Here is a 55003-nt window from a genome sequence, read left to right as displayed (position 1 = left end):
GACGGGCCCGGGTCGGGTCGACGCCCCCCCGCGGGCCCCGGGGGGGGGGGGGGGGGGGGCCCGGGGCCACCGCGCCTCCCGTCCGTTCCTGGGTCGCGTCTACGCGGCGAGGTGCGCCTGCAGGAACCAGCGGTCCTTGGTCAGGCCGCGCTCGATCTCGATGACGACGTCCTGGCTGTTGAGGTCGACCTCGTCGAGGCCCTCGACGGCGCGGCGGACCTGCAGCAGCGCGGCGTCGATCTCGGCGATGACCTCGGTGATGGTCACGTCGGAGTTCTGGAACCCCTCGGACAGCGGCGGGATCGTGGTGTTCGCGGCGACCGTGGCGATGCGGGAGTCGACCGGGAGGCCCAGGGCGACGATTCGTTCCGCGGCGAGGTCGGCCCACTCCTGGGCGTGCTCGACGATGGTGTCGAGGAGCTCGTGGACGCCGACGAAGTTGCGGCCACGGACGTGCCAGTGCGCCTGCTTGCCGTTGACGACGAGCGCCTCGAGGTCGATCACGACGGGGGCGAGGAACTGCGCCACCCCAGCGGCGAGCTCCGGCGTCGTCGAGAACGGGGACGTGGTGGGCGTGGTGCTGGTGGTGTTGGTCATGTCGTTTCCTCCTGCCTCGTGGTCCCACCCGAGTGGGGCGGATCCGATGGTGACAACAGTGCCCGCTTCTCTTGTATGCCGCAAGGAAGCGAAGGCTGACCTCACCCGGTCAGCCGACGAGGGTGTCGAAGCCGGCGTCGGCCAGTTCGATCTGCACGACGGAGCGGGCGCGCTCGACCCAGGGGCTGTCGGCGCAGCCGATCCAGACGCTCGTGCGCGGTTCGTAGTCGGCGACGCACCACTCGGCCGCCCACCCGGCGACGGCGTGCGCGAGGGCCTCGCCGTGGTCGGCGAAGACGAGGGGTGACACCGCTGACGTCCGGGCGCTCCGGAGCAGCCACGTCACCGTGACGCGCGGGGGCGCCGGGAGCGTGCGGACCTGCTCGGCGAGGGCTGCCTCGACGAAGACCTGACCGTAGGCGTTCTCGGGCAGGTCCTCGAGCATGCGGGTCATCTCGGGGAGGTCGTCGACACTGCCGGCGATGAGGATGCGTTCGCTGGGCTGTCGCCGGGTCCGTGCCATGCGACAACGGTAAGGCAAGCCTTACCTCATCACAAGGGCCTCGCGGCGGTTCCCCCGAGACGCGCAGGTGCCACACCGAGTTCGTGGGCGAGGAAGGTCCACATCCAGGACAGGGCGACCGTGTTGGTCAGGTCCGGCACCCCCTGCGCGATCTGCGTCGCCACCCCGTCGCTGTACGCCGCGAGCTTGAGCGCCACGACCTCGGGCGACTCCGCGGGCGTGAACACCCCCGCCTCGACGCCCCGACGGACGACGCGGACCAGGCAGGCCTCCCACACGCGGATGCGCTCGGCGTACTCCGCCGCGACCTCGGGCCGGCGCACCACCGCCGTCCAGTAGTCCGACCAGATCCGCCAGTGCTGCCGCACCTGCTCGGTGTCCCCGAACAGCGGTTCCACGAGCATGCGGATGCCGGCGACGGGGTCCGGCTCCGCGTCGACGGCGGCGACGATCGCCCCGTAGAAGCGCTCCGTCTCGAGCACGACGACCTCGTTCAGGATCTCCGCGACGCTGCCGAAGTGGTACGTGACGGTCCCGACCGAGACGTCCGCCTCGGCGGCGATGTCCCGCAGGCCCGTCGCGCCGACGCCGTTCCGGACGATCACGGCGCGTGCCGCCTCGACGATCATCGCCCGCCGGACTTCGGGACGCTGCCGGACCCGTGTCTGCTCCGGCCCGCTCACGCCGAGGTCCTCGGCACCTCGTCGACGAACGTGTGCTCGGCGACGAGCACCTCGGCGACGTCGGGGCCACCGTCCCGGGCCCAGGCCCGCACGGTGTTCCGGACGTGGAAGGCGTCGGCGTCCGCGGTGACCTCGGAGGCGGTCTCGAGCCGTGCGGCCCACTCCGGCTTCGCCAGGCCGATCGACCAGCGGGACGTCGCGCTGGCACTGGTCGGGTCGTCGGACCGGATTCGGTAGGTCTCGCGGGCGTCCTCGCTGAAGACGAGCCCGTCCGGGTACACGCGTCCGCCGCCGTACCCGGGGTCGACGTCGAGCGTCCACTCCCCCGACTCGACGTCGTGCGTGACGGTGCGCTGCGGCAGGACCTCGGTCGGCGCGACCCGTTCGATCGCGAGCGGCTCGGAGCGCTCCGGCTGCTCGAACCGCACGCCGTCGTCGGTGGCGCGTGTCCACACCGGGAGCTCGACGTGCGAGCCGGCGGGGTCGATCGTGACGGTCGGTGCGACGCCGTGCGGCCAGACCCACGGCCAGTACGACGTCGACACGGCGATCCGGAGCCGGTGTCCCGCGACGAACCGGTGACCGGTCGACACGAGCCGGACCGGCAGTGATGCCGCGGCGCCGGGTTCGAGCGGGTCGTCCCGGTCCATCCCGTCGCGCTTCGCGGCGTTCAGCACACCCCGGGTGACGAGGGTCGACGACCCGTCCGGCGCGACGTCGCACAGGCGCACGGTCACGGTGGCCCGGGGTTGATCGCTCGTCACGGCGAGGTGGACGAGGACGGTGCCGAGCACGTCGACCGGCTCGTCGAGCGGCAGGTCGAAGCAGACCGAGCGGCCGTCCTCGGCGCGCTGGTCCGGCGGCAGGTCGGTGGCGTTGCCGAACGGGAAGAAGCGTCCGGCGTCGGCACCGGTGTGCTGCGGCGAGCGGACGACGACCGCGCCGTCCGCGCCGCCGCGGAACCCGGCGAGGGGAACCGTGCGGGACACGGTGGCGGACGACGGCCAGGCCTCGGCACCGACCCACCGGCCGCGGCGCGTCTCGTAGTACGTCGCCGGCGGCTCGCCCTCGTTGATCCAGGCCCGGAGCGCGGGCTCCCGCTCGATGCCGGTGTCGACCCCGCGCAGCCAGCGGTCCCACCACCGCAGGGTCTCCTGCAGGAAGCCGATCGACGGCCCGGGCGCGAGCCCCCGGTCGGGGTACTGGTGCGACCACGGTCCGACGATCCCCTTGACCGGGGCGTCCACGTTGGCCACGAGCCGGAGCACGGCGTCGCGGTACGGGTCGGCCCAGCCGCCGACCGCGAGGACCGCGGCGCCGATCTTCCCGTAGTCCTCCGCAGCGCTGCCGTGCCGCCAGTAGTCGTCGCGCTCCTGGTGGGACAGCCACACGGGCGTCATCGGGCGGTTCGCATCGAGCCGGTCACGCCACTGGTCGACCCAGCCGGAGCCGACCACCTCGGGCCGCGGCGGCCGCGAGTTGAACGCGAACATCGTCGCACCCCACGCCGCCATGTCGATCCCGAGCACCGCACCGCCGACGTAGTGCACGTCGTTGTCGTACCGGTCGTCGGTCGAGCACACCGTCACGATCGCCTTGAGGGCCTCCGGTGCCCGGGCCGCGAGCTGCAGCGCGTTGAACCCACCCCACGAGATGCCGAACATCCCGACGGCACCCGTCGACCACTCCTGTGCGGCGAGCCAGGCGATCACGGCCTCGCCGTCGCGGAGTTCCTGCTCGCTGTACTCGTCGTCGAAGAACCCGTCCGACGAGCCGGTCCCGCGGATGTCCACCCGCACCGAGGCGTACCCGTGCTGCGCGTACCAGGGGTGCCGCTCGGAGTCCCGCGGCGCGGTCCAGTCGTCGAGCCGGTAGGGCAGGTACTCGAGCAGCACCGGCACGGGGCCGTCGGGTGCCGCCGGGGACCAGATCCTCGTGTGCAACCGGACGCCGTCGGGCATCGGGATCCACTCGTCGCGGACGGTCACGCCGTCGGGCAGGGCCGGGTCCACCCCGAGTGCGGTGAAGCCGGTCATGCGTCCTCCCAGTTCCGGGTCAGGTGTCCGTCGCCGCGGTCGGTCCACCCCGGAGCCTCGCGCCACCGCGGCACGCCGTCGCCGACGTCGGGCAGCTCGGTGCTGCCGGGTTCGAGCGTCGCTGCGAGGAGCGTCGCCGTGTACGGGTGGTTCGGGCCGCCGAACACGGCCTCGGTCGGGCCGATCTCGACGATGCGCCCGCCGGTCATCACGGCGACGCGATCGGCCACGCCCCGTACCACCGCGAGGTCGTGGCTGATGAACAGGCAACTCAGCCCGCGCTCGCGCTGCAGGTCGGCGAGCAGCGCGAGGATCCCCGCCTGCACCTGCACGTCGAGCGCGGTCGTGATCTCGTCGGCGATGACCAGGCGCGGCTCGGCGGCGAGGGCCCGGGCGATCCCGACGCGCTGCCGCTGCCCGCCGGAGAGCTGCGCCGGCAGCCGGTCAGCGAACTCCGGCCCGAGCCCGACCTGGGAGAGCAGTTCCCCGACCCGCTCGCGCGACGAGGAACCGGTGAACAGCTTCAGCGGCCGCGCGATGGCTGCCCCGACGGTTCGGCGGGGGTTCAGCGAGGTGTCGGCGTTCTGGAACACGAGCTGCACCGCACGACGGAGGTCCGGGGACCGTCCGGCGATCGGCTCGCGCAGGTCCCCGCTCACGGTCCCGTCGTCGAACGAGAACGTGCCCGACTCGGCCGGGACCAGGCCGGCCAGGGCCGTCGCGAGCGTCGACTTGCCGCTGCCGGACTCCCCCACGACGGCGAGCGTCTCGCGCGGCGCGATCGTGAACGAGACGCCGTCGACGGCGGCCGGCAGGCCGCGTCCGTAGCGGATCACCAGGTCCTCGGCGGTCACCACGGGACGGACGAGCGGTTCTGGGCCCACGCCGCCGGTTCCGGCGCGACGCGTCAGCGGCGGGCCGGCCGTGCCGGTGGGGAGATCAACGGTCCGGCCGGCCCTGGAGGCGACCGCCGACGAGACGGTCGCCGTCTCGGGCACGTGGTCCGTTCCTCCTGGCCGGCGGCCGTCCGGCACCGCGGCCAGCAGGGCACGCGTGTACTCGTGCTGCGGGGCGGCGAAGAGCGCCGCCGTCTCGGCGTGCTCGACGACCTCGCCGTCGCGCATCACGGCGATCTCGTCGGCCATCGCGGACACGACGCCGAGGTCGTGGCTGACGAGCAGGACGGCCATGCCGAGCTCGCGGCCGAGGTCGGCGACGAGGTCGAGCACGGCGGCCTGCGTGACCACGTCGAGGGCGGTGGTGGGTTCGTCGAGGACGAGCACGCGGGGGCGCGCGGCCACGGCCATCGCGATCGCGACGCGCTGCTGCTGCCCGCCGGAGAGCTGGTGCGGGTACCGGCGGACGATCGTCTCCGGCGACGGCAGCCGCACGAGCCGGACGAGCTCGAGCACACGCTCGGGGCCGTCGGGTTCGCCGTGAGCGCGGAGGGCCTCGCGGATCTGCTCGCCGACGCGCATCGACGGCGTGAGTGTCTGTCCGGCGTTCTGCGCGACCACCGACGCGGTGCCGCCACGGAGCGCCCGTCGGCCGGCCGGCGAGAGGGCGAAGACGTCCTCGCCGTCGACGTGCACCGTGCCGTGCTCGATGCGCGACCCGGTCCGCAGGTGCGCGAGCAGGGTGCGGGCGACGGTGGACTTGCCGCTGCCGGACTCGCCGACGAGCCCGAGGGTCCGGCCCGCCTCGATGGCGAACGAGACGCCGCGGACGACCGGCACGGAGCGCTTGCCGGCGGCGTACGAGATCGCGAGGCGGTCGACCTGGACGATGCTCACGCGCTGACTCCCTTCGTCGCGCGGTCGACACCGAGCGACTTGCTCAGCCCGTCGGCCGCGAGGTTGAGGCCGACCACCAGGGTCGCGAGCGCCACGATGGGCGCGAGCGTGCCGAGGGGCACGACCGTGAGGGCGGTCCGGTTCTCCTGGACCATGAGCCCCCAGTCCGGTGTCGGCGGGTTCGCGCCGAAGCCGAGGAACGACAGCGACGCCACGAGCAGCACGATCCAGGAGGCGCGCATCGCGTACTCGACGAGGACCACGTCGAGGACGTTCGGCAGGATCTCGCGGAACACGATGGACAGGGAGCGTTCGCCCCGGGCGCGCGCGGCCGTGACGTAGTCCTGCGTGATCACCGTCCGCGCCGCGCCACGCACCACCCGGGTCACGGCGGGCGCGTAGACGATCGTCACGGCGAGGACGATCACCCAGAGCCCGGCGTCGAACACGGTGACGACGACGAGGAGCGCGAGGATCGACGGCACGCTGAGCAGGGCGTCCACGATCCGCATGACGACCTCGTCAAACCAGTTGTCGGCGTACGCGGTGACGCAGCCGAGGACGGTGCCGACCGCCACGGCGATCGTCGTCGCGAGGAAGGTCACGAGCAGGGCGTAGCGGCCGCCGTTGAGCGTCCGGGACAGGATGTCGCGGCCGTACTGGTCGGTGCCGAGCCAGTGCGTCCACGTCGGGCCGGCGAGCACGTCGGCGGAGTTCGTCGCCACCGGGTCGTGGCCGGCGATGACCGGGGCGAGGACGGCGAGCACGAGGTGCAGCGCGATCAGGCCGAGGCCGATGGCCAGCGCGGTGGAGCTGCGCAGGGGGGCGACGGCTGCGCCGATGACGTTCCGGGAACGCGGGGCGATGGCGGTCATGCTGCTGCCTTCCGGGTGGGGCGTGCGCCGGCGCGGCTCCGGGTGCGCGCCCGTCGCTGTCGGGTGCGGAGCTTCGGGTCGAGTGCCAGCGCGACGAGGTCGGCCGCGAGGTTGCACACGACGTAGACGAGGGCGCTGAGGAGCGCGATCGCCTCGATCGTCGGCAGGTCGCGGTTGAAGACGGACTCGAGCATGAGCTTGCCCATGCCCGGGTAGTTGAAGACGTTCTCGACGACGACCACGCCGCCGAGCAGCCAGGCCACGTTGAGCGCCACGACGTTGAGCGTCGGCAGGAGCGCGCTCGGGACCGCGTGCTTCCAGACGACCCGGCGCATCGTCAGGCCCTTCAGCTCCGCGGTGGTCACGAACTCGGACGCCATCACGTCGATCGTCGAGGAACGGGCGGTCCGGACGATGTACGCGGCCATCGCCAGGGTCAGCACGATGATCGGCAGCCAGATCGTCGGCAGGAGCTCGCCGACCGTGGCGTCGCTGCCGCGCAGGACGACAGCGGGGAAGAGCGGCAGCCCGATCGCGAAGAGCAGCACGAGCACGGTGGCGACCATGAACTCCGGCACGCTCATCACGACGAGGCTGACGATCGAGATCACCCGGTCGGACGCACGGCCGCGGCGGACCCCGGCGATGACGCCGAGCGCGAGGGACAGTGTGACGCCCACGACCATCGCGGGGACGGCGATGAGCATGCTGTTGCGGAACGCCGTGAACAGCGTCGGGGCGACCGGCTCCCCGCTGACGAGCGAGGTGCCGAAGTCGCCGTGCACCGCTCCGGCGAGCCACTGCAGGTACCGGAGCCAGACGTTCTGGTCGAGGCCGAGCGACTCCCGGAGCTGCTTGACGGCGTCGGGTGTGGCGTTCTGCCCGAGCAGCTGCTGCGCGACGTCGCCCGGCAGCGCCTGCACGGCGAGGAACACGAACAGCGAGGCGAGCACCACCGTGAGCACGGCGATGCCGAGCCGACGGAGGACGGGGACGAGGACGTCCGACGGCTTGTTCGTGGTCGTCGTCATCGTCGCAGTCCGATCCGGAGGTAGTCGAACTCGAAGCCGTACTCCGAGTAGTTCACGACGTCGCGGGACAGCCCGACCAGGCGGTCGCCGAACATCGGGGTCATGTCCGCGCCGTCCTCGACCACGAGGCGCTGGGCGTCCTGGTACAGGGTCAGGCGCTTCGCGTCGTCCATCTCGGCGCGGGCGTCGTCGAGCAGCCCGTCGAACCGCTCGTTCGACCACGCGCTCTCGTTGTACGACGAGCCGGACCGGAAGATCTGGTTGAGCAGCTGGTCGATCGGACGGCCGGTGAACCAGTAGCTCACCATGAGCGGCTTCTGCATCCAGATCTGCGTGTAGTACGAGTCCGAGCTGGCGTTCTTCACCGTCAGGCGGATGCCCGCGTCCGCGACGGCGTCGCGGTAGGCGACGGCCATCGGGGTGAACACCGACTCGTAGCTCGACGTGTAGATCGACGCCCGGAGATCCGACCGACCGGCGGCCTTGAGCAGCGCCTTCGCCTTGTCGGGGTCGTACTCGCGGTGGTCGTCCACGAAGGCGGCGAGCTGCGGCGGCACGGGGTTGTCCCAGCCCGGCGACCCGGTGCCCTGCAGGGCGGTGTCGACGATCGTGCGCGGGTCGTAGGCGAGCTTCATCGCCTGGCGGACCCGTGGGTCGCGGAACTCCTCGGAGGTGGCGAGCATCGGGATCGTGTACCACTGCGCGTTCTTCGAGCGGGCGATGGTCGCCCGATCGGAGGCGGCGACGACCCGGGCCGTCGCGAAGTCGAGGTTCGTCTGCGAGATGAGGTCGATCTGCCCCGCGAGCAGGGCGTTCACCCGGGCGGTGGTGTCCTGGATCGAGTAGAAGTCGATGCCGTCCAACGCGGGGCGGCCGGCGAAGTGGTCGTCGAACGCCTCGACGCTGCCGGCACCCGCCGGAGCGAAGGACGACAGGCGGAACGGTCCGGTGCCGATGCCCGTCCGGCCGATGTCGGCGATCGCCCCGGCCGGCACGATGTAGCACTGGTACGCGGTGAGCAGCGACGGGAACTCCGCGTTCGGCTTCGTGAGGGCGAACCGCAGCGTGTACGGGTCGACGGCCGTCATCGAGCGGGCGTCCATCACCTCGCCGAGCACTCCGGCCTGCGGGCTGCCGGTCTTCTCGTCGAGGATGTGCCGGATGCTCGCGATCGCGTCGTCGGCGGAGAAGCGCGACCCGTCGTGGAAGCGCACGCCCCGGCGGAGGCGGAAGGTCCACTCGGTGCCGTCCTGGTTCGCCGACCACTCCTCGGCGAGGTCGGGCACGGTCCGGCCCTGCTGGTCGAGCTTGACGAGCCGGTTGTAGAGCGCGCCGAGGTACTCGTAGGCGGACAGGGAGCTCGCGGAGTCGAGGGTCTCGGCGGCCGACGCGGCGGGTCGGGCGATCCGGAGTCGACCGCCGCTCCGGGCGGCGCCGGTGGCGGCGGCCTCGGGAAGGTCGGTGGTGCCGGCCGAGGCGCCGGAGCTGCACCCGGTGAGCGTCAGCAGGCCGAGGCCGGCGAGTCCGGCGGCGCCGGTGAGGAGCGCACGACGGCTCGGGCCGCGGGCGTTCCGGGGTTCGGGGACGATGGGCTGCATTCGGGGTGACCCCTCCTGGTAATCGTTCCGGTGAACGATAGAGGGCGGATCGTCCCCGGCCAAGCCCGACGCGACGGACGCCGGTCGCCCTCACGGGGCCCCGATCCGCACGGTGACCGCGATCGAGCGGTCTCCCGCAGCCGCACCAGAGGCACGGGAACGTTTACCAACCCGTTACACGAGCGCCTGCGCGAGGCGGGATGATCGACCAGAGCGGCGCCCGCGTGGTCGCCGGACACGCGACCGAGGAGCACCGATGGCGACGTTCACCCGAGGCTTCGGCGGTCGCCGTGACGACCGCGACGACCCGCGCATCCCACCGGGCCAGACACTCGTCCGCGACTGGCCCGTGCTGTCGGCCGGCGCCACCCCCGAGATCGAACCGTCCGACTGGAGCTTCTCGATCCGCACCGAGTCCGGCCTGCACAGCTGGACCTGGGACGAGGTGCAGGCGCTCGGCGTCGAGGACGTCACCGTCGACATCCACTGCGTGACGCACTGGACGAAGCTCGACATGCCGTGGCGCGGTGTCCCGCTCGACCGGCTGTTCGCCGACGTCGAGACCTCGCTGGACTACTGCATGGTGCACAGCTTCGGCGGGTACACGACGAACGTGCCGCTCGACGAGCTCCTCGACGGGCAGGCGTGGATCGCGTTCGAGGCCGACGGCGAACCGCTCACCCCCGAGCACGGCGGTCCCGCACGCCTGCTGGTCCCCCACCTGTACTTCTGGAAGAGCGCGAAGTGGGTGCGCGGCATCGTCATGCAGTCCGACGACGAACCCGGCTTCTGGGAGAACGCGGGTTACAACCTGCACGGCGACCCGTGGAAGGAAGAGCGGTACTGGTGAGCGCGGTGGAGGGCCTGGAGGAACGGATCACCCCACCGACGTCGGCTGCCCTCCGGCGGCGGCCGGCCTGGCACGCCGCGACGGTCGCCGCCGTCTCCCCCGAGACGCCGAACGCCAGGCGGATCGTCCTGGACGTCCCGACGTGGCCGGGCAACGACCCGGGCCAGCACCTCGACCTGCGCCTCACCGCCGAGGACGGCTACCAGGCATCACGCTCCTACTCGATCGCCTCGTCCGGCGCGACGACCTCGGTCGTGCTCGCGGTCGACCGGGTCGAGGACGGCGAGGTCTCACCCTTCCTGGTGGACGCCGTCGAGGTCGGGGACGCACTCGAGGTGCACGGACCGCTCGGTGGGTGGTTCGTCTGGCGCCCGGACGTGTCGGAGCGGCCGGTGCAGCTCATCGCCGGCGGCTCGGGGATCGTCCCGCTCGCTGCCGTCGCCGGCGCGCACGCCGACGCCGGTGACGCCGCACCGTTCCGGCTCCTCTACGCCGTGCGCACGCCGGAGGACGTGTTCTTCCGCACCGAGCTCGCCCGTGCCGAGGCCGCCGGGGTCGACACCACCGTCGTGTACAGCCGCCGGGCCCCGGACGGTGCCGCGGCCCCGGCCGGCCGACTCACCCGGGACGCCCTGGCCGCAGCGGTGTTCCCGCCGGACGCCGGCGCCCTCGTCTACGTCTGCGGGTCGACGCCGTTCGTCGAACAGGTGCTGACGTGGCTCGGCGAGCTCGGGCACGACACGACCGACGTCCGCGCCGAGCGGTTCGGAGGCAGCGCATGACCGTGCTCGACGGCAACGCGTTGGCCGGGGTGCTCATCGGGTTCCTCGGCTCGGACCCCACGGTGGCCGCGCTCCGGTGCTCGGGGTGCAGGACGGTCGGGGCGCTGGCGGGCACCCGGGTGCACGCCAGCCCGATGGGCTTCGTCGCGCGGTGCCCGCACTGCGACGACGTGCTCGTCACGGTCGTCGACGCTCCGGGCGGACCGTGGGTCGGCATCCCTGGTGCACGGGTCGCGCTCGACGCCGACTGAGGACGCCCATCCGGGCGGAGCATGAGCGACACGCCGAGCACGTGCGAGGTGATGCGGGATCCGTGCGGGAAACCGCACGGTCCGGGATCCGACCCATCCGGACGGGGCGCCGCTCCGGATCACCGGATGGGCGCCGACCGGACCACCCATCCGCCGGCGCTCGAGTGGGCACGGTGGCCCGCGCGTCCGAGGGGCGCGGGCACCCGAAGCCTGCGCCCCACGGACCGGATCGGGCCACCAGCCCGGACGACGAAGGCCCCGGTCGAGTGACCGGGGCCTTCGCAGTTCCGAGCGGATGACGAGATTCGAACTCGCGACCCTCACCTTGGCAAGGTGATGCGCTACCACTGCGCCACATCCGCGTACACGAGAACACTACCAGGCCGAGGGAGTTCGATCACACCATGAGCTACGTGCACGACAACCCCGGCGGTACCCAGGCCCACGGTGTGGACCTCGTCGACGGCGACGAACCAGCGGCGCGGATCCTCGTGCACGGCGACCTGCCGACGACGATCGAGCACGAGGGTCGGACCTGGTTGTCCTCCGGCGAGAGCCACGACGACGGTGACGACCAGGCGCCCCCGATCGCGATCTACCGGCCGGTCCAGCAGCCCTGACCCTCCTGGCTGGGAGCGTGCGGGCACGCGAACCTCGGGCAGCTCGAACGCGGCCTCGCCACCGCCGTCGCGACGATCGTCGACACCGTCAGTCGCGCCTCGCTGGCCGAGAAGGAGCTCGCGCGGGACGCCGCACGGGCCGACTTCGACGACCGGACGGCCCGGGCGCAGGACGTGACGCGGGCAGCGGAACGCATCCGCTTCGTCCCGGAGGCAGCGCAGGTGCACTAGGGTCTCGGAAAACGGACAATGCATCGACGGCCGGATGGACCGTGCGACGGATCGCACGACGGCGGACGACCGAGAACGGTGTCACAGATGGATCACTTCGCTGCAGCAGCGGCCGCCATGCAGGCCGCGCCGGAGGGCACCGACCTGTGCCCGCCCTTCCTCGCCACCCTCCCCGTGACGAGCGTCGGGATCTCGACGCTCGGCGACCCGTTGGGTTCGGTGACGGTGTGCGCGAGTGACGCGATGGCGGAGCGTGTGGACGAGATCCAACTCGACCTCGGCGAGGGGCCGTGCTGGCAGGCACTCGAGACCCGGCGTCCGGTCCTCGAGGCCGACCTCACCGCCACGACGACCACGAGCTGGCCCGTCGCGCTCGAGGAACTCCTCCGTGCCGGGGTCGGTGCGCTCTTCTCCTTCCCGATGCGCATCGGCACGATCCCCGTCGGCGCCGTCGACCTCACGGTCGGCGAGGAACGGACACTGACCCGCGGGCAGGTCCAGGGGGCGATCGAGCTGAGCACGGTCGCCGCGCGGCGTGTCCTCCGGGACGCCCTGCTCGCCGCTGCCGCCGACGGGCGCGCGGACATGGAACCCGGACGATACTCGAGGCGGGAGGTGCACCAGGCCACCGGCATGGTCGCAGCCCAGCTCGGCGTCAGCGTCCAGGACGCCCTGCTCGTCTTGCAGGCCCACGCGTACGCCACCGAACGCACCGTCCGCGACGTCGCCGCGGACATCATCGAACGCCGACTCGACCTCGCCCGGCCGTACGGTTCCGAGACCTAGGGAGCACGCACCATGGCACCGACCCGCGAGCACCGACTCGTCGACACCTTCGTCGCGCTGACCGACATCCTCGTGGACGACTACGACGTGGTCGAACTCCTGCAGAACCTCGTCGACAGCGTCGTCGACATCTTCGACGCGTCCGCCGCCGGCATCCTGCTCGTCAACCAGTCGCAGGAGCTCGAGGTCCTCGCGTCCACGAGCGACCGGTCGAGCTTCCTCGGACTCCTGCAGCTCGACGCCGGCGAAGGCCCCTGCGTGGAGTGCTTCGCCACCGGGCGCCCGGTGTCGGTGCGCGACCACGCCGAGATGGAACGCCGGTGGCCGACGTTCGCCGCGGCCTCGGCCGAGTCCGGCTACGCCTCGGTCCACGCCATCCCGATGCGCCTCCGCGACACCACGCTCGGGTCGCTCAACCTGTTCCGCGAGAGCGAGGGCGCCCTGAACCGCGACGACGCCCTCGCCGCCCAGGCGCTCACGGACGTGGCCACGATCAGCATCCTGCAGCAGCGGTCGCTCGAACACGCCAACCTGGCGCAGCAGCAGCTCCAGCGCGCGCTCGACAGCCGGATCGTCATCGAGCAGGCGAAGGGCTTCCTCGCCCAGACCCACCAGATCGACATGGACCAGGCCTTCGCGAAGCTGCGCACCCACGCGCGGTCCAACCAGGAGCTGCTCGCCGACGTCGCGCGCGCGGTCGTGGAGCGGCGACTCGTCATCCCCTGAGCCGCGCAGGTCGCTCCGCGTAGCGTGCAGGGCACCACGTAGCCCCGGTCCCCGGTTACAGCGTCACCGCTGCACCCAGGAGGACACCATGGTCGACGACACGACCGCACCGGTCGGCTACCGGAAGACCACACCGCGCGACGGCCGGCCCGACACGACGTCGACCTACACCGCGCTGCTCGCCCAGGTCCGCACCGCCGGACTCCTCGGTCGTCGGACCGGCTGGTACTGGGGGCTCGTCGCCGTCCTCACGGCGCTGCTCGTCGCCACGGGCACCGCGTTCGCCGTGCTCGGCGGCTCGTGGTGGCAGCTCGTCGTCGCGGGGGTGCTCGGACTGCTCTTCACCCAGTTCGCGTTCCTCTCGCACGAGGCGGCACACCGGCAGGTCTTCGCCAGTCACGACTGGAACGACCGTGCGGCACGGTACGTCGGCACGTTCCTGACCGGCATCAGCTACGCCTGGTGGATGAACAAGCACACCCGGCACCACGCGAACCCGAACACGGTCGGCAAGGACCCGGACATCTCGTTCGACGCGATCTCGTTCCGGGCGGAGGACGCGCGGAGCCGCAGCGGGTTCCTGCACGTCCTGGTCCGGGTGCAGGGGTGGGCGTTCTTCCCGATGCTCCTCGTCGAGGGCGCGAACCTGCACTGGCAGTCGATCCGCACCTACACGGGACGCGGCGCCGTCAAGCACCGCTGGGCCGAGGGCTCCGTCTTCGCCGGACGCTTCGTGCTCTACGTCGGCGCGGTCTTCTGGGTCCTGCCGATCGGCATCGCGTTCGCGTTCCTCGGCGTCCAGCTGGCGGTGTTCGGGTTCTGCATGGGGATCGCGTTCGCGCCGAACCACAAGGGCATGCCGATCATCGAGGCCGGACGCCGGGTCGACTTCCTCTCCCGCCAGGTGCTGACCTCCCGCGACATCAGCGGCGGGCGGTGGGTCGAGTTCTTCATGGGCGGGTTGAACCACCAGGTCGAACACCACCTCTTCCCGAGCATGGCCCGGCCGAACCTCCGTGCGGCGCGGGACCTCGTGCGCCGGTACTGCGAGGAGCAGGGGGTGCCGTACACCGAGACGACCCTCGTGCACTCCTACGTGATCGTCGTCCGGTACCTGAACGAGGTCGGCCTGGCGGCGAGCGATCCGTTCGCCTGCCCGGTGGTCGAGCGATTCCGGGCCCCGTGACCGTCGGCGGTCCCCGCTAGGGTCCGAGCGTGATCACACGCACCACCGGTCAGGGCCGCCCGCTCGTCGCCGTGCACGGCTTCGGCATCGACCATCGCATCCTGCTCCCCCTCGAGCACGCCGTCGCGGACGCGCCGTGGCGGTGGGTCCACCTCGACCTGCCGTGGGTGCGGGAGTCGCCGGGGTACGACCCATCGGCCTCGAGCGCGCAGGACGTCGCCGACGCCGTCCGTGCAGCGGTCCGTGCGCACCTGGGCGACGAGCCGTTCGCGATCGTCGGCAACTCGTTCGGCGGCATGGTCGCGCGCTCCGTCGCGCACGAGCTCCGCGGCCAGGTGCTCGGCCTCGCCACGATCGTCGGCGTCGTCGAACCGGACCACGCTCGCCGACGAGTGCCCCCGCGACAGGTCGTCCTCCCCGATCCGGTCGTGGTCGCCGCGGCCGAGCCCGGTGTCGCCCGCGACGACTTCGCCGCCCTCAGCGTCGTCCAGACCACCGCGACGCTCGAGGCGTACGAACGGTCCGTGCTCCCCGGACTGCGCGCCGCCGACCAGGCCGTGGTCGACCGGATCGCGTCCGACTACGCGCTGCGCACCGAACCCGAGGCGCTCCACCCCGATCCGTTCACGGCGCCGACACTGCACCTCTTCGGCCGTCAGGACGACGTGGTCGGGTACGAGGACGGCTGGGCGCTGCGCGACCACTACCCCCGCGCGACGTACGCCGTGCTCGACGCGGCGGGGCACAACGCCCACCTGGAACGTCCGGCGGTCGCGGCGGCGCTGTTCCGCGACTGGCTCGACCGGATGGCCTGAGCCGGGGCGTCCGCCGCCCAGGCGCCGAGGACTACCGTCGAGCCAGGTGACCCCAGCCCACGGCCGCCGGAACGATCCCATCGTCCAGCGACCGGAAGCACCATGACCTCCCTCTCCAGCACCGAGCACGCCGAGACCGACGACGTCCGCTGGGCGGCGGTCGATCCGCGGACCTGGGAGGCGCGGTGCGGCTCCGTCGTGATCGGCACGGTGGTCTTCGGGTCGCGGTACGTCGTGCGGCTGCGGGACGGCGACATGACCGGCTTCCACACCAGTCTCGAGAGCGCGAAGGCACAGCTCGAGGCGTGGGTCCGCTGGCAGTCGGGGCCTCCCGGCGAGCTCTGAGAGGCTGGGTCGGTGCACATCACACTCGACTCCACGACCGCGACCGACGTCGTCACCGACATCCGGTTCCCCGAGGGCAACCGCTGGCACGACGGCCGGCTCTGGTACTCCGACATGCACACGGGCGAGGTGTTCTCGCTGCGCCCCGGCCCGGCCGCGCAGCCCCGGCTCGAGACCACGGTGGACGGGCAGTCCTCGGGCCTCGGGTGGCTGCCGGACGGCCGGTTGATCGTCAGCGCGATGGAGTCCCGCACGGTGGTAGCCGTGGGCGAGGACGGCGCGGCCGAGGTGTTCGCCGACCTGTCCGGGGTCGAGTCCTCGCTGCTCAACGACCTGGTCGTCGACGACGCCACCGGCCGCACCTACATCGGTGCCTTCGGATACGACCTCTACGGCGGTGAGGAGCTCCGCCCGGGCCCGCTCTGGGTGATCGACACCGACGGGTCGCACCGCCTCGCCGCGGACGGTCTCGTCTTCCCGAACAGTGCGAACGTCCTCCCGGGCACCCGGACGCTCGTGGTCAGCGAGACATGGGGTGGTCGTCTGACGGCGTTCGACATCGAGCCCGACGGTTCCCTGACCGGACGACGCGAGTGGGCGGCGCTCCCCGACGGCACCACGCCGGACGGCAGCACCGTCGACCGCGACGGCGCGGTCTGGGTCTGCTCCGTCGACACCGGCGAGTTCCTGCGGGTCGTCGAGGGCGGCACGGTGACGGACCGCATCGAGGCCCCGGGTCGGTGTGCGATCGACTGTGCGCTCGGCGGCGAGGACGGGCGCACGCTCTACCTCGCGACCGCCGACAGCTACGACCCCGCCGTGACGGCACGGACCCGGGCCGGTCGGATCAGTTCCGTGCGCGTCGAGGTCCCGGGGTGGTGACGGCGACCGGTCGGTCGTGACGCCGCGCGGAGATCGCTCCGTGCGGCCGCGGGGTCGCGTCGTCGGCGTCCCGGGTGACCGTCTCGACGACGTCGAAGCCCGCTGCGGAGACCGCGGCTTCCAGGCGGTCCACCGACCACCGGTGGGCGGTGGTGACCGCGTGGTCGAACGGCTCCACGTCCGGTCCGGTGGGGAACCCGACGAGCAGCCCGCCGCCGGGGCGGAGGACCCGCGCGAACTCCTCGAGCGGACGTCGCAGGGCAGCCGGGTCGTGGTGGATCAAGGAGTACCAGGCCAGGACGCCTCCGAGGCTCTCCGGCTCGTCGGGGAGCGCGTCGACGTCCGCGACCGCGAACGGGACGCCCGGATGCGCCTGCCGGGCGTGCGCGACGAACTCCGGGACACGGTCCACACCCCGTGCGTCGTGACCGAGCGAGGCGAGCTGTGCCGTCCAGTGTCCGGGGCCGCACCCGGCGTCGAGCAGGGGTCCGTCGACGGTCGACGCCCACGCCGTCACCAGCGCCGCGTCGGCCGGGTGGACGGAGGTCATCGACCCCAGGTGCTCGATGTACTCGGCGGCGCGACGCGAGTACGCCGACGTGACGGGGTCCGGGTCGCCGGGACGCACCATCACCACGTCGACGTCGTCCTCGTGGTCACGGACGAACCCGTGCCGCTCGTAGAGCCGCTGTGCCGCACTCCCCTGCAGCACGATGAGTCGCGTCTCCCCGGCGTGCGGCTCGGCCAGCACGGTCCGCAGCACCGACGACCCGATACCGCGCCCCTGCAGGTGCGGCGCGAGGTAGAGGTGCTCGATCCACCGGCCGCTGCCGTCGACCCGGACCGTGACGGAGCCGACGTCGGCACCGTCGACCACGATGACCCGCGTGCTGTCGGGCAGGAAGCCGCGCCGCAGCCGCTCCCGGACGCGCACGTCGTCGTACCGGCCGAGTCGGCGGAGGTCGGCTCGGAGCACCTCGGCCCGGAGCTCCGCGATCCACTCCACGTCGTCAGGGGTACCGGGGCGCAGCGAGATGTCCATCCCCGCCATCGTACGGTTGCCGGGACACGTCGTAGCCTGGCCGCGTGGCACCTTCGCGAGCGGTCGGGTTCGACCTCGACGGAACCCTCTTCGACCACCGGGGCGCCGCCCGCACCGGCGCGGAGCAGTTCCTCACCGGGCTGGGCGTCACCGTCACCCCGTCGGTGCTCGACGCCTGGTCCGCCGCCGAGGACGAGCACTTCGAGCGCTGGCGTTCCGGCGAGATCGGCTTCCAGGAGCAGCGGCGCGAGCGGCTCCGGACCGTCCTGCCCCCGCTCGGGATCGTGCTCCCCCACGACCCCGACGCTCTGGACAGCGTGTTCGAGCGGTACCTCGACGCCTACCGCGCCGCCTGGCGTGCGTTCCCGGACGTTGTGCCGCTGCTCCGCGAGCTCCGGACGCGCGGCTACCGCCTCGGGCTGCTGACGAACGGGTCCGCCGCGCAGCAGTCCGAGAAGCTGGCCGCGACCGGACTCGACACCGCCCTCGACGTGGTGTGCATCTCGGAGCGCATCGGCGTGCAGAAGCCCGACGAAGGAGCCTTCCACGCGCTCGCCGACGCACTGGGGGTGCCCGCGTCGGTGTGCCTCTTCGTCGGCGACGACCCGGTCCGCGACGTCGCCGGGGCCCGGTCCGCGGGGATGCGTACCGTCCTGGTCGACCGGTACGCCGACGGTGCACCCGACGTCCGGCACCAGGTGCTGTCCGCGCTCGGCGAGTCCTGAACGACGCATCGTCCCGATCGGCTCGTGCCGTGGGGCTCGTGCCGTTCCCTAGGCTGGTGCGATGCGCTCCCTGACCCGGCTCGACGACTGGACGGCAGACGAGGTCGAGCAGGTCTTCGCCCTCGCGGACGCGTACCGCACCGGTCAGGGGCCGACGACCGACGGCTCCGCGGTGATGTTCTTCCCCGCGACCAGCCTGCGCACGCGGGTCACGTTCGAGCGCGGTGCCGCGACGATGGGACTGCAGCCGATCGTCTTCCCGGACACCACGCTCGACAAGCCCGAGGCGCTCTCGGACGTCGCCGGCTACCTGGCCTCGTGGGCGGACGTCCTCGTTGTCCGCCACCACGACCTCACCGTCGTCGAGGGCCTCGCGCGTGCCGGAGCACTGCCCGTCGTGAACGCGATGACCGACGAGAACCACCCGTGCGAGGTGCTGTCCGACCTGTACGCCCTGCGGCGGGCGCAGCGCGACCTCGGCACGCTGCGCTTCCGTTTCGTGGGCGCCGACGGCAACATCGCCCGGGCGTGGCAGGAGGCCGCACGTGTCCTGCAGCTCGACCTGGTGCAGTGCTGCCCCGCCGACCTCGCGACCCCCGGAGCCGCGTGGACGGACGACCTCGCGACCGCGATCCGGACGGCCGACGTCGTCATCACCGACGGGCCCGGTCGGCATGCCGAGGCGCTCGAGCCGTTCCGGGTCACGGCGGACCTGCTCGACACCGCACCGGCCGGCGTCCGTTTCGCCCCGTGTCCGCCGTTCGTGCGCGGGCGGGAGGTCAGCGCGGACGCCGTCGCGCACCCGGCCTTCGTCGGGCACGGGTTCAAGGCATCCCTGCTGCCGGTGCAGCAGGCCGTGCTGGCGCACTGCATCGGTCTCGCCTGATCCGGCCCACTCCCTATCGCTCGACTCCCACAGGAGCACGGCGCAACCGACCAGCCCGGGCCCGGGCCCGGGCCCGGAAACATCGCACGGAGAGCGCGATGCCCACTCCGTCGAGCAGGACGAGGAGACCGAGCGCGGCGTGCGCGACCACCCAGAGCGCAGCATCGTGCGGGAGCAACTGCGACGGGTCGAACGCCCCGGTCGACTCCGAACGGTCGACAGCCCAGTCGTCAGCCTCCGTGTACAACGTGAAGAAGGCGACGAACGCCGCGTTGAACACGACCGCGAGCGCCCAGATCACCGCGATCGTCACCCGGGAGAGCGGCCGGGGCGCAGCGACGTCGGACATGGGGCAACCGTAGACGGGAGCGACCGGGCGATCGGCAGGGGAACCGCATTCTGGGCGTGAGCGTCCTCGAAGGGACGGAGAGCGAGACCCGACGCCCCGGGGGCTTCCTCGTGGTGCACGGCAGCGTCGGCGTCTGCGGTGTCAACGGGATGGCGCAGACTCTGAGCAAGCATGACGGCACGCTGACTGTTCGGTCACGAACGGTACGGGAGCAACAGGCCTGCACCGTGATTGCCGCATAGTTGCAGTCATGGGGACATGGACCGCACGTGAGACCTTCGGGCTCGTCGGCAAGAGCTACCTGTGGATGGTCGGTGTCACCACCCCCACCGTGCTGCTGGTCTGCATCCTGGTCAGCCTGTTCTCCGGTGCCGATGGCTCCGCACTGTTCCTCGGCATGACCACGGTGTTCATCGCCGGCATCATCAGCATCGGCGGGGCGGCCGTCGCACTGCCGTTCACCTACGTCACCGGCAGGCTCCTCACCTCCGTCCGGAACACGGCGGCGCACGTCGCTACCCACTTGGTCGTCGCCGGTGCGCTGGCTGCCGGCTGCATGCAGGGAGTGGTCGCGTTCTCCGGCGGCGGCTGGATCTGGCAGTTCCCCTTGCTGGTGTCAGCACCAGCGGGTGCAGCGGCCGCCATCGCCACATGGCGTCACACGCATCCGAAACCGGCCCAGCCTGTCCGCGACGCCGTTGCTCCACCTCATCGAAGTCGACCCGATGAAGCGCCGGCACCGATGTCGGCAGTCGAGCGCGACCGACGCAGATGCTGAACCGGTCGCTGAACACGCCGAGCTCGCACCACGGGCACACGCGGACGCTCGATCGCGCCGAGACCATGCCACGTGCTCTGATCCGGGGTTCGCGCAGTGGCTGATCAAACACGAAAGCCCCCGGTCTCCCGGGGGCTTTCTGCTGTGGTGGGCGATACTGGGATCGAACCAGTGACCTCTTCCGTGTCAGGGAAGCGCGCTACCGCTGCGCCAATCGCCCAGAGGAGTGTGGAACTGGAGGTGGGGACGGGATTCGAACCCGCGTGGACGGCTTTGCAGGCCGCTGCCTAGCCTCTCGGCCACCCCACCATCGAGGTTCACGTCTCCGTGAGTACCCGAACGGTGGGATACCCTCTGGTGAGTCGTGACGTTCCGGAGAACACCACACTCGAGCGGATGACGAGATTCGAACTCGCGACCCTCACCTTGGCAAGGTGATGCGCTACCACTGCGCCACATCCGCACTTGTCTGACCCGCTGTCGCGGCGACGACGTAAACTCTATACGAACCCGGGGGCATCCACCAAAATCCTCCTCGTTCACCGGGCGTGTCCCCCGTGTTCATGCGGATCGGGCGGGTTCCACCACCCGCGCCACACCCGGGACGCGCGCCGTGTTCGGCACCGGCCCCGGCATCCGCTACTATCGACTGGCACGCACAGTGCAGGGGGCGATTGGCGCAGTTGGTAGCGCGCTTCGTTCACACCGAAGAGGTCATCAGTTCGAGTCTGGTATCGCCCACCCACCCGCAAGAGCCCGGCGCAACAGCGTCGGGCTCTTCGCATCTGTTGAGACAGTCACGAGCAAGATCGGACGAAGGGGCGCATGACCGACGTCGACCTCGAGTTCGCCCGGGTCCGGGCAGTCCTCGACCGTCCGACCCTCCGGCTGATGTCCCGGCCGACCAGCGCCGTCGTCCTCGCGGTGTTCCGCACGGTGTTCGACCGCGACGTGCAGTACGTCCCCGCGGATCGGATGCACCTGCAGGTCGAGGAGCACGTCGCACGGCTCCAGGCCGCCGGCGCGCGCACCCCCGCGAGCGAGCAGGCGGAGCAGCCCGAGCAGGACGCCCGACCGAACGGCCGCGCCCTCTGCCGCGAGTGGGTCGCCGCGCAGTGGCTCGTCCGCTCGAACTCCCCCGACGGCGACGAGCAGTACTCCCTGACGAGCCACGCGCTCGAGGCCCTGTCCCTCGTCGACGCCCTGTCGTCCGACCGGGCGCTCATCAGCGAGAGCCGGCTCGCGATGATCGTCGACGCCGTGCACCGCTGGGCCGCCCGCGCCGAGCCCGACCCCGACGTGCAGATCCGCCGCATCGACGCGCAGATCGCCGAGCTCCAGGCCGAGCGGGCGCGACTCGAACACGGTGACGTGGACACCGTGGACGACGCCCGGATGCGGGACGGCTACACGAACATCTCCGACCTGATCCGCCAGCTCCCGAGCGACTTCAAGCGTGTGGAGGAAGCGGTGGCGACGATGCACCGCTCGATCGTCGAGGACTTCCGGCAAGAGGTCCGTCCGATCGGCGAGATCCTCGACGACTACCTCGCCCGCACGGACAACCTCATGCAGGCCACCCCCGAGGGCCGTGCGTTCGAGGGGGCGTTCGAGCTGCTCCGCGACGACGCCCTGCTGCTGCGGCTCCGAGACGACATCGCGACGATCCTGGCCCACCCCTTCGCGGACTCCCTCGGCGCGTCCGAGCGCCGGGCCTTCCGCAACACGGTGGTCATCCTCCGCCAGGGCATCGAGGACGTCCTCGCCCAGCGACGACAGCTCACGGCGACGCTGCGCGACCAGATCGTCGCGCACGACGTCGCCCGCGACCGTGAACTCGACGCCGTCATCCGGTCGATCGAGCGGGGGCTCGCGACCTGGATGGAGCAGGGGTCGGCGCGCGACCGGCTGTCCCTCGGTCTCCTGCCGGCGACGGCCGAGGTCGGCACGCTGCGCGAACGGTTCTACGATCCGGACGCCGAGTCCGTGCCGCCCGCGATCGAGGAGCCGGACGACGACGTCTTCGAGGAACTCGACGTGGAGACGCTCCGGCGACACGGCGGACCGCTCCTCACCGAGCTCCGCGCGGCACTGCGCTCCGCCGAGGCCGACTCCAGCGTCGACGCCTTCCACGGCCTGCCGCCGGAGCAGCGGCGTCCGGTCGAGCTCTTCGGGCTCGCGCATCTCCTCACCGGTCACGAGGACTTCGAGTCCGCCACGCACCTCGCGGAGCACCGGACGGTCCGTCCCGACGGCAGCCCGGTCACCTTCCACATGCCGACCGCGGCGCTCACCGACGAGCGCCGCGACCGGACGCCAGACACGACGAACGACGAACACGCACAGGAGGCGCGGTGAGCGACACGACGCCGGCACCGGTCGACGAGACGGTCCCCTACGACGACCCCGCACCCGTCCCGCAGGACGACGAGCGCGACGAGACCAGCTTCGCCCTCTTCGAGGGCGACGAGGGCCGACTGGACGACCGGCAGCGCCGTGCCCTCGTGGCGCTGCTCCGCAACTCCTACGTCAGCGCACGGACGCACGCCGACGAGTGGCGCGCCGTGCTCGACGCGGAGTACCAGCTCCGCTCACGCCTCAACGACCTGTTCCTCGAACTGCACGTGGACCGCGACCGCGAGGTCGCCTGGAAGCGTCAGGCCCGCTCCGAGAGCCATCGCCGCGGCTTCCCCACCCTGCTGCGCGACGTCCCGTACACGCGCGAGGAGACGATCGTCCTCGTCTACCTGCGCATGCGCCTCCGCGCCGACACCCGCCCGGGCCCGGACCAGGTCGTCGTCGACCGCTCCGAGATCCTCGGGCACGTCGCCGGGTTCCGCCCCGCGACGGCGACCGACCGCACCCGTGACGAGGGCCGCGTGGCGAAGGCGGTCGAACGCCTCGTGACCGCCCGGATCCTGCTGAAGACCAGCGACCCGGACCGGTTCCGGGTCGCGAGCGTGGTCGAGGTGCTGCTCCCCCTGGAGCGGCTGCGCGACCTGGACACGTGGTTGGCGACCACAGCGTCGCGGACCGCCACCGCGCACGGGGACGCGACCACTCCGGAGGGCGAGCCGACCGACGGGGACGACCCGTCCCTCCTGGCCGACGAGACCGACACCGACGACGAAGGCGAGACGGAAGCGTGACCGACACCTTCGAGATCCCGGCGCTGTTCGACACGGTCGCGCAGTGGCGCGCCGAGTCGATGCAGGTCGTGAACTGGGGCGGCTTCCACGGCCACCGCCAGGTCGAGCTGTCCGGCACCGCGACGCTCATCTCGGGCGCGTCCGGCACCGGCAAGTCGACGCTGATGGACGCGTACCTCGCCGTGATGATGCCGTCGGACGTGCCGTTCAACGGCGCGTCGAACGACGCCACCACCGGGCGCGCGCGCAGTGCCGACCAGCGGAACCTGCTGACGTACCTGCGCGGCAAGGTGGACACCCGTCGCGACCCCGAGTCCGGTGCCCTGCGCGACGTGAACCTGCGCGGCGACGACCAGACCACGTGGGGTGCCGTCGCGGTGACGTTCCGGAACGACGACGAGCGGCGCTTCACGGTGCTGCGCGCGTACATCGTGCCGAAGCGTGCGCGGGGCGTCGGCGACATCCAGATGACCATGGCGACGGTGGACGACACGTTCGACCTGCGCCGGCTCGAGGAGTTCGTGCCGACGCGGTTCCACCACCTCGAGCTCACCGGACGCGTGCCGGGGCTCGTCATCCGCGACACCTACCAGGAGCTCGCGTACACGCTGCAGACCCGCCTCGGGATCGGCGACTCCGGCGGTGGCAACCGCGCGATGCGGCTCCTCGCGCGCATCCAGGCCGGGCAGCACCTGCCGACCGTCGACGCCCTGTACAAGTCGCTCGTGCTCGAGACGCCGGGCACGTACGAGGCCGCCGACCGCGCCCTCGCGCACTTCTCCGCCCTCGACGAGGCGTACGAGGCGATGGACACCGAGGAGCGCAAGGTCCGCATCCTCTCCCCCATCACCGAACTGCACGCCGAGATCGCGCGCTCGAGGGCCGCGGCCGAGGCGCTCGACGGGATCGCGACCGGCGCCGAGGTCTCCCCGTTCGCGCACTGGACCGCATCGCGCAAGCGTGCGCTCCTGGACGCCGAGGTGGACCGCAACGGGCGCGAACGCACGGCTGCCCGCGCCGAGGTCGCCGCGGCGGAGGCCCGGCACGCCGCGGTCGAGATCGAGCTGCGGGACGCCGAGGCCCGGCTCCGTGACCAGGGCGGCAACGCGCTGGCGCAGCTCGAGGACCGCATCGACCGTCGGACGCGCGAGCGCGACGCCGTCGTCCGCACCCGGGCGACCTTCGACGAGCGGACGGCCGTGCTCGGGTCGCCCGTGTCCACCGAGCAGTCCTTCACCGCCGCGCAGCGGGCGTCCCACGAGTTCCTCGGCACCTACCCCGCGTCGCGCGCGGAGCTCGACGAGCGCCGTGACGCCCTCACCCGCGAGGAGTACCCGCTCCTCGACCGCGAGCGGTCCCTCCGCCAGGAGCGCCAGTCGCTCGAGCACCGACAGGGCGCCATGCCGCTGCCGATGCACGAGGCCCGACTGGCGATGGCCCGCGCCGCCGGCATCGACCCGTCCGAGCTGCCCTTCGTCGCCGAACTGCTCGACGTGCTGCCCGGCGAGGAGCGGTGGCGCACGGCGATCGAGTCCGTCCTGGCGCCCGTCGCCCGCACGCTCCTGGTCGACCAGGATCGCCTCGCCGACTTCAGCGAGGCGATCGACGCGCTCCGCCTGCCGGTGCGCGTGCAGTTCGAAGGCGTCCCGACGGGGCCACACATCGACGTCGACGGCGACCCGTCCATGGTGTCCGGCAAGCTCGCGATCAAGCAGTCGCCGTTCAGCACCTGGGTGCGCGAGCGCATCGAGTCCGACCGCACCGACGCCCGGTGCGTCGGGTCCGCCGCGGACCTCGGCGGCGGCGGTCGGCGCGTCACCGAGTCCGGGCAGCTCCGCGACGGTCGACGCGGTGCCCACGGCGACCGGCGTCAGGCGAACGTCATCGGCTTCACGAACGAGGCGCGGGTCGCCTCGGTGGAGCAGGAGCTGGCCGCGATCGCCGAGGACCTCGCCACGCTCGAGGCCCGGCGTACCGACGTCGCGCAGGACATCACGGCGCTCGACGTCCTCCGCGCGGCGCACCAGCACATCGTCGACGTCACGTGGGAGGCGATCGACGTCGTCGGGCTCGACGACTCGCTCGCCCGCCTCGACCAGGAACGCCAGGCACTCCTCGCCGCCGACGACGGCCTGCGCACCCTGCGTTCGGCCGTGGGTCGGCTCCGGGCGTCCCTCGACGAGGCGTCGGACCGTCGCGCCGCTGCCCGCCAGTCCGTCGCCCGGCTCGAGGAGCGGCACGCCGTGCTCGTGGACGGTCAGGACGCCGCGGCCGAGATCCTGTCGCGCTTCGAGGACACCCCTGACGCCCTGCCGGACGACCGACAGGCGCAGCTGCTGTCCGAGACGTTCGAGGAGATCGGAGCGCCGGACGGCGTCGACGGCTTCGACGACGCCACCCGCCGACTGAAGCGCCGGCTCGAGGAACGCCTCGCGCAGGCGCTCGACGGCGCCGCCTCGGCCTCGACCGCGTTGACGCTGACCTTCCAGCGCTACCAGGACGCCTGGCCGGACCCGAACCTCGGGACCGGCGTCGCGTCCTACCCCGACTACCGCGCCATCCTCGACCAGATCGTCGCGACGGGCCTGCACTCCCGCCGGAGCGAGTGGCGCCGACGCCTGTCGCAGTGGAGCGGCGAGGACCTCGTCCCGCTCGCCGGCGCCTTCGACCGGGCCGTCGTCGAGATCGAGGAGCGGCTCGAACCGGTCAACGAGATCCTCCGCGAGCTGCCCTTCGGTGCGAACCGCGACCGGCTGAAGATCCAGATCCGCCGGGTCACGCGCGAAGAGGTCACGGCCTTCCGCCGGGAGCTGCGGGCACTGTCGGCGTCCGTCGACACCGAGCTGACCGACGACGTGCTCGAGACCCGGTTCCGCAGACTCCGACGCTTCATGGTCGTCATCCGCCCCGACCCGTCCGTCCCGCGTGGCGGCCGGACCACGCAGCGCGACGCCGTGCTCGACGTCCGACGGCACATGGAGATCACGGCCGTGCGGTACGACACCGAGGGCAACGACCTCGGCGTGTACTCGTCCCTCGGCGACAAGTCCGGCGGTGAGACGCAGGAGCTCGTGGCGTTCATCGTCGGTGCCGCGCTCCGGTACCAGCTCGGCGACGAGACCCGGCCGCGGCCGCGGTTCGCGCCGGTGTTCCTCGACGAGGCCTTCATCAAGGCGGACTCGGAGTTCGCGGGGCGTGCGGTGACGGCGTGGCTGCGGCTCGGGTTCCAGCTCGTCGTGAGTGCGCCGCTCGACAAGGTCACGGCGCTGGAGCCCTCGATGGAGCGGCTCCTGTCGATGCGCAAGCACCCGGACACCGGGCACTCGTCGATCACCGAGATCGCGCGGGCTGCCGTGGGGGCGTAGGCGCGCGTCCCGTCCCGTCCCGTCCGCGGGCCGACCGCCCGTTCGCGGGCCGCCGGGGTCGCACGAACTGCCGCCCGGCGCCGGCAGCAGCGGCACTTCGTACGACCCCGGCGATGGGTGCACGGCATGTCGTGCGACCAGGGCGACCGTTCCCGCCACCCCCGGACTGGGGTGCCGGCAACAGCAGGCCGCCGGGCACTCCTTGACTACGATCGCCAGGAGCTCCACCGACTCCAGCAGGGACCGTACCGTGACCACTCGCACACGCACCGCAGGCGCGATCGTCACCGGGCTCCTCGTCGCCGGCGCGCTCGCTGCGTGTGTCCCGTCCTCCACGGCACCGGGGTCGACAGCGGCACCGACCACCGCCACAGCGACTCCGCTGGTCACACCGACGCCGAAGCAGACACCGACGCCCACACCCACCCCGACCCCGACCGCCGTGCCGACGACACTCCCGGTCGGCGACGTCACGTCGAACGGACGCACCTGGCGGCAGTCGTACGCCGAGGACTTCACGAAGCCCGCCGCACTCGGCACGGTGGCATCCGTCTACCCCGGCATGGGCCTCTACGACGGCTTCCAGGACACCAGCGGACTCGGCACGTACGCGCCTGCGAAGGTGCTGTCCGTCGCCGACGGCAACCTCGACTTCGACTTCCACTCCGAGGGCGGCCGACCGCTCGTCGCCGCCGTCATGCCGGACGGGTACGCACCGCACACGACGGCACGGGTCAGCATCCGCTACAAGACCACGGTCACGGACGGGTACAAGTTCGTCGGCATGCTGTGGCCGTCCTCCGACGAGTGGAACGACGGCGAGATCGACTGGCCGGAGTCACTGACGCTCGGGGCATCGCCGCGCCCCGCGTCCGCGATCCCGGGAACGTACGCGAACCGTCACGTCAAGTACGACCGCTCGGTGCAGGTCCACGCGAAGACCGACACCACCGAGTACCACGTCGCCACCACCGAGTGGGACACGGGCATCGTCCGCTTCTACTGGGACGGGGAGCTCGTCTCCTCCACCACCGAGGCCGTGCCGACGAAGCCGATGCGCGTGACCCTGCAGGGCGAGACGTGGACCGATCACGGCGCCGTCCCGACGGACGCAACCGGCACCGTGTCCGTCGACTGGATCTCCATCTGGAACTGACCCGCGCACGGTACGGTGGGCGCGTGTTCGGACGCCGCTCCCCCAGCCCCCGCCCCGACGACCGACCGGGCCTCGGCATCGGCGCCCTCGTGCAGGTCGTCGACACCGACCAGGGCGGCGAGCAGTGGGCCGACGAGCCGATCGGCGTCATCGTCGCACCGGGCGGCAGCCAGCTCGGCGGGACCCAGCGCACCTGGACGGTCGCGTTCGAGGAACCCGTGTACACGAAGGACGGCCGCGGCCCGTTCGAGCGCGCGACCGTCCTGAGTCGTCAGCTGGTGCCGATCGAACCGGCACCGGACACCGAGGGCTAGTACTCCTCGTTGCCGCTCTTCATCATGGCTGCGAAGGCCATGCAGACCCCCACGCCACCGAGCACGCCGATGCCGATGATGACGCCTGCGATGAGTTCGAGCATTGGTGACTCCTTGGTTCCGGGGCCGGTCTGGCTGCCCTCAGGTTAGCGGATGCCGCGCATGAGCTTCAGCACCGGCTTGGCGAGGACGAGCAGGACGACACCGACCGCGACGGCGACGAGCCCGAGGACGGCGAAGTACGGCGCCTCGTCCGTCGGGTCGTAGTACTGCGAGAGCACCCCCGTGACTGCGGTGCCGAGCGACACCGACAGGAAGAACAGGGCCACCATCTGCGTCTGGAACTTCGGCGGTGCGAGCTTCGTGGCCACCGACTGCCCCACCGGCGACAGCAGGAGCTCGGCGATCGTGAAGACGAGCAGGATCCCGACGAGGGCGAGCAGCGGCGTGCCGTTCTGCCCGGTGCCGACGAAGGGCAGGAAGAGCAGGAACGCGACGCCCATGATGCCGGTGCCGAGGGCGAACTTCGTCGGGGTGGACGGCTGGCGGTCGCCGAGCTTCGTCCAGATCGCCGCGAACACACCGGACAGCACGATGATGAAGACCGGGTTGATCGACTGCACCCACGAGACCGGCATCTCCCAGCCGAACAGGGACCGGTCGAGGCGCTCGTCGGAGTAGACGGTCACGACGGTGAACTGCTGCTGGTACAGCGACCAGAACACCGCACTGCCGATGAACAGCGGGATGAAGGCGAACACGCGCGACCGCTCCCGCGCGGTGATGCCGCTCGAGAGGATCACCACGAAGTACCCGATCGTGGCGAAGATGACGATGGCGACGACCACGGTGGGCAGGTTGTCGACGTTGAGGAGCCCGGTCAGCACGGCGACCACGATCACCGCGAGTGCCACGAGGACGAGCACGCCGATGAGCGGGAGCCGACGGCGGTCGACGGGGTTCGTGACGTGCCGCACGGACTGCGGCAGCTTGCGGCGGCGGATCGCGTACTGCACGAGCCCGGCCGCCATGCCGACCGCAGCAAGGCCGAAGCCGTAGTGGAAGCCGAGCGAGCTCTGCAGCAGGCCGGTCAGGAGCGGACCGAAGAACGCCCCGAGGTTCACGCCGAGGTAGTAGAGCGAGAAGCCGGCGTCACGACGGGGGTCGTCCCGGCTGTAGAGCCCGCCGACGATCGTCGTCGCCGTGGCCTTGAGCCCGCCGGAGCCGAGCGCGATGAGCACGAGGCCGACGCCGACGCCCGCGACACCGGGGATGAGCGCGAGGGCGATGTGCCCGAGCATGACGACGATGGCGCTGCCGAACAGTGTCCGGTCCGCACCGAGCAGCCGGTCGGCGATCCACGCCCCGATGATCGTGAACAGGTACACGGCTCCGCCGTAGGCACCCATGATCCCGCTGGCGACGCCCTTGTCGATGCCCAGCCCGCCCTGCGAGAGCGTGTAGTACATGTAGATGAGGACGATGCCCTGCATCCCGTAGAACGAGAACCGCTCCCAGAGCTCGACGGCGAACGGAGTCGACAACTCGAACGGTTGCCCGAAGAAGGTCCGCCCGCGTGCGGGCGTGGTGGTACCTGACATGCCGGACAGTCTGCCCTCGCCCGTCCGCTCGCGCACAATCGTCTAGCCCTGCTCAAGAAATGACGGTCGACGCTTTGGAGGGTTCCCACCACCGTGTCGGACCAGAGCGCCCCGTGCGTTGTCGGCCCGGACGGCGTTCACGCGACTCGCGGGTCCGATCAATAGCGTGGGCTCTGCAACACCGGACAGAGCAGTTCAGGAGGGCTCCGACCATGGTCGACACCGCACCCGTCCACAGCACGAACACGCCCAAGGCCGACGCCGCGGGCGACCCCGCCGCGGGCACGCCCGCCGGCGGGACGGACACCGACGTCCGGATCGACGTCGACCTGCTCGCCGAGCACCTGCTCGGCCGCTGGGCGGACGACCGCCGCGCCTCGCGCCGACTCGCACTCGACCCGGCGATGCACAAGGTCGAGGGCATGCCCTACGCCGACGCCCGCGCCCGGACACTCGACCAGCTCCGCATCCTCGTCGACGCGGGAGCGATCCAGCGCCCCTACCCCGAGGAGTTCGGCGGCTCGAGCAACCACGGCGGCAACCTCGCCGCGTTCGAGGAGCTCACCACGGCCGACCCCTCGATGCAGATCAAGGCCGGCGTGCAGTGGGGGCTGTTCGGCTCGGCCGTGCACCACCTCGGCACCGAACGGAACCACCGCGAGTTCCTGCCGGGCATCGTCTCGTTCGAGGTCCCCGGCTGCTTCGCGATGACGGAGACCGGGCACGGCTCGGACGTCCAGAGCATCGCCACGCGGGCGACCTACGACCCGGCGACCCAGGAGTTCGAGATCCACACGCCCTTCCGCGGTGCGTGGAAGGACTACATCGGCAACGCCGCCCTGCACGGCAAGGCCGCCGTCGTCTTCGCGAAGCTCGTGACGCAGGGCGTCGACCACGGCGTCCACGCGTTCTACGTGCCGCTCCGCGACGCCGAGGGTGCGTTCCTGCCCGGTGTCGGCGGCGAGGACGACGGCTACAAGGGCGGCCTGAACGGCATCGACAACGGCCGGCTGCACTTCGACCACGTGCGCGTCCCCCGCACCAACCTGCTGAACCGCTACGGCGACGTCGCCGAGGACGGCACCTACTCCTCGCCGATCGCTTCGCCCGGTCGCCGCTTCTTCACCATGCTCGGCACCCTCGTGCAGGGCCGCGTGTCGCTCGACGGCGCCGCGGTCGTCGCCCAGAAGATCGGCCTGGAGATCGCGCTGACGTACGCGGCACAGCGTCGCCAGTTCCCGACGGGCGACGGCACCGAGGGCGTCCTGCTCGACTACGGCCGGCACCAGCGCCGGTTGATCCCCCGCCTCGCCACGGTGTTCGCGCAGTCGTTCGCCCACGAGAAGCTCCTCCGCACCTTCGACGACGTGTTCAGCGGGCGTGAGGACACCCCGCAGCGTCGCGAGGACCTGGAGACCCAGGCAGCGGCCTTCAAGTCGATGTCCACGTGGTCGGCCCTCGACACGCTCCAGGAGTGCCGCGAGGCCTGCGGTGGCGCCGGGTTCCTCGCCGAGAACCGCCTCACCGGACTCCGCGCCGACCTCGATGTCTACGTGACGTTCGAGGGCGACAACACCGTGTTGCTCCAGCTCGTCGGCAAGCGCCTGCTCACCGACTTCCGCGCGAAGGCGCCGAAGGACCCGGCGTCGACCGCGAAGTTCGTGGCGGCCCAGGCGGCCACGAAGCTCGCCGACGCCACCGGTCTCCGACGCCTCGGACAGACCATGACCGACCGGGGCTCGCTCGCCGCCTCCGTCACGGACCTGCAGGACGCCAGGACGCAGCGCGACCTGCTCGCCGGCCGCGTCGACACGATGGTCACCGAGATCGGCATGCGCCTCGCGTCGGCCGGCAAGGACCGCGCACGCGGCGCCCGACTGCTCAACCGCTCGCAGCACGAGCTCATCGAGGCGGCGAAGGCCCACGCGGAGCTCATGCAGTGGGAGGCCTTCACCGAGGCCATCGACGAGGTCCCGCCGGGCGACACCCGCCGCGTGCTCGTCTGGCTCCGCGACCTGTTCGCCCTCGGCCTGCTGGAGCAGCACCTCGACTGGTACCTCATGCACGGGCGCATCACGGCGCAGCGGGCGCGGGCGGTCTCGGCGTACATCGACCGCCTCGTCGCCCGGGTCCGACCGGTCATCCCGCAGCTGCTCCACTCGTTCGGGTACGAGGCCGGCCACGTCCGCGCACCGATCGCGCTCGGTGCCGAGCAGGCCAGGCAGGACGAGGCGCAGGCATGGTTCGCCGCCGAGGCGGCCGCGGGTCGCCTCCCCGAGCAGGAGAAGAAGCCCCGCGCCTAGCGCTGGACGTGGGGCGCGTCAGGCGTCGCCGGCGGGCCCGCGGTCCTCGAGGGCCCGGCGGAGCCGCGCCTCGGCGTCGTCCCCGGCGTCGGCGGCAGCGGCAGCGGCCTCGGCGTTGGCCTCGGTCACCGCGCGCACGACCTCTTCGCGCTGGATCTTCACCCCGCGAGGCGCGTCGATACCGATCCGGACGCCGTCCCCGCGGCTGTCGAGCACCGTGATGACGATGTCGTCACCGACGAGGATCCGCTCGCCGACCTTCCGCGTGAGTACCAGCACCCGTTCAGCCTAGCGACACGACGGGGACTCCCAGCAGGTGCACCGACTCCGGCGTGGCGGTCTCCCCCGCGCCGATCGCCACGATCCCCGCCACGTGGGCCCGGTCGGCGACGGCGGCGAGCATGCGGACCGAGTCCTCGTGCTTCCGACCGACGTCCACGACGACCCAGACCTGGTCGGGTGCGAGTCCGGCGGCCGTCGCGACGTCGTCCCAGGCGGCGACCGCGAGCAGCGCGTACCCGTCGCGGACGCCCTCGGCACGGGCGAGGATCCCGCTCCGCCGGTCGGCCGCGTCGGTCGGCCGCAGTGCGTGCCGGGTCGCGAAGATCCCGGCGGCTGCGTCCACGTCGTTCGGACGCCCGACGAGCAGCACCAGGTCGCCGTCGGCGGACCGGACCGACGGGACGGGCCGGGTGGGCGCGGTGGCGGCGACCAGCTGCTCGGCCACGACGTCGTCGACGAGCCGAGCCGTCCCTCCAGGAACGACCGACGGTCCGGGCACGACGGACGCGACGGGCACCGCGGACCGACCGGGCACGTCCAGGAGGCGCGCCCCACCCGGCTCCTCGGCCCCCGCCTCCGGCAAGGCGCGCGTCGGGCGCGGGGCGCTCCCCGTGATCCCGTCGGCGACGAAGCCGTCGAGCACCGACGCGAACGCGTCGGCCCGCGTGGACGCGGTGCCGTCGTGGCCGGCGATGCGCGCCTCCGCGGCTTCGGCGTCGGCCAGGAGCGCGGCGATGCCCACCCGCTGGACCGGCGAGTCGGCGATGGCGACGCGCGCGGTCGGGACGTCGTCGGGGCCGGGGACCTCGACGGTGGCCTCGACGTGCGCCTTGCGGAACAGCCCGCCGATCCCCGGTGTGGTGACGCGCTCGGCGGCGACGATGCGTGCGCCCGGTCCGAACTCCGAGCGGACGGCGTCCCGGAGCTCGTCGAGCGTGGCGCCGTTACGCTGCAATCGGGTCGGCGGCACGGACCACTCCCACGGTCTCGATGGTGGAGCCCGCGGCGGTGGCCTCCTGGTAGGAGAGCACCGGCAGGCCGTTCGACTGCGCGGAGACCATGCGGTGCACGGCCGGGCGGAGCTGCGGGGCGCAGACGAGGACGGCCGAGATCCCCTGGTCCTCGACGGAGCGGACGGCCTCGCGGAGCGACCCGAGGACCTGCTCGATGCGGTGGGCGTCGAGGACGATCTGGGTCCCCTGCTCGGACGGCCGGAGCCCCTCGAGCATCGACTGCTCGAGCAGCGGGTCGATCATGATCACCCGGAGCGTGCCGGCGTCGAGGTACCGGGCGGGCAGCGCGGGGCCGAGTGCGGCGCGGGCGGCCTCGACGAGCCCCTCCGGGTCGGTCGACACCTTCGCGCGGAGCGTGAGGCCTTCGCAGATCCGGCCGAGGTCGTTGATCGGGACCCGTTCGGCGAGCAGGCCCTGCAGGACCCGCTGCAGCTCGGCGAGCGAGAGCATCCCGGGGACGAGCTCCTCGACGGCCGCGGGGTTGACCTGCTTGACGCCCTCGGTGAGGACCTTGACGTCCTCGCGGGTGAGGAGCCGCGCGGCGTTGTCGCCGATGATCGCCTGCAGGTGGGTGACGAGCACGGAGACGCGGTCGATGACGGTCGCGCCGGTCATCTCGGCGGCGTGCCGGAGCTCGGCGGGGACCCACTTGCCGGCGAGGCCGAACACCGGTTCGACGGTGGTCTCCCCCGGGAGCCCCTCGAGGTGGTCGCCGAGGGCGAGCACGCTGCGCGACGGTGCGGTGCCCCGGCCGGCCTCGACACCGGCGATGCGGATGGCGTAGGTCGACGGCGGGAGCTCGATGCTGTCGCGGGTCCGGACGGGCGGGACGACGATCCCCATGTCGATCGCGATCTTTCGGCGGAGTGCCCGGACGCGGCCGAGCAGGTCGTCCGAGGCGCCGGACACCATGTCGACCAGGTCGGGCGCGAGCAGGATCTCGAGGGCGTGCACGCGCATCTGCTCGATGAGGTCCTCGGGGGTGTCGGCGCTCAGCGCGGCGGCCTCCATGGCCTGCTGCTGGGCGACGGCGGCCTCCTCGCGCTTGGTGTTCTGCCCGAGGCGCCACCCGATGACGAGCAGCGTGGCGCCGATGACCAGGAACGGGACGATCGGCATGCCGGGGATGAACCCCATCGCGATCGCCGCGACGCCCGCGATCACGAGGGCGTTCCGCGACTGGGTGAGCTGCTGCGACGCCGAGGTGCCGATCTCGGTCTCGGCGCCGGAGCGGGTGACGATCATGCCCGTCGACACCGCCATGAGGAGCGCCGGGATCTGCGTGACCAGCCCGTCGCCGATGGTCAGGATGCCGTACTTCGACAGGGCGTCGGTGATCGACAGCCCGTTCTGCACCATGCCGATGGCGATGCCGCCGACGAGGTTGATGACGATGATGAGGATGCCGGCGATCGCGTCGCCCTTGACGAACTTCGACGCACCGTCCATGGCGCCGTAGAAGTCGGCCTCGGCGGACACGGCGGCACGGCGTTCCTTCGCCTGGGCGTCGGTGATGAGCCCCGCGTTGAGGTCCGCGTCGATCGCCATCTGCTTGCCGGGCATCGCGTCGAGCGTGAACCGTGCCCCGACCTCGGCGACGCGCTCGGCGCCCTTCGTGACGACGACGAACTGGATGACGACGAGGATCAGGAAGATCACCGCGCCGATGATGATCGAGCCGGAGACCGCCACGTGGCCGAACGCCTGGATGACGTCGCCGGCGAACCCCTCGCCCAGGACGAGCCGCGTCGACGCGACGTTCAGGCCGAGCCGGAACAGCGTCGCGACGAGCAGCAGCGACGGGAACACCGAGAAGTCGAGCGGCTTCTTCACGAACAGCGTCGTGAGCAGGATCACCAGCGCCAGCAGGATGTTGCAGATGATGAGGAAGTCGAGCAGGAAGGACGGCACCGGCAGGATCAGCAGCAGGATGATGCCGACGATGAAGACCGGGACGACGAGCTTCGGCAGGTCCTTGCGGTTCATGCGGGCACCCCTTCGGGAGTCGAGTTCGGGCGGAGCTTCCGGGGCCGGAGGTCCCCGCTGATCGTGGCCGGGTCGATGACCGTCGCGACCTCGTCCGGGGTGGTCGGCCGCGGCGGGGCGTGCGTCCCGGCCGCCGCTCCCCTGGCCTTGAGCGCCATGACGAACGACAGCACGCGGGCGACCGGCGTGTAGAGGTCGACCGGCACCTCCTGCCCGAGCTCGCACGCGGCGTGCAGCGCACGCGTGAGCGGGACGTCCTGGACGATCGGCACCCGGGCCTCGAGCGCCTTGTCGCGGATCATCGCCGCGACCGGACCGGCGCCCTTCGCCACGACGCGCGGCGCGGACTTTCCCGGTTCGTACGACAGCGCGACGGCGTAGTGCGTCGGGTTCGTCATCACGACGTCCGCGGTGCCGATCGCCTGCACCATCCGGTTCCGGCTCATCGCGAGCTGTCGGGACCGGCGCTGGGACTTCACGAGCGGGTCGCCCTCGGCGTGCTTGTTCTCGTCCTTGACCTCGCGCTTGGTCATCATCGTGCGCTTGCGGTTGCGGCGGATCACGACGAAGACGTCGAGCGCGGCGAGGACCAGGCCGGCGACGATCGCCGCCCTGAGCAGGGTGCCGGTGCCGGCGGCCGCGGCGTCGAGCACGGCGGACAGCGGCAGCGACCCGCTCGTCATGAGGACGGGGACGAGTGCCTGCACGGCCATCCAGAGGACGAGGCCGACGACGGCGGTCTTGAGGAGCGCCTTGCACCCGTTCCAGAGCGCCTGGGTACCGAACACCCGCTTCAGGCCCTGGATCGGGTCGAAGTGCTCGGGCTGCGGGGTCAGCTTCCGGACGTGCACGCCGCCTTGCGCGACCGCTGCGGCCAGCACGGCGACGGCGACGACCCCGAGCATCGGGCCGAGGGTCCCGCCGAGCGAGCCGAGGGCCTCGTGGAAGACGGCGTTCATGGTGCCGATCGTCGGGTCGGCGATGACGCGCTGCACGGCTCGGAGCTGCTCGGAGCCTGCGGCGGCGGCGTTGCCGATCGCGGATGGCATCATGAGTGCCGCGACCGCGATCCCGATCCACGCGCCGAGGTCCTGCGACCGCCCGATCTGGCCCTTCTGGTGGACCTCGCGCATGCGCTTCTGCGTCGCCTGCTCGGAGCGTTCTCCGCTGTCGGACACGTCGTCACCCCCGTCCCGTGATCGCGGCCACCGCGTCGCCGGTGAGGGACGAGACGACGGACGGCAGGGCCATGAAGAGCGCGCCGGCGAAGACGACGGTCAGCCCGATCTTGATCGGGAAGCCCATCTGGAAGGCGTTGAGCGCCGGGGCCACGCGCGTGAGCAGGCCGAGGCCGACGTCGGCGAGGAAGAGCACCACCACGAGGGGCCCGGCGATCTGCAGCGAGGACAGGAACATCTGCGTGAGCGCGGTGACGAGCACGGACGCCAGGCCGCCGAGGTCGAACGTGCCGGTCAGGGGCACCGCGTCGAAGGAGCGCACGAGTCCGGCGACGATGAGCTGGTACCCGCCCGAGGCGAACAGCAGCGCGAGCGCCGCCATCTGGAACAGCCGCGTGAACTGGGCGCCGTTCACCTGCGACTGCGGGTCGAAGGCCTGCGCCAGCGTGAACCCGCCGAACAGGTCGATGAGCGCACCGGCCGACTGCACGGCGGCGAACACGAGGAACACGAGGAACCCGAGGGCGAGTCCGACGAGGAGCTGCGTCAGGAGCGCGAGCAGGAACGGTCCGGTGTCGAGCGACTCGTAGCCGACCGCGACGCGCGGGGCGACGCCGATCGCCAGCCCGATGCCGAGGATCACCTTCACCGTCGCGGGGAACGCGCGGTACGAGAACGGCGGCGCGATGACGAAGAACGCGACGAGGCGGACGCCGGCGAGCATCGTCGCCTCGAGGCGGTCGCCGTCGATCGACAGCTCCATCAGGCCGTGCCCAAGAGCTTCGGGATCATGTCGAACGCGACGTGCGTGAACCCGACCATCTCCGAGATCATCCAGTTGCCGCAGACGACCAGGGCGATCGCGACGGCGACGGCCTTCGGCACGAAGGAGAGCGTGACCTCCTGGATCTGCGTGACCGACTGGAACAGCGAGATCGCGAAGCCCACGACGAGCGACGTCACGAGCACGGGCGCGGCGAGCTTCGCCGACACCAGGAGCGCCTGGAGCGTGAGGTCGATGACGGCCTGCTGGTTCATCAGTGCACCACCTGGTAGCTCTCGATGAGGGACTTGATGATGAGCCCCCACCCGTCGACGAGGACGAACAGCAGGATCTTGAACGGGAGCGAGATCATGACCGGCGGGAGCATCATCATGCCCATCGACATGAGTGCCGCGGAGACGACGAGGTCGATCACCAGGAACGGGATGAAGATGACGAACCCGATGATGAAGGCGCTGCGGAGCTCGGAGATCACGAACGCGGGGATCACCGTCGTCATCGGCACGTCGGCCATCGACTTCGGGTTGTCCTGACCGGCGGCACGGGTGATGAGCGCCACGTCCTCCTCACGCGTCTGGTGCAGCATGAAGGTCCGCAGTGGCTTCGTCCCGATCTCGACCGCCTGGGTGAAGTCGAGGTGGCCGGCGAGGTACGGCTGCAGGGCGTCGTCGTTGATGTGCCCGAGGACCGGTGCCATCACGAAGAGCGACAGGAACAGCGCGAGCCCTGCCAGCACCTGGTTCGGCGGGATGGACTGCAGTGCGAGGGCGTTCCGCGTCATCGCGAGCACCACGAAGATCTTCGTGAACGACGTCATCATCAGCATGAGGGCCGGTGCGACGCTGAGCAGGGTGATCCCGATCAGGGTGACGACGGCGGACGACGGGGTGCCGTCCGGGCCGTTCACGCTGACGCTGAAGTCACCGGTCGACGGCGGCGTGGGCGTGGCGGGAGCGGTCGGCTGCACGACACCGGCCGCGTGGGCGCCGGTCGCCGTGAGCATGAGGAAGCCGGCGACGATCGTCACCCCCAGCAGGAGGAGGGCGATCAAGCGTCCGGTGCGTGCCGCGGTCACCCGGCCCGCCGGTTCCGGAGCGCCGAGGCGGCCTGCCGCCAGGTGTCGGCGGACAGGATCGACCCCTGCAGCTGCTGCGCCGTGGGCAGCGTGGTGCGCTGCGAGCGGCGGTTGCGGGGACGCATGGGTAGGTGGTCCTGGAGGGACGGCTCGGTCTGGTCCTGTCGCTGCAGTTCCCGAGAGAACGCGTCGGCCGACGGGGTCGGACGCACCGGCAGCGTCACCGGCCCGGTCACGATCGTGAGTTCCGGCGCCGGCGCCTGTCCGCTGGTGAGCAGGGCGACACCGTGCTCGGAGACACCGAGCACGAGGCGCTCGCCCTCGACGTCGACGACGACGACGCTCGCCTTGCCGCCGATGCCCTGGCGGCCGACGACCTCGACCGACGCCGAGCGGCGGCCCTTGGCCTTGCCCGCACCCAGGCCGCTCTTCGCGACGCGACGGTGCAGCACCCACATGAGGGCGAGCACGACGCCGAGCGAGAGCGCGACGCGGAGGACGATGACGGCGGTGTCCACGTCGGGGCTCAGACGCTCTCGGCGACGTCGAGGATCTTCGTGATCCGGACCGCGTAGTCCTGGTCGACGACGACGACCTCGCCGTGCGCGATGAGCCGGCCGTTGAGCAGGACGTCGGCCGGGGCTCCGGCGCTGCGGTCGAGTTCGACGACCGCGCCGGGCTCCATGCCGAGCACGTCGCGCACGGACATCCGGGTGCGGCCGATCTCGACGGTCAGGGTCATCTCGACGTTGTTGATCCGGCCGAGGTTCCCGGCGGGCAGGCTCGTCGTCGGTGCCGCGGCGGCCGGTGCGGACACGGTGCCGTTCTCGCGGACGCGCAGCGCGAACCAGCCGCCGGGGACGCCGCCAGCGGTCAGCTCGAACACGACCGCGTCCGGGTCGGCCAGGAGCGCCGAGGCCGACTCGCGCCGAGCCTCGCCGAGGACGCCGACGCCGAGGACACCGGCGGCGGCCTCGAGGGACGGACGGAGCACGTCGGTCACGTCGACGATCCCGTGGTCGGTGCCGCCCGCGGCGACGACGGCCTCGAGGTCGGTGAGCACGAGGACGAAGTCGGCCGACAGGCCGCCGACGAAGGACGCGACCACCGCGTCACCGGCCGCCTCGAGGGCGACGGGGGTCGCGCCTCCCGGGACCGCCACCGCTGCGAGCGGAGCGGCCGTCGGGAGCTGCGCGGCGAGTGCCTCGGCCGCCTGCGTGTGGAGGGTGGTCGTGACGGTCATGCGGGCTGCTCCGATGTGGTGGTGACGACGATGCCGGCGAGGCGCGAGCCGTTCGCGCCGACGGCGGCGGTGCCGACGGGCTCGCCGTCGACCGCGATGGTGAGGGGGCGGTGCTGCGGGTGCGGCAGCGGCAGCACGTCGCCGACGGCGAGGCGCAGGACCTGCGACGGCAGCACCGTCGCCGGGGCGAACCGCAGGCTGACGCCGACCGGGACGCCGGCGAGCTGCGCGTCGACGAGGGCGCGGGCGTCGGCGGGGGTGACGTGGGCGGCGGCCTCGCCGAGCTGCGGCAGGACGGCGTCGGCTGGCAGCGCGAGCGTGCCGGGGGCGACGCGCTCCCCCACGCGGATCGTGAACGAGGCGACGATCATGAGGTCGCCCTTCTGGGCGGCCTGGGCGAACTGCGAGTTGAACTGGAAGCCGCCGGCGGTGACGTCGTGCGCGAGCAGGCCGCCGAACGAGTAGCGCAGGTCGTCGAGGGCGTCCTCGACGATCTTGCGGACGAGCGCCTGCTCGATCGGGGTGAACGTCCGGTCCGGCGTCGGGAGCGGCTTCGAGGCGCCGAGCGCGTGCGAGACCCAGGTGAGCGCGGCGTCGAGCGGGACCTGCAGCACGCCCTTCGGGACGACGTCCGCGATCGGGAGCAGCACCATGCCGGTGAGTGCGGGCAGCGAGGCGGCGTACTCGTCGTACGTCGTCATCTGGACCTGCTCGCACGTGACCTGGCTCACCGCGCGGACCTTCGCCGTCAGCTGGGTGCCCCACTGGCGCGCGAAGGTCTCGAAGGCGAGCTCGAGGACCCGGGCGTGCTCGCGGGCGAGCGTCGACGGGCGCGCGAAGTCGTACACCTCGGGCGCTGGCAGGGTCTCGGTCACGGGTGCGTCTATCGGTCCGCCGGGGACGTCCCGTCAGTGCTGTGCCCCGTTCTGGGGCGGTGGTGCGCTCAGCCGGCTCGTGCTCCGTCCTGCGCCTTCGCCAGGGCCGGCATCAGCGCGCTGACGTCCTGGTCCTGGTTCGACAGCACCACGATGTCGACCCGCCGGTTCAGCGTCATGTCCGCATCCGACCCGCCCTTCGCGAGCGGGCGACTCGACCCGAACCCGACGCTCTGGACGTGATCAGCCGGCATCCCGCCGCGTTCCACGAGGTCGCGGAGCACCCCGGTCGCGCGGGCGGCGCTCAGCTCCCAGTTCGTCGCGTACGGCGCGGTGGAGTTCCGCTGGTCGGCGTGGCCCTCGACGCTGACGTCGTGGCCACTGGTCCGCAGCACCGGTGCGATGGCGTCCATGATCCGCTTCGCCTGGTCGGACAGGTCGGCGCTGTTCGTGGTGAAGTACGTCTCGCTGCCGACCAGCCGGACCGTGAGCCCGCGGGCGTCGACCGTGAACTGCACGTTCGACGTCTGCCCGGCCTTCGCGAGGTTCGCCTTGATCGCCTGCTCGATGGCCTGCAGGTCGTCGAGCTCCTTCTTCGCCGCGGCGACGTCGGCCTTCGTCGCGGTCGTCGGCACCACGGTGGAGGCCGGGTCGACGTTGGTGTCCTTCGTGCCGGACGACGCGGTCGAGTGGTCTGCCTGGGACTTGTCGACGGAGTACCCGGAGCCGTCCTTGACCTCGTCCTTCGTCACGACCGTGCCCGACGCGGTGTCGATCTTCTGCGACTTCACCTCGCCGAAGCCCGTGGCGAGCGAGTTCTTCAGCTGGATGTACTTCTGCTGGTCGACCGTGGACATCGCGAAGAGCACGAGGAACATGCACATCAGCACGGTGATCATGTCCATGTACGAGGCCATCCAGCGCTCGTCGGGGTGCTCGGCCTCGTCGTGCGACTTCTTCGCGCGTCCGCGACCGCGCCCGCGGGGGTTGGCGCTCATCGTCAGGCCGTCAGCTGCTGGTCGTCGGCGTCCGCGTCGCTGCCCTTGCCGGCCTTCGCCTTGCCGCCCTTGGCGTCCCCACCGCGCGCCGCGGGCGGGACCATGGCGGTCAGGCGCTCGCCGAGCAGGCGCGGCTGGCTGCCGGCCTGCACCGCGAGGAGCCCCTCCATGAGCAGCGTCTGGCGGTCGGCCTCGAGCTGCGCGAGCTTGCGGAGCTTGCCGCCGATCGGCAGCCACAGGAAGTTGGCGGTGAGCAGGCCCCAGAGCGTCGCGACGAACGCGCTCGCGATGAGCGGACCGAGCTCGTCGGGCTTGCCGAGGTTCGCGAGGACGTGGGTCAGTGACACCACGGTGCCGATGATGCCGACGGTGGGGGCGAAGCCGCCGAGGCCCATGAAGAACGAGCTGGCCGACCGGACCGGGGCGGCGTTCGACTCGATCTCGTCCTCGAGCAGGATCCGCAGCTCGTCGCCGTCCGTGCCGTCCGCGATGTTCTGCAGCGCCTTCTTCATGAACGGGTCGTCGTGCTTGTCGGCCTCCTGCTCGAGCGCGAGCAGACCGTTCGCACGGGCCGTCTCGGCGAGCCCGACCACGTCGTCGATGACCGACTGCGGCGGGGTGACCTTGCCGGTGAACGCCTTCGGCACGGCCTTGAAGCTGGCGATGGCGTCCTTGAGGGTCGTGCTCGCGATGCCGCAACCGATCGTGGCGCCGAACACGAGCAGCATCGGTGCCGGCAGGAACAGCCCCGCGAGCTCGACGTGCTCCATCTCGACCATGCCGAACAGGGCGCCGAAGGCGAGCAGGATCCCGATGATCGTCGCGATGTCCACGTCAGCGACCCCCGTCCTGCGTGCGGGGTGCCCGGTCGGTGGACACGGCGTGGATCGGGGCGACCGGTGCCAGCGTCGGCTGCGGGCCGGTGGCGTCCCGAGCGGCGGTGTCCGTCCCGTAGGCCATGCCGACGATGCGTGCCCGGTACGCGGCGATCAGGTCGATGACGTCGGCCAGGGACTCGCGGACGATGTACTTGGCGCCGTCGACCATGATGAGCGTCGTGTCCGGCGTCTCCTGGATGCGCTCCACGAGATCGGGGTTGACAGCGAATCCGCTGCCGTTGAGTCGTGTGACGACGATCATGGCCCGTCCTGGTTCTCGATCGTCCCGCCGCCGTCCGTGGGGCGGGATGCTGCCCGTCCGTGGGCTGCACCGAGGACTATCGGCGGGCCCGGGCCGGTCGTTAGGCATGACCGGTCGTTCGACGTGGCCGGCGTGACCGGCGTGACCTGCCGACACCGGATTCCGGATCGGGTGCATCCGATCGGCCCCGTCCGCCGGTAGTGCCGGTGTGACGTCGACGACGACGTCGTCCGTACCGGCCCGAAGGGGCCAGAAGGAGACCCGACATGCGCAAGACCCTCGCCACCGGCCTCGCCGCCGGTGTGCTGCTCGCCGCCGCTGCGGCCGCGGTCCCGGCGGCCACCGCCTCCGCCGCCACCGGGGACGCGACGCTCTCCGTCCTGCACGCCGTCCCGGACGTCACGGTCGACGTCTACCTGGACGGGAAGCGCGCCCTCGACGACTTCACGCCGGGGACCCTCGCCGGCCCGATGATGGTCCCGGCGGGCGCACACCAGCTCGCGATCACCGCGTCGGACGCAGCCGATGCGTCGAAGCCGGTCATCGGCCCCGTGGACGTCACGCTCGACGCCGGCGGGAACTACACCGCCGTCGCGCACGACGACACCAGCGGCAAGCCCACCGCCACGCTCTTCACCAACGATGTCTCGGCCACCCCGGCCGGGCAGGGACGCCTGATCGTCCGGCACGTCGCCGCCGCTCCCGCGGTCGACGTGCTCGCCGGTGGCAAGGCCGTCGTCAGCAACCTGTCGAACCCGGACGAGCAGGCACTCGAGCTCCCCGCCGGCACCGTCTCGGCATCCGTCGCCGCCACCGGCACGACCGACCCGGTGATCGGTCCGGCCGACGTCGCGGTCACTGCCGGCGCCGACACGATCGTGTACGCCTGGGGCAGCCTCGACGACCAGAACCTGGCGCTCGCCACCCAGACGATCTCGGGCGTCGGCGGCACGCCGAACGGGGTCCCCGCGGGCAACGCCGGACTCGTAGCGACGAACCGGACCGACACCGTCGGGATCGTCGGCGGGACGACAGCAGCCCTCGCGGCTGCGGTCGCGATCGGCGCGGTGGTGCTCCGGCGCCGCCGCACCGTGACCGGGGACCAGCGGCAGGACTCGGGTCACTGACCGTGCCGTCCCCGGTCCGGACCACCGCGGCGGCGCTCGTCGTCGCCGCGGTGGCCGCGACCATCCTGACCGGGTGCTCGTCGGGCGGCTCCCCCACCCCCGACGGGCACCCCTCGACCGCGATCGTCACCGGTCCGTCGTCGACGCCGACCCCGGTGCCGTCGGCGTTCTCGACCGCGGTGCCGCAAGTCCGCGCCACGGTCCCGCCGGCCGTCCGGGTCGCCGCTCCGTCCCGGATCGCCGTCGACTGGGCCGGCGTGGGGGCCGAGGTCCGTCCCGAGGGCGTCGACGACAAGGGCGCGATGTCCCTGCCGCCCGATCCGGCCGTCGCCGGCTGGTACCGGTACGGCGCAGCACCGGCGTCGACCACGGGGACCGTCGTGATCGCCGCCCACGTCGACGCCGTCGGCTACGGCGTCGGGCCGTTCGCCCACCTCCGGGACGTCCCCGCCGGCACGACCGTCACCCTGACCGACACGGCCGGTGACCGGACCCGGTGGCGGATCGACTCGGTCGCCCTCGTCGCCAAACGTGGCCTCCCGTGGGCCTCGGTCTTCCGGACCGACGGCCCGCGACGGCTCGTGCTGGTCTCCTGCGGCGGCGTGTTCGACGAGTCCACCCACCACTACGAGAGCAACCTCGTCATCAGCGCGACGCCCGCCTGACCGGACCGATCACGTCCGCCGTACGATCGGGTCACGGCCGACGACGACCACGCCAGCGACAGGATCCAGTGACGACCACTCTCCCGGACGACAGCGAGCTCTCCGACGCGTTCAGCGCCGGGAGCGAGGACGCCCTGCGCGCCGTCTACGACCGGTGGTCCCCGCTCGTCTACTCCTTGGCGCTCCGCGCGCTGGGCGACCAGTCGGCGGCCGAGGACGTGACGCAACAGGTCTTCGTGAAGGCCTGGCGCCGGAGTGCCAGCTACGACCCGGAGCGGGCCCCGCTCGGCGCCTGGCTCGTCGGGATCACCCGGAACTGCATCGCGGACGCCTTCGCGGAACGGACACGGCACGCCAGGACCACCGACCCGACCGTCGTCGAGGAGACCGCGGCGGCACCGGAGTCCGAGTTCGACCTGGCCGAACGCGCACTGGTCGCGGGCGAGCTCGACCGGCTGGACGACGTGCCACGCCGGGTCATGCGCTTGGCGTTCTACGACGAGCTGAGCCATCGTGAGATCGCCGAGCGGCTCGGACTCCCCCTCGGCACCGTCAAGAGTCACATCCACCGAAGTCTGGCTCGGCTCCGAACACGTCTCGAGGTGATCGAATGAAGCACGTCGACGACGAGACGCTCGCCATGCTCGCGGTCTCCGGTGTCGTGGCCGACGACGCCGTGACGGAGCACCTCGCTGCCTGCGCCCGGTGCCGTGACGAGGTCTCGGACCTGCAGCGCGTCGCCGCCGTGACGCGGTCGTCCTCCCACGTCCGGCTCGACGCGCCCCCGGAGGCGGTCTGGGACCGCATCGCCGCCGAGGTCCGGGACGGTCCGCCGCGCGTCCCGGCGGAGTCACCCGCACCGGTCGCGGTCTCCGGAACGGGCCGCCCAGGAGGAACGACCCGCCCCCGCGGACGGGTCACCCCCGGTGGTCCCCGCGTCCACCGCCGTCGGCGCGTCCTCCTGACCGTCGCGGCCGTCGTCGGGGCGTTCGCGATCGTGCTCGGGATCGGCGTGGCGACGGATGCCCTGCCCGGGCTCCCCGGCTCGGCGTCCGAGACCGTGCTCGCACGGGCGGAGCTCGACGCGCTGCCCGGATGGTCCGGGGCCGGTGGCACCGCCGAGCTGGAGCGGGACCGCGACGGGCGGCTCTCGCTCGTGGTCGACCTGCGCGGCGGGACCGGACGAACGGGTACCGGTGCCCTGCGCGAGGTGTGGATGATGCGCTCCGACCTCGACGGGCTCGTCAGCGTGGGGTTCCTCGACGGTGACCGCGGGCGGTTCACGGTCCCGTCGGGCATGGACACCGCACGCTTCCCGGTCGTCGACGTCTCGGCCGAGGCGGACGACGGCGACCCGGCGCACTCGGGCGACTCGATCGTGCGCGGCCGGCTCGCACGCCCCTGACCGAGGGCATGCGCAGTAGCCTGACGCCGTGATCACCCCCGAGGACCTGCTCGTGGGCCCCCGAGGCCGCCGCTTCTGCTTCGAGCTCCTCGGACACGCGGCCGACGAGTCGTCCACGGTCGCCGAGCACCTGTACCAGTTGGGCTTCTGGGCGGAGTACCACCTCGAGCGTGATCGCGGAAACGCTTCTTCGCTCTTCGGACCCGGTGCAGACCGACCGGAGCCCGCTCCGGCGACGTCCGAGGTCGTCCACGCGCTCGAGGCGGTCATCGACAGGGTCGACCCGCGGTCGATAGACACCACGCAGGTCCTCCGCGCGCTCGCGGACACGGCCGACACCGCGATGTCCTGGCAGGAGCCGGACGCGACCGACGCCCTGCTCGCCCGGGCCGACTTCGCCCCGGCGCTCGCCCGGCTCGCGAGCACCTGGGCGTCCCTCCCCGCGGTGACCGCCGTCGTCGAACCGCCCGGAGCGGTGACGCAGTGGAGCACGGTCTTCGACGGCGAGCACGGGCGGCACCCCGACCGCGGCGCCGGTCCGGGAGCAGCAGCCCGGAGCCTCACTTCGTGGCAGCGCGCACTGACGACCGAGGTGGCCGCCGTGCGGCCCCGCGATCGTCGTCGCCCGGCCGCGGCGAACGTGAGCGGCTCCTGGTGGTCGACACCCCCGTCCGAGCTCCTCACCACCACCGCCGCCGTCGGGACCCTCGGCCCGATCGGGCTCTGGGCGGTGGAGGACGGGCTCGGCTGGGAGCGTGCCACCGTCGCGCCGCTCCACCCGTCAGCGGACGTCCGCGTCCTGGTGGTCGACTCCGCGGAGGACTGGGGTGCGCTCTGCCGCCGGTGGTCCGTCGACGTGAGCGACACGACGCGCCGGCACGACTGGTACCGCACCACCGGCCGCGACGGACGGTGGCTGACACCGGACTGGTCCGCGCTCGCCGAGACCCACGACGCCGTCCACGTGACCGTCCACGCGTGGCTCCGCGCAGCCGGCACCGCCATCCCGGTCGGCCCCGACACCGCGAGCGTCATCGCCGGGTGGACGCCGGGCACCACCGTGTGGCTGCGCGACCCGCAACCGGTGGTCGACGACGACGCCGCGACGGTCTGGACCTTCGACGGTGACGCGTTCCGCTGGACGACAGGTGACGGCGAAGTTCTCACAAACGGTGTATTCCCGACTCAATGCTGAGAAGTCTGGGCGTTGTCCCCCGCGATTTATCTCATGAGCGTGTTAGCGTTCCCCTCATGACCGACACCACCATCGTCGCTCCCCCGACCACCCCGGCCCCGCTCCGCGAGGTCGGCGCCCTCATCCGGGGCGCCCGCAAGGGTCGCAGCATGACCCAGGCCCAGCTCGCCGAACGCGTCGGCACGAGCCAGAGCGCCATCAACCGCATCGAGCAGGGCGGCCAGAACCTGTCCCTCGAGATGCTCACCCGCATCAGCGACGCCCTCGACCAGCAGATCGTCTCGATCGGCGGCGCCCCGCAGCGTGCCCACCTCCGCGTGCAGGGCGGCCGCAAGCTCAGCGGCTCGATCGCGGTGAACTCGAGCAAGAACGCCGCCGTGGCGCTCCTGTGCGCCTCGCTGCTCAACCGCGGTGTGACCCGCCTGCACAAGGTCGCGCGCATCGTCGAGGTCGACCGCATCATCGACGTGCTCCGCAGCCTCGGTGCGACCGTCACCTGGTCCGAGGACGGCGAGACCCTCGAGATCGTCGCCCCGTCCGACCTCCGCCTCGACGCGATCGACGCCGATGCCGCCCGCCGGACCCGCAGCGTCCTCATGTTCCTCGGTCCGCTCAGCGGCCGGTACGAGTCCTTCCGCCTGCCGTACGCCGGCGGCTGCGACCTCGGCACCCGTACGGTCGAGCCGCACCTCATCGCCCTGCGCCCGTTCGGCGTCGACGTCGAGGCGACGTCGGGCTGGTACGAGGTCGACGTGGCGAACACCGAGGTCCCGACGAAGTCGGTCGTCCTCACCGAGCGCGGCGACACCGTCACCGAGAACGCGATCCTGGCCGCGGCCGCCCGCGACGGCGAGACCGTCATCCGCAACGCCAGCCCGAACTACATGGTGCAGGACCTCTGCTTCTTCCTCGAGCTCCTCGGGGTGGAGATCGAGGGCATCGGCACCACCACGCTCCGGATCACCGGCAAGAGCCGCATCGACGAGGTCGTGGACTACTGGCCGAGCGAGGACCCGGTCGAGGCCATGAGCCTGCTGACCGCCGGCATCGTCACCGACTCCACGCTCACCGTCACGCGCGCACCGATCGAGTTCCTCGAGATCGAGCTCGCGACCCTGGCCGAGATGGGCCTGCGCTTCGACGTGACCGACGAGTACCCCGCCGCGAACGGTCGCACCCGCCTGGTCGACATCACGGTGCACCCGTCCGAGCTGCACGCGCCGATCGACAAGATCCACGCGATGCCGTTCCCCGGCCTGAACATCGACAACCTGCCGTTCTTCGTGGTCATCGCCGCGATGGCGGAGGGCACCACGCTCGTGCACGACTGGGTCTACGAGGGCCGCGCGATCCACCTGCTCGACCTCACCCGCCTGGGCGCGAGCGTGACCCTGCGCGACCCGCACCGGCTCGACGTGACCGGCCCGACGCACTTCTCGGGTGCCGAGGTCAGCTGCCCGCCTGCCCTCCGCCCCGCCGTGGTCATCCTGCTGGCGATGCTCGCGGCCAAGGGCGAGAGCGTCCTGCGCAACGTCGGCATCATCGCCCGCGGCTACGAGCAGCTGCAGGAACGGCTCAACTCGCTCGGCGCGTCCATCGAGACGTTCCACGACTGACGCACCGGAGGCCGCACCCGGCCGCCTGCCGACGTGACCCGATGGCCCGTCCCCGCAAGTGGGGACGGGCCGTCACCCGTCCCGGGTGAACCGAGCCGTTCCTCCAGGCCGATGCCCAGGAGCGCTCCACTGCCCGCCCAGGCCGACGGTGCTGGATGGGCTGATGGCCACGAGATCGCTCCTGACCGTCCCCCTGCTCACCACCGTCGCAGCCGGCGCCCTGGCGTGGTTCGTGCTCGGTCCGGCCGCGGCGCTCGCGTTCGTCGCGCTCGCGCTCCTCGAGATCGCGATGGCGGCCGACTCGTCGGTCCCGATGGCCGGCATCGCCTCGCGCCTGCACTCCCCCGCGCGGCGACTGTTCCTGTCGCTCGGCATCGTCGCGGGCGTCCTCGCGATGCGTTTGCTGCTCCCACCGGCCGCGGTGGCGGTCGGCGACGCGACCGACCCGGCGAGCTCGGTGGGCGAGGCCGTGTTCGCACCGGGCTCGTTCTCGGCGCACCTCGCCGAGGTGCGGCCGGCCCTCGCCGCCTTCGGCGCCGCGTTCATCTGGCTCGTGTTCGCCGAGTACCTCTTCAACACGGACCGCGCGTCGCGTCGGTCCTGGCTGGGCCGACTGGAGGCGCGGCTCGCCCGGGTCGCCCGCCCTCGCGTCTGGTCGCTGGTCACCGCCGGCACCGGGGTGCTGCTGACCTCGGTGCTCGTGGGGGTCGACGCCGGGTGGTCCCCGTCGACGCTGCTGCCGGTGGTCCTCGGCGGGACGATCGGCATCGGCGCGTACCTCGGATCGAAGCGGATCGCGGCGTGGGCGCTCCGGAGCACGGACGGGACCGACACGGCGTCGATCGGGACCGGGAGCGGCGCCTGGCGGATCCACGCCTACGCCTCGACGGTCGTCTTCGAACGCGGGCTCGTGGTGTTCATGCTGTTCGAGATCCTCGACGGGGTCTACAGCCTGTCCGGCTCCGGGGTCCTCGGCGGTGACGGGCTCGGGGCGCTCGAACAGGCAGCCGTGGCGATCGCCGCGATCGGGGTCGGGGCGGTGTTCCTCGCGCGCCTGACCTCGCGGCTCGACGAGGCGTCGGGGCTGAAGCGGCTCCGGTACCTCAAGGCGGGGGCGGCGTACGTGCTGGGCATCCTCGCGGTGCTGCTGTGGACGAGCCTGCTCGTGCCGATCCCCGGCGTCGTCGTCGGGTGGTTCGGCAGCGTCGTGATCGGCCTGGCGCTCGCGACCTCGCTGCCGTGGGGTGCGTGGTGGCGGCGGGCGCGGCGGTCGTTGCCCGGTGGGGCGCACGCCGCTCGGGGCTGAACGGTCCGCCCCGCGGCAGACCCGCGCCGTCGAGGACTCCGGGTGCGCGCCGAGCCGCACCGTCCCTCCTGTCCGGTGTCAGCCGCGACCGACGAACGGCATGGCGGTCGGCATTACCGTCAGGTTCGGCACGTTCGTGCCGGCCGGCACCCCGGCCATGTACGCGACCGCACGGCCCGTCTCGGCGACGTCCATCGTCGGTTCGGGGCGGATCGAGCCGTCCGCCTGCATCGTCCCGTCCGCCGCGCCCGATCCCATCGTGGTGGCGGCGTTGCCGATGTCGAGCTGCCCGCAGGCGATGCCGAACGCCCGACCGTCGAGCTGGAGCTGCTTCGTCAGGCCGGCCACCGCGTGCTTGGCGACCGTGTAGGGCGCGGAGAGCGGACGCGGTGCGTGCGCGGAGATCGAGCCGTTGTTGATGATGCGGCCGCCCTGCGGTGTCTGAGTCCGCATGATCCGGAACGCCTCACGGGCGCAGAGGAATGAACCCGTGAGTGTCACGGCCAGCACCTCGTCCCAGGTGTCGAGCGTGATCTCGTCGAACTGCGTCGCCGACGCCCCGGTGCCGGCGTTGTTGAACAGGAGGTCGAGTCGGCCGAACCGCGCGACGGTCTCGTCGAAGAGCCGTCGGACGTCCGCCTCGACCGAGACGTCGGCGACGACCGGCACGATGCGCTCCGTGACGGCCGCGACCTCGTCGAGCGGGCCACGCCGCCGTCCGGCGACCACGACCGTCCACCCGTCACCCGCCAGCGCGAGTGCGGCGGAGCGGCCGATCCCGCTGCCGCCGCCGGTCACGACGGCGATGCGGGTGTCACGCGCGCGGGCGGGGATCGTGTCGTCGCTCATGGCGGCACGCTACCGCGGACGTCCGCACCCGTGTGTCATGCGTCGACCACCCCGTCGGGCACGGACGCGACCAGGCCCGCTCGCCGACGGAGGTCGAACGCGGCCGCGACCAGCTCCCGCGTGCGCGGGTGCCGTCCCGCGTCGAACAGCTGCTCGGCCGGACCGACGTCGACGATCCGCCCGGCGTCGAAGACCGCGATCCGGTCGGCGACGCGACGCACCACCGCGAGGTCGTGCGACACGAAGACGCATGTCGTCCCGGTGGTGCGCTGCAGGTCGAGGACGAGGTCGAGGATCCGCGCCTGCACGGACACGTCGAGCGCCGAGGTGGGCTCGTCGCACACGACCAGCGGGACGGGACCGGCGAAGGCCCGGGCGATGGCGACGCGCTGCTTCTGTCCGCCGGAGAGCTGCGCTGGCCGGCGGTCGAGGACCTCTGCGTCGAGTCCGACCCGGGCGGCGAGGTCCTCGGCGCTGCCCTCGCCACCGAGCAGGCGGATCGCCCGGCCGAGCACCTGGCGGACGGTCCGCCTCGGGTTGAGCGAGGCGTCGGCGTTCTGGAACACGACCTGCACGGGCGGGGTCCGTCGCCCGGGGCCGTCGCCCGCGGCGGAGGCAGCCGTCGTCACCGTGCCGTCGTAGCGGACGAGGCCGGCGAGGGCGCGTCCGAACGTGGTCTTGCCGGAGCCGGACTCCCCGACGACGCCGAGGACCTCGCCCCGGTGCAGGTCGAGGTCGATGCCGTCGAGGGCGACCGCACCGTCGTACTCCTTGCGGAGGCCGCGGACCGACACGAGCACGTCGTCCTCCGTGGTGCCGCGGGCGGCCTTGCCCGCGGTGATGTCCGGCAGCGCCTCGACGAGCTGCACCGTGTACGGCTCGGACGGCGCACCGAGCACCGTTCGGGCGGAGCCCTCCTCGACGAGCACGCCGTGCCGGAGGACACCGACCCGCTCGCAGTGCGCGCCGACGAGCGGCAGGTTGTGGCTGATGAGGAGCGTGGCGAAGCCGGTCTCCTCGCGCAGTTCGTCGATCAGCGCCATGATCCCCGCCTCGACGGTGCTGTCGAGGCCGGTCGTGGGCTCGTCGAGCACGAGCAGCCGCGGCCGGGAGACCAGGGCCATCGCGATCGCGACGCGCTGCTGCTGCCCGCCGGACAGCTCGTGCGGGTACCGGACGCCGATCGTGTCCGGGTCGGGCAGGCCGACGCGGGTGAACGCCTCGACCGTGCCGGACTCGGCCTCGGCCCGCCCGGACCCGGTGGCACGGAGCACCTCGGCGACCTGACGGCCGACGGGCATCGTCGGGTTCAGCGCGAGGCCCGGCTCCTGGTGCACGACCGCGACCACGTCACGCCGGAAGAGCCGGAGCCGTTCGCGGCGGAGCGTGGGCACGTCCGAACCGTCGACGGCGATCGCCGCCGCTGAGACGTCGGCATCCGGACCGAGCGAGGCGGTGAGGGTCCCCGCCACCGTGCTCTTGCCGGAGCCGGACTCGCCGACGAGGCCGTACGATCCGCCCGCCTCGATCGTGAACGACACCCCGTCCACGACCCTGACGCCGCGGTACGCGACGGTGAGTCCCTCGACCCGGACCAGCGGTTCGCTCACTCGGCGACCTCCTTGAGGTTGTCCGCGATGAGGTTCGCGGCGACGACGATCGACGCCACGGCGACGCCCGGGAAGACGACCGTCCACCAGGCGGCCTGCAGGTAGGCGCGGTTCGCGTTGATGTCGAGGCCCCAGTCGGCGGCCGGTGGTTGCGACCCGAGGCCGAGGAAGGACAGCGACGCGGTGATGAAGATGGCGGCACCGAGGCTCAGGACGGCCTGCACGACGAACACCCCGACGACGTTCGGCAGGAGCTCGGTGAGCATCGCCCGGAGCGCACTCTCTCCCTGGAGCCGGGCCGCCTGCACGTAGGACTTGCCCATCTCGACGAGCACCGCGGCACGGACGATGCGCGCGATGCCCGGTGCGAAGAGCACGCCGACGATGAGCACGAGCGCCGGGGTCGAGACGCCGAACGCCCCCACGAGCACCACCAGGAAGATGAGGCTCGGCAGCGCGAGGAGCACGTCGAAGAACCGCATGAGGGCGGTGTCGACCCAGCCGCGGTGGAAACCGGCCACGAGTCCGAGCGTGCCCCCGAGGACGGTCGCGAGCGCGGCACCGAACGGGCCGATGACGAGCGCCGGGCGGGCTCCGGCCGCGACCCGGGCGAAGACGTCACGCCCGAGCGAGTCGGTACCGAACCAGTGCGCCGCACTCGGCGCCTGCAGGAGTTCCCCGGTCTTCGCGAACGGCTGCAACCCGAGCGCGTGCCACCCGGCGGCGAGGACGACCCACCAGACGAGGACGGCGACCGAGACCAGGAACGTCGGCCGACGCAGCAGCGCGCGCCAGCCACGGCGGGCACGGCGCGACCCGACGGTCTGCTCCGGCCCGGTGGCGACCGGGGCGTCGGTGGCGAGGGCTCCGGGGACGACGGCGGTCATGCGGTGACCCGCCGTTCGAACCGGATCCGGGGGTCCACCACGACGAACAGGAGGTCGGTGAGCAGCAGCGCGCCGAGGGACAGCGCTCCGGCGAGCATCACGCCGCTCTCGAGCAGGAGCACGTCCTTCCGCTCGGCGGCCGACACGAGCAGCGCGCCCAGCCCCGGGTACGAGAAGAGCGTCTCGACGATCACGCTCCCGCCGAGCAGGGTGCCCAGGTAGATCCCGAGCACCGAGAACGTCGGGATGAGCGCGTTGCGGACGACGTGCCGCCGGACGATCTGACCGGTCGTCAGCCCCTTCAGCACCGCGGTCCGGTGGAACTGCGACCGGATCGTCTCGATGACCCCGGCCCGCACCATCCGGGTCAGGACGGCGAGGTACGCCAGGGCCAGCACGACCGCCGGCAGGGTGAGCACCCGGAGCCGCTCGCCGAACCCCGCGTCGAGCGCCCCGGACGCCTGCACGGGCACGACGCGAAGCCACACCGCGAAGACCAGCAGCAGGACGATCCCGACCACGAACTCCGGGATCGCGGAGACGGTCAGCAGGCCCACCGTCACGGCACGGTCCGACCGGCGCCCCTGGCGGTAAGCCTGCACGGCGCCGAGCACGAGGGCGACCGGCACCATGATGACGAAGGCGTACGCGCCCAGCAGGAGCGAGTTGCCGAGCCGTCCGAGCACCAGGTCCCGCACCGGCTCGGAGTACACGAAGCTCGTGCCCCAGTCGCCGGTCACGAACCCGCCGATCCAGTGCAGGTACCGGCTCACGAGGGAGCCGTCGAGTCCGTGGTCGACGTTCCAGGCCTGCACCTGCGCCGCCGTCGCGTACTGCCCGAGCGCGTTCCGACCGGGGTCCCCCGGGACGACCTGGACCAGCCAGAACGTGAGGATCGAGACCACGACCAGGACGAGCGGGATCTGGACGACCCGCTGGCCGACGAGGGACAGCAGACGACGGCGGCGCGCGGTGCTCATGACGAGGTGACCCCGATCCCGCGGAAGTCGAACCCGCCCGGGAAGTCCTGCCCGGACCGGAAGGTCCCCGTCACGCGCTTCTGCAGCAGGATGCTGCTCGACGCGAACGCCGGCACGATCACCGGCAGGTCCGTCCACTCGATCGTCGCGATCCGGTCGGCGAGGTCCTGCCGCTCGGACTTCGACGTGGTCGACTCGTACTGGTCGACGAGGGTCTCGAGCTCCGGGTTCGAGTACTTCGACGCGTTCCAGGCGGCGCCTGACCGGTAGATCAGGTCGACGTACTGGGCCGGCAGTCGCTGCGCCCAGTTCGTGATCGTCACGGGGGCGTTGAGCCACGGCGTGTCGGCCCCGTCGGCGTAGTACTGCGCGCTCGTGAGCACCTTGAGCGTGACGTCGAACCCGCCGACGGCCTCGAGCTGCTGCTGCACCACCTGGGCGAGCGCCTTCTCGGCGTCGAGCGTGGTGATCTCGAACGACACGGTCTTGCCGCCGAGGAGCTCCCGCACCT

General features: G+C 72.0%; 55 protein-coding genes and 5 tRNA genes (1 of these 60 only partly in view). 27 read left to right on the top strand and 33 right to left on the bottom strand.

Annotated features, from left to right (window positions below):
- Positions 1–99: 99 nt before the first annotated feature.
- The 8 genes from J2X60_RS11765 to J2X60_RS11730 form a co-directional block, all read right to left on the bottom strand.
- Positions 100–597, bottom strand: a complete 498-nt coding sequence (locus J2X60_RS11765) for a Dps family protein (RefSeq protein ID WP_070418937.1) — start codon at positions 595–597, stop codon at positions 100–102.
- Positions 598–706: 109 nt separating this feature from the next.
- Positions 707–1120 (bottom strand): SIP domain-containing protein, encoded by a 414-nt coding sequence (locus tag J2X60_RS11760; protein ID WP_309887659.1) that lies wholly within the window; start codon positions 1118–1120, stop codon positions 707–709.
- 29 nt (positions 1121–1149) lie between these two features.
- On the bottom strand, positions 1150–1803 hold the full coding sequence (locus J2X60_RS11755) for a TetR family transcriptional regulator C-terminal domain-containing protein (RefSeq protein WP_309887657.1): 654 nt from the start codon (positions 1801–1803) through the stop codon (positions 1150–1152).
- The gene (locus tag J2X60_RS11750) at positions 1800–3839 is read right to left on the bottom strand and encodes a CocE/NonD family hydrolase (RefSeq protein WP_309887654.1); all 2040 of its coding nucleotides are present in this window, start codon (positions 3837–3839) and stop codon (positions 1800–1802) included. The genes J2X60_RS11755 and J2X60_RS11750 overlap by 4 nt, the downstream gene beginning before the upstream one ends.
- Positions 3836–5632, bottom strand: coding sequence for an ABC transporter ATP-binding protein (locus J2X60_RS11745; RefSeq protein ID WP_309887652.1), 1797 nt, complete (start codon positions 5630–5632; stop codon positions 3836–3838). The genes J2X60_RS11750 and J2X60_RS11745 overlap by 4 nt, the downstream gene beginning before the upstream one ends.
- Positions 5629–6507, bottom strand: coding sequence for an ABC transporter permease (locus J2X60_RS11740; RefSeq protein ID WP_071294646.1), 879 nt, complete (start codon positions 6505–6507; stop codon positions 5629–5631). Before J2X60_RS11740 ends, J2X60_RS11745 begins: the two co-directional genes overlap by 4 nt.
- Positions 6504–7538 carry an ABC transporter permease gene (locus J2X60_RS11735; protein ID WP_309887649.1) on the bottom strand — a complete coding sequence of 345 codons (1035 nt, stop codon included), beginning with the start codon at positions 7536–7538 and terminating at the stop codon, positions 6504–6506. The genes J2X60_RS11740 and J2X60_RS11735 overlap by 4 nt, the downstream gene beginning before the upstream one ends.
- Complete coding sequence (locus tag J2X60_RS11730; protein WP_309887647.1) at positions 7535–9136, bottom strand: ABC transporter substrate-binding protein; 1602 nt, start codon at positions 9134–9136, stop codon at positions 7535–7537. Before J2X60_RS11730 ends, J2X60_RS11735 begins: the two co-directional genes overlap by 4 nt.
- 256 nt (positions 9137–9392) lie before the next feature.
- On the opposite strand from J2X60_RS11730, the gene J2X60_RS11725 reads away from it, so the two are divergent.
- From J2X60_RS11725 to J2X60_RS11715, 3 genes are read left to right on the top strand one after another with little or no spacing between them, the layout of a single operon-like run.
- Positions 9393–9986, top strand: coding sequence for a molybdopterin-dependent oxidoreductase (locus J2X60_RS11725; protein ID WP_070418930.1), 594 nt, complete (start codon positions 9393–9395; stop codon positions 9984–9986).
- On the top strand, positions 9983–10768 hold the full coding sequence (locus tag J2X60_RS11720; protein ID WP_309887646.1) for an FAD-binding oxidoreductase: 786 nt from the start codon (positions 9983–9985) through the stop codon (positions 10766–10768). Before J2X60_RS11725 ends, J2X60_RS11720 begins: the two co-directional genes overlap by 4 nt.
- On the top strand, positions 10765–11019 hold the full coding sequence (locus J2X60_RS11715) for a DUF6510 family protein (RefSeq protein WP_071301606.1): 255 nt from the start codon (positions 10765–10767) through the stop codon (positions 11017–11019). Before J2X60_RS11720 ends, J2X60_RS11715 begins: the two co-directional genes overlap by 4 nt.
- A 290-nt stretch (positions 11020–11309) precedes the next feature.
- Here J2X60_RS11715 and J2X60_RS11710 read toward each other — a convergent pair.
- A tRNA-Gly gene (locus J2X60_RS11710) sits at positions 11310–11381 on the bottom strand.
- A gap of 42 nt (positions 11382–11423) precedes the next feature.
- On the opposite strand from J2X60_RS11710, the gene J2X60_RS11705 reads away from it, so the two are divergent.
- The 7 genes from J2X60_RS11705 (at position 11424) to J2X60_RS11675 (ending at position 16610) form a co-directional block, all read left to right on the top strand.
- Complete coding sequence (locus tag J2X60_RS11705; RefSeq protein WP_309887645.1) at positions 11424–11639, top strand: hypothetical protein; 216 nt, start codon at positions 11424–11426, stop codon at positions 11637–11639.
- Between the two features lie 318 nt (positions 11640–11957).
- Positions 11958–12656, top strand: a complete 699-nt coding sequence (locus tag J2X60_RS11700) for a GAF and ANTAR domain-containing protein (RefSeq protein ID WP_309887643.1) — start codon at positions 11958–11960, stop codon at positions 12654–12656.
- 12 nt (positions 12657–12668) lie between these two features.
- Positions 12669–13382 (top strand): GAF and ANTAR domain-containing protein, encoded by a 714-nt coding sequence (locus J2X60_RS11695; protein WP_309887641.1) that lies wholly within the window; start codon positions 12669–12671, stop codon positions 13380–13382.
- Positions 13383–13470: 88 nt separating this feature from the next.
- Entirely contained in the window at positions 13471–14568 is a 1098-nt protein-coding gene (locus J2X60_RS11690; protein WP_309887639.1) for an acyl-CoA desaturase, read from the top strand.
- Between the two features lie 29 nt (positions 14569–14597).
- Positions 14598–15383: an alpha/beta hydrolase gene (locus J2X60_RS11685; protein WP_309887636.1), complete on the top strand. Its 786-nt coding sequence runs from the start codon at positions 14598–14600 to the stop codon at positions 15381–15383.
- A 102-nt stretch (positions 15384–15485) separates the two neighbouring features.
- Positions 15486–15728 (top strand): hypothetical protein, encoded by a 243-nt coding sequence (locus tag J2X60_RS11680; protein WP_071294635.1) that lies wholly within the window; start codon positions 15486–15488, stop codon positions 15726–15728.
- A gap of 12 nt (positions 15729–15740) precedes the next feature.
- Entirely contained in the window at positions 15741–16610 is an 870-nt protein-coding gene (locus J2X60_RS11675; RefSeq protein ID WP_309887634.1) for an SMP-30/gluconolactonase/LRE family protein, read from the top strand.
- Here J2X60_RS11675 and J2X60_RS11670 read toward each other — a convergent pair.
- On the bottom strand, positions 16576–17652 hold the full coding sequence (locus J2X60_RS11670) for a GNAT family N-acetyltransferase (RefSeq protein ID WP_309887633.1): 1077 nt from the start codon (positions 17650–17652) through the stop codon (positions 16576–16578). The two genes, J2X60_RS11675 and J2X60_RS11670, sit on opposite strands and share 35 nt — an antisense overlap.
- A 44-nt stretch (positions 17653–17696) precedes the next feature.
- Here J2X60_RS11670 and J2X60_RS11665 point away from each other — a divergent pair, with 44 nt between their 5' ends.
- Together J2X60_RS11665 and J2X60_RS11660 are read left to right on the top strand one after the other, a co-directional pair.
- A complete protein-coding gene (locus tag J2X60_RS11665; RefSeq protein ID WP_309887631.1) occupies positions 17697–18377 on the top strand; it encodes an HAD family hydrolase in 681 nt (226 codons plus the stop codon).
- Between the two features lie 61 nt (positions 18378–18438).
- Positions 18439–19263 carry an ornithine carbamoyltransferase gene (locus J2X60_RS11660; RefSeq protein WP_309887630.1) on the top strand — a complete coding sequence of 275 codons (825 nt, stop codon included), beginning with the start codon at positions 18439–18441 and terminating at the stop codon, positions 19261–19263.
- 13 nt (positions 19264–19276) lie between these two features.
- On the opposite strand, the gene J2X60_RS11655 is transcribed toward J2X60_RS11660, so the two are convergent.
- Positions 19277–19612 (bottom strand): hypothetical protein, encoded by a 336-nt coding sequence (locus tag J2X60_RS11655; RefSeq protein ID WP_309887628.1) that lies wholly within the window; start codon positions 19610–19612, stop codon positions 19277–19279.
- 250 nt (positions 19613–19862) lie between these two features.
- On the opposite strand from J2X60_RS11655, the gene J2X60_RS11650 reads away from it, so the two are divergent.
- Positions 19863–20390, top strand: a complete 528-nt coding sequence (locus J2X60_RS11650; RefSeq protein ID WP_309887627.1) for a hypothetical protein — start codon at positions 19863–19865, stop codon at positions 20388–20390.
- Between the two features lie 145 nt (positions 20391–20535).
- Here J2X60_RS11650 and J2X60_RS11645 read toward each other — a convergent pair.
- From J2X60_RS11645 to J2X60_RS11635, 3 genes are all read right to left on the bottom strand, one after another.
- Positions 20536–20610 (bottom strand) — tRNA-Val (locus J2X60_RS11645).
- Positions 20611–20625: 15 nt separating this feature from the next.
- Positions 20626–20699: transfer RNA gene (locus J2X60_RS11640), tRNA-Cys, on the bottom strand.
- 82 nt (positions 20700–20781) lie between these two features.
- Positions 20782–20853, bottom strand: a tRNA-Gly gene (locus J2X60_RS11635).
- A 205-nt stretch (positions 20854–21058) separates the two neighbouring features.
- Between J2X60_RS11635 and J2X60_RS11630 the strand changes: the two genes are divergently transcribed.
- The 6 genes from J2X60_RS11630 (at position 21059) to J2X60_RS11605 (ending at position 28374) form a co-directional block, all read left to right on the top strand.
- Positions 21059–21131: transfer RNA gene (locus J2X60_RS11630), tRNA-Val, on the top strand.
- Between the two features lie 84 nt (positions 21132–21215).
- The gene (locus J2X60_RS11625) at positions 21216–22748 is read left to right on the top strand and encodes a DUF3375 domain-containing protein (protein ID WP_309887625.1); all 1533 of its coding nucleotides are present in this window, start codon (positions 21216–21218) and stop codon (positions 22746–22748) included.
- Entirely contained in the window at positions 22745–23539 is a 795-nt protein-coding gene (locus tag J2X60_RS11620; protein WP_309887623.1) for a DUF4194 domain-containing protein, read from the top strand. Before J2X60_RS11625 ends, J2X60_RS11620 begins: the two co-directional genes overlap by 4 nt.
- A complete protein-coding gene (locus J2X60_RS11615) occupies positions 23536–26904 on the top strand; it encodes an SbcC/MukB-like Walker B domain-containing protein (protein ID WP_309887620.1) in 3369 nt (1122 codons plus the stop codon). The genes J2X60_RS11620 and J2X60_RS11615 overlap by 4 nt, the downstream gene beginning before the upstream one ends.
- Before the next feature lie 250 nt (positions 26905–27154).
- The gene (locus tag J2X60_RS11610) at positions 27155–28060 is read left to right on the top strand and encodes a glycoside hydrolase family 16 protein (protein WP_309887610.1); all 906 of its coding nucleotides are present in this window, start codon (positions 27155–27157) and stop codon (positions 28058–28060) included.
- Positions 28061–28083: 23 nt separating this feature from the next.
- Positions 28084–28374 carry a hypothetical protein gene (locus J2X60_RS11605; protein WP_309779514.1) on the top strand — a complete coding sequence of 97 codons (291 nt, stop codon included), beginning with the start codon at positions 28084–28086 and terminating at the stop codon, positions 28372–28374.
- Positions 28375–28520: 146 nt separating this feature from the next.
- Here the strand turns inward: J2X60_RS11605 and J2X60_RS11600 are convergent, their stop codons facing one another.
- Positions 28521–29975 carry an oligopeptide:H+ symporter gene (locus J2X60_RS11600; RefSeq protein WP_309887604.1) on the bottom strand — a complete coding sequence of 485 codons (1455 nt, stop codon included), beginning with the start codon at positions 29973–29975 and terminating at the stop codon, positions 28521–28523.
- A 212-nt stretch (positions 29976–30187) separates the two neighbouring features.
- Here J2X60_RS11600 and J2X60_RS11595 point away from each other — a divergent pair, with 212 nt between their 5' ends.
- Complete coding sequence (locus J2X60_RS11595; protein ID WP_309887602.1) at positions 30188–32278, top strand: acyl-CoA dehydrogenase; 2091 nt, start codon at positions 30188–30190, stop codon at positions 32276–32278.
- An 18-nt stretch (positions 32279–32296) separates the two neighbouring features.
- Here the strand turns inward: J2X60_RS11595 and csrA are convergent, their stop codons facing one another.
- The 13 genes from csrA to J2X60_RS11530 all read right to left on the bottom strand — a co-directional run bounded on the left by csrA (position 32297) and on the right by J2X60_RS11530 (position 42852).
- Positions 32297–32557, bottom strand: a complete 261-nt coding sequence (gene csrA / locus J2X60_RS11590; protein ID WP_309887600.1) for a carbon storage regulator CsrA — start codon at positions 32555–32557, stop codon at positions 32297–32299.
- A gap of 4 nt (positions 32558–32561) precedes the next feature.
- Positions 32562–33530 carry a hypothetical protein gene (locus tag J2X60_RS11585; RefSeq protein WP_309887598.1) on the bottom strand — a complete coding sequence of 323 codons (969 nt, stop codon included), beginning with the start codon at positions 33528–33530 and terminating at the stop codon, positions 32562–32564.
- Complete coding sequence (locus J2X60_RS11580) at positions 33505–35559, bottom strand: flagellar biosynthesis protein FlhA (protein ID WP_309887596.1); 2055 nt, start codon at positions 35557–35559, stop codon at positions 33505–33507. The genes J2X60_RS11585 and J2X60_RS11580 overlap by 26 nt, the downstream gene beginning before the upstream one ends.
- Positions 35556–36737 carry an EscU/YscU/HrcU family type III secretion system export apparatus switch protein gene (locus tag J2X60_RS11575; protein ID WP_309887594.1) on the bottom strand — a complete coding sequence of 394 codons (1182 nt, stop codon included), beginning with the start codon at positions 36735–36737 and terminating at the stop codon, positions 35556–35558. The genes J2X60_RS11580 and J2X60_RS11575 overlap by 4 nt, the downstream gene beginning before the upstream one ends.
- Positions 36738–36741: 4 nt before the next feature.
- Positions 36742–37500 (bottom strand): flagellar biosynthetic protein FliR, encoded by a 759-nt coding sequence (locus J2X60_RS11570; protein WP_070418906.1) that lies wholly within the window; start codon positions 37498–37500, stop codon positions 36742–36744.
- Positions 37500–37775 (bottom strand): flagellar biosynthesis protein FliQ, encoded by a 276-nt coding sequence (gene fliQ / locus J2X60_RS11565; protein ID WP_070418905.1) that lies wholly within the window; start codon positions 37773–37775, stop codon positions 37500–37502. Before fliQ ends, J2X60_RS11570 begins: the two co-directional genes overlap by 1 nt.
- Positions 37775–38572: a flagellar type III secretion system pore protein FliP gene (gene fliP / locus J2X60_RS11560; protein ID WP_309887592.1), complete on the bottom strand. Its 798-nt coding sequence runs from the start codon at positions 38570–38572 to the stop codon at positions 37775–37777. Before fliP ends, fliQ begins: the two co-directional genes overlap by 1 nt.
- 20 nt (positions 38573–38592) lie before the next feature.
- The gene (locus J2X60_RS11555; RefSeq protein WP_309779508.1) at positions 38593–39114 is read right to left on the bottom strand and encodes a flagellar biosynthetic protein FliO; all 522 of its coding nucleotides are present in this window, start codon (positions 39112–39114) and stop codon (positions 38593–38595) included.
- Between the two features lie 8 nt (positions 39115–39122).
- Positions 39123–39839, bottom strand: a complete 717-nt coding sequence (fliN, locus tag J2X60_RS11550) for a flagellar motor switch protein FliN (RefSeq protein ID WP_309887590.1) — start codon at positions 39837–39839, stop codon at positions 39123–39125.
- Positions 39836–40714: a flagellar motor switch protein FliM gene (locus J2X60_RS11545; RefSeq protein ID WP_083403170.1), complete on the bottom strand. Its 879-nt coding sequence runs from the start codon at positions 40712–40714 to the stop codon at positions 39836–39838. The genes fliN and J2X60_RS11545 overlap by 4 nt, the downstream gene beginning before the upstream one ends.
- Before the next feature lie 68 nt (positions 40715–40782).
- Positions 40783–41712, bottom strand: a complete 930-nt coding sequence (locus J2X60_RS11540) for a flagellar motor protein MotB (protein WP_309887588.1) — start codon at positions 41710–41712, stop codon at positions 40783–40785.
- Between the two features lie 2 nt (positions 41713–41714).
- A complete protein-coding gene (locus tag J2X60_RS11535) occupies positions 41715–42545 on the bottom strand; it encodes a MotA/TolQ/ExbB proton channel family protein (protein WP_309887586.1) in 831 nt (276 codons plus the stop codon).
- A gap of 1 nt (position 42546) precedes the next feature.
- On the bottom strand, positions 42547–42852 hold the full coding sequence (locus J2X60_RS11530; RefSeq protein WP_261647256.1) for a flagellar FlbD family protein: 306 nt from the start codon (positions 42850–42852) through the stop codon (positions 42547–42549).
- 266 nt (positions 42853–43118) lie between these two features.
- Between J2X60_RS11530 and J2X60_RS11525 the strand changes: the two genes are divergently transcribed.
- The 7 genes from J2X60_RS11525 to J2X60_RS11495 all read left to right on the top strand — a co-directional run bounded on the left by J2X60_RS11525 (position 43119) and on the right by J2X60_RS11495 (position 50166).
- Complete coding sequence (locus J2X60_RS11525) at positions 43119–43979, top strand: DUF4397 domain-containing protein (protein ID WP_309887584.1); 861 nt, start codon at positions 43119–43121, stop codon at positions 43977–43979.
- Between the two features lie 2 nt (positions 43980–43981).
- On the top strand, positions 43982–44644 hold the full coding sequence (locus tag J2X60_RS11520; RefSeq protein ID WP_309887582.1) for a sortase domain-bontaining protein: 663 nt from the start codon (positions 43982–43984) through the stop codon (positions 44642–44644).
- A 68-nt stretch (positions 44645–44712) separates the two neighbouring features.
- Positions 44713–45258 carry an RNA polymerase sigma factor gene (locus J2X60_RS11515; RefSeq protein WP_071294616.1) on the top strand — a complete coding sequence of 182 codons (546 nt, stop codon included), beginning with the start codon at positions 44713–44715 and terminating at the stop codon, positions 45256–45258.
- Complete coding sequence (locus J2X60_RS11510; protein ID WP_309887580.1) at positions 45255–46049, top strand: anti-sigma factor domain-containing protein; 795 nt, start codon at positions 45255–45257, stop codon at positions 46047–46049. The genes J2X60_RS11515 and J2X60_RS11510 overlap by 4 nt, the downstream gene beginning before the upstream one ends.
- 28 nt (positions 46050–46077) lie before the next feature.
- The gene (locus tag J2X60_RS11505) at positions 46078–47244 is read left to right on the top strand and encodes a hypothetical protein (RefSeq protein ID WP_309887578.1); all 1167 of its coding nucleotides are present in this window, start codon (positions 46078–46080) and stop codon (positions 47242–47244) included.
- 56 nt (positions 47245–47300) lie between these two features.
- Positions 47301–48860, top strand: coding sequence for a UDP-N-acetylglucosamine 1-carboxyvinyltransferase (locus tag J2X60_RS11500; protein ID WP_070418895.1), 1560 nt, complete (start codon positions 47301–47303; stop codon positions 48858–48860).
- Between the two features lie 163 nt (positions 48861–49023).
- Positions 49024–50166 carry a DUF475 domain-containing protein gene (locus tag J2X60_RS11495; protein ID WP_309887577.1) on the top strand — a complete coding sequence of 381 codons (1143 nt, stop codon included), beginning with the start codon at positions 49024–49026 and terminating at the stop codon, positions 50164–50166.
- A 78-nt stretch (positions 50167–50244) separates the two neighbouring features.
- On the opposite strand, the gene J2X60_RS11490 is transcribed toward J2X60_RS11495, so the two are convergent.
- The 5 genes in view from J2X60_RS11490 to J2X60_RS11470 are tightly spaced (at most 35 nt apart) and all read right to left on the bottom strand, a layout consistent with a single transcriptional unit that may run on beyond the window.
- Positions 50245–51015 (bottom strand): SDR family oxidoreductase, encoded by a 771-nt coding sequence (locus J2X60_RS11490; protein ID WP_309887575.1) that lies wholly within the window; start codon positions 51013–51015, stop codon positions 50245–50247.
- 35 nt (positions 51016–51050) lie between these two features.
- Positions 51051–52625 carry an ABC transporter ATP-binding protein gene (locus J2X60_RS11485; protein ID WP_309887573.1) on the bottom strand — a complete coding sequence of 525 codons (1575 nt, stop codon included), beginning with the start codon at positions 52623–52625 and terminating at the stop codon, positions 51051–51053.
- A complete protein-coding gene (locus J2X60_RS11480; RefSeq protein WP_309887571.1) occupies positions 52622–53512 on the bottom strand; it encodes an ABC transporter permease in 891 nt (296 codons plus the stop codon). The genes J2X60_RS11485 and J2X60_RS11480 overlap by 4 nt, the downstream gene beginning before the upstream one ends.
- The gene (locus tag J2X60_RS11475) at positions 53509–54492 is read right to left on the bottom strand and encodes an ABC transporter permease (protein ID WP_309887569.1); all 984 of its coding nucleotides are present in this window, start codon (positions 54490–54492) and stop codon (positions 53509–53511) included. The genes J2X60_RS11480 and J2X60_RS11475 overlap by 4 nt, the downstream gene beginning before the upstream one ends.
- On the bottom strand, positions 54489–55003 hold the end of the coding sequence (locus J2X60_RS11470; protein ID WP_309887567.1) for an ABC transporter substrate-binding protein. The gene runs 1045 nt beyond the window's last position; only the last 515 of its 1560 coding nucleotides appear in the window; its start codon lies off the right edge, out of view; it ends in the stop codon at positions 54489–54491. The genes J2X60_RS11475 and J2X60_RS11470 overlap by 4 nt, the downstream gene beginning before the upstream one ends.

The sequence above is a fragment of the Curtobacterium sp. 320 genome (genome assembly GCF_031455235.1).
In the GTDB taxonomy this organism is placed as follows: domain Bacteria; phylum Actinomycetota; class Actinomycetes; order Actinomycetales; family Microbacteriaceae; genus Curtobacterium.
Note: the sequence above shows the minus strand (reverse complement) of the source record. Positions and strands in the feature narration are given on the sequence as shown.

Bases quoted from the DNA above. Each gene is read 5' to 3' on its own strand.
- J2X60_RS11765 (WP_070418937.1), bottom strand. From the start codon at position 597: ATGACCAACACCACCAGCACCACGCCCACCACGTCCCCGTTCTCGACG.
- J2X60_RS11760 (WP_309887659.1), bottom strand. From the start codon at position 1,120: ATGGCACGGACCCGGCGACAGCCCAGCGAACGCATCCTCATCGCCGGC.
- J2X60_RS11750 (WP_309887654.1), bottom strand. From the start codon at position 3,839: ATGACCGGCTTCACCGCACTCGGGGTGGACCCGGCCCTGCCCGACGGC.
- J2X60_RS11740 (WP_071294646.1), bottom strand. From the start codon at position 6,507: ATGACCGCCATCGCCCCGCGTTCCCGGAACGTCATCGGCGCAGCCGTC.
- J2X60_RS11735 (WP_309887649.1), bottom strand. From the start codon at position 7,538: ATGACGACGACCACGAACAAGCCGTCGGACGTCCTCGTCCCCGTCCTC.
- J2X60_RS11730 (WP_309887647.1), bottom strand. From the start codon at position 9,136: ATGCAGCCCATCGTCCCCGAACCCCGGAACGCCCGCGGCCCGAGCCGT.
- J2X60_RS11725 (WP_070418930.1), top strand. From the start codon at position 9,393: ATGGCGACGTTCACCCGAGGCTTCGGCGGTCGCCGTGACGACCGCGAC.
- J2X60_RS11715 (WP_071301606.1), top strand. From the start codon at position 10,765: ATGACCGTGCTCGACGGCAACGCGTTGGCCGGGGTGCTCATCGGGTTC.
- J2X60_RS11705 (WP_309887645.1), top strand. From the start codon at position 11,424: ATGAGCTACGTGCACGACAACCCCGGCGGTACCCAGGCCCACGGTGTG.
- J2X60_RS11700 (WP_309887643.1), top strand. From the start codon at position 11,958: ATGGATCACTTCGCTGCAGCAGCGGCCGCCATGCAGGCCGCGCCGGAG.
- J2X60_RS11695 (WP_309887641.1), top strand. From the start codon at position 12,669: ATGGCACCGACCCGCGAGCACCGACTCGTCGACACCTTCGTCGCGCTG.
- J2X60_RS11690 (WP_309887639.1), top strand. From the start codon at position 13,471: ATGGTCGACGACACGACCGCACCGGTCGGCTACCGGAAGACCACACCG.
- J2X60_RS11680 (WP_071294635.1), top strand. From the start codon at position 15,486: ATGACCTCCCTCTCCAGCACCGAGCACGCCGAGACCGACGACGTCCGC.
- J2X60_RS11670 (WP_309887633.1), bottom strand. From the start codon at position 17,652: ATGGACATCTCGCTGCGCCCCGGTACCCCTGACGACGTGGAGTGGATC.
- J2X60_RS11660 (WP_309887630.1), top strand. From the start codon at position 18,439: ATGCGCTCCCTGACCCGGCTCGACGACTGGACGGCAGACGAGGTCGAG.
- J2X60_RS11655 (WP_309887628.1), bottom strand. From the start codon at position 19,612: ATGTCCGACGTCGCTGCGCCCCGGCCGCTCTCCCGGGTGACGATCGCG.
- J2X60_RS11650 (WP_309887627.1), top strand. From the start codon at position 19,863: ATGGGGACATGGACCGCACGTGAGACCTTCGGGCTCGTCGGCAAGAGC.
- J2X60_RS11625 (WP_309887625.1), top strand. From the start codon at position 21,216: ATGACCGACGTCGACCTCGAGTTCGCCCGGGTCCGGGCAGTCCTCGAC.
- J2X60_RS11600 (WP_309887604.1), bottom strand. From the start codon at position 29,975: ATGTCAGGTACCACCACGCCCGCACGCGGGCGGACCTTCTTCGGGCAA.
- J2X60_RS11595 (WP_309887602.1), top strand. From the start codon at position 30,188: ATGGTCGACACCGCACCCGTCCACAGCACGAACACGCCCAAGGCCGAC.
- J2X60_RS11580 (WP_309887596.1), bottom strand. From the start codon at position 35,559: ATGAACCGCAAGGACCTGCCGAAGCTCGTCGTCCCGGTCTTCATCGTC.
- J2X60_RS11570 (WP_070418906.1), bottom strand. From the start codon at position 37,500: ATGGAGCTGTCGATCGACGGCGACCGCCTCGAGGCGACGATGCTCGCC.
- fliQ (WP_070418905.1), bottom strand. From the start codon at position 37,775: ATGAACCAGCAGGCCGTCATCGACCTCACGCTCCAGGCGCTCCTGGTG.
- fliN (WP_309887590.1), bottom strand. From the start codon at position 39,839: ATGACCGTCACGACCACCCTCCACACGCAGGCGGCCGAGGCACTCGCC.
- J2X60_RS11540 (WP_309887588.1), bottom strand. From the start codon at position 41,712: ATGAGCGCCAACCCCCGCGGGCGCGGTCGCGGACGCGCGAAGAAGTCG.
- J2X60_RS11530 (WP_261647256.1), bottom strand. From the start codon at position 42,852: ATGATCGTCGTCACACGACTCAACGGCAGCGGATTCGCTGTCAACCCC.
- J2X60_RS11525 (WP_309887584.1), top strand. From the start codon at position 43,119: ATGCGCAAGACCCTCGCCACCGGCCTCGCCGCCGGTGTGCTGCTCGCC.
- J2X60_RS11510 (WP_309887580.1), top strand. From the start codon at position 45,255: ATGAAGCACGTCGACGACGAGACGCTCGCCATGCTCGCGGTCTCCGGT.
- J2X60_RS11500 (WP_070418895.1), top strand. From the start codon at position 47,301: ATGACCGACACCACCATCGTCGCTCCCCCGACCACCCCGGCCCCGCTC.
- J2X60_RS11495 (WP_309887577.1), top strand. From the start codon at position 49,024: ATGGCCACGAGATCGCTCCTGACCGTCCCCCTGCTCACCACCGTCGCA.
- J2X60_RS11490 (WP_309887575.1), bottom strand. From the start codon at position 51,015: ATGAGCGACGACACGATCCCCGCCCGCGCGCGTGACACCCGCATCGCC.
- J2X60_RS11480 (WP_309887571.1), bottom strand. From the start codon at position 53,512: ATGACCGCCGTCGTCCCCGGAGCCCTCGCCACCGACGCCCCGGTCGCC.
- J2X60_RS11475 (WP_309887569.1), bottom strand. From the start codon at position 54,492: ATGAGCACCGCGCGCCGCCGTCGTCTGCTGTCCCTCGTCGGCCAGCGG.